Raw genomic sequence first — 57,671 nt, 5'->3', positions numbered from 1 at the left:
AAGCAAAATTTTTATCGCCAAAGCCGAGTATTTCTTTTTTGTTATCGCCGTCAGTCTCTGCAATCCTCCCTGACCAGAAATTATTATTGGAAGAATCACTCCATATCAATACGTCGGGCATTGATGTAGTAGAAGATTGAGTATAAAGAAATCCGTTTCTCTGCTGGGATGTAAGCAAATCAAACTTACCGTCTCCGTTTATATCGGCTATATCACGCGCTACTTTGTAATCGCCCCAGTTATTATTTGAAATTCTAGAGAAGCTACCGCCTGAGAACTGATATGCATTAAGCTTCAGATTATTCTTAATATCGTTTAGTAAAATATCCTTTTGCCCGTTTCCATTTATATCAACTATAGAATAACATGACTGTGCATTGAATAATGAATAAGGTTTTTTGCTGTACCCGTATTGGTTAATCTGATTACCCGCTATAAACGAAAAAAGTGAATCAGTAAATGTTACCGTCTTTCCGTTAAGCGATTGCGCTTCAATGTAATACTCGTATTCAGTGCCCGGTGATAAATTATCACTGCTGATAATTCCGTAATGTACTTCTGAAATAAATCCTATGTTAGGAGTGCCTACATCAGCCAGTATAAAATTAAACGGCTCGCTTACATTTTTTCTTTTATAATAAATTTTACCGAGCGTTCTTTTATTCGTGCTGAATGCAATCAGCTCAGATGTAGTATTTTTATCTATGATACTTCCAGATGTAATACCGGAAATCTGCGGGGGATTTTTATCTTTGAAAATTACCTGACGGTGCTCAATTGTTCTTCCTGAATTACTATTAATTGCCAGGCGCAATGTATATGCAGTATCCGGCAGAGAAGAAATATTCCACCTGTAAACTGTGTCATTCAGTACCTGTGATGCCTGATTTGTTAGAAGCGGAATCCAGTTCTCGCTCTGATATCCTACCGAATAATAAATTGAGTATGACTGCAGCAAGGGTGACGCTGCGGAAATACAAATAGGAACAGTATCTCTGAAAGTTGTATAATCCTGAAAAGGAAAATGAATTCTTGCAATGGAAGGATACGAAACATTCTGTAATGACTTAAACGCATCTACTCTTCCGGATGAATATAAATTATTCCATCCGTTTTGATTTGGGAACAAAGCAGTGTTAGCAACAAGTATTCCTCTTATTTCTTCATTGGTAAGATTCGGATTTACTGATTTCATCAATGCCGCTACACCGACAATTATTGGAGATGAAAAAGATGTTCCGTTTATATAGTCATAGTCCCCGCCGTATTGTGTGCTGCCTTTACCTCTGCGCATTGTTGTAAAAATATTAAAGCCGGGAGCGTATATATCAACCGTCGCCCCATAGGAAGAAGATGAAAATCTTGCATCATCGGGAGCAGAAGCTGCCACTGAAATTACTTCATCATATGCAGACGGATAATGCAGTCTGTCCGTTCCGTCGTTACCTGCCGAGCAAACTATTGTTACATTTTTTGAGTAAGCAAATTTTACAACATCTTTCAAAAGATTGCTGTACACATAATCACCGAAACTGAAATTAAAAATTTTTACTCCCTGTGAAATTCCATAAAGAACTGCGCTTGCAACATCATCTTCTTCACCATATCCTTCTGCATCAAATGCGCGCAGCACAAGTACTTTGCACTTAGGAGCTATTGAAGAAATTCCGAGTGCGTTATTGAATGAAGCATTTATAATTCCTGTTACCGCTGTGCCGTGAGAATTTTTATTGTCATCTGTAGGGTCATTATCTGGAGTAAGATAGTCCCCTCTTCTCGGATCACCTGTAAAAGGTTCATCGGTAAAATCCCAACCCCGCCAGTCATCAGTAAAACCATTTCCATCATCGTCAATTCCGTTGGAACGTTTGTCTCTGCTGAGTGCATCAAGTCCCATTTCACCGTAATTCAATTTAAAAGAATTCTGCAAATCCGGATGGAGAAAATCTAAACCTGTATCTACAACTCCCACTACAAGATTAGAATCTCCCTGCGTAATTCCCCATGCAGTATTCATTCCTATTATAGGAAGATAATATTGATTTGAATAGTAAGTGTCGTTCGGGTCATCGGAGATATTTTCAACTTTAAGAATTCTGTTTGTTTCTATGTATTCAACAAATTCATTTTTAGAGAGAACTGAAACAAGATTATCGGAAACATTTTTAGATACACTCAGAATGAAAATTCTATCGAGTCCAATAGCAGAATTCAACAATGTTGCAGCAGGAATTTTTTCAGTTAAAGATTTCGAATCGGTAACATTAAATTTAGCAAGAGTTTTTGTAAGAGTATATTTATCGGAACGAAGAGAATTATTTTTGAATGAATTCAATAATTCCTGCGGAGCGTTTTGCTTCAGCTTTATAATCACCTGTGAAGTCTGCGCAAATGAGGAGAATGAGAAAGCGGTGAAAATAAAAAACAAAACTATTACTGCTAACTTCTTATAGTGATACGAATGATAAAAAGACATTAAGTGTGGTTAAATGAGGTATAAAGAGCTATAATTTTTCTTTGAAGTTTAGTATAAATTTTATGTTTTGAGGGGATAAATTCAAGTGAGAAATATTTTAAATCTGTTTGAATATTATTAGTTTTCTGCCCTCTGATTCGAAAATTTGTTTTCGAAATTTTAGAATATAAAAACTAATAAATTTATTCTTACAGAAATTAATTTACAAAATAGAAATTTCATTAGTAGTAATGGGGAGAAAAAGTAAAAAAATACTTGACATGAGAATGGAGTAAAAAAGAGGCAGATTGTGTTCAATTATATATAAGAGAAAACATGAAGATAAAATCAACTTTACATAATGCAAGAATAAGTTTCTGAGTTAACATTTATTTATTTTCGATAAAAAAATTTTCGCGATACTTTTGGATTTATTTGAAAAGTAGGTTAGTTTGAAAGGAAATCGCCCGCTTTCGCGGGCGATCAAAATTATTTTTCTTTTTTGTTTTCTTCCTGCACTCCGTCAGAGTACATTCCAGTCAACGAAATAACATTGCCTGAAGCATCAGTATTAAACTTAACTCTGAAATTATCTCTTGCTTCAAGAGTGAAATAATCTGCTCTTATAGGAGTAAGTTTTGTTTTGCCCAGCACTCCGGGTCTTTCATATATCAGCTGATTATTTTCAAAATAAATTTTTCTCGGACCGTAATCTCCTGCATATTTTTGTAAAACTTCTGAGGATACAGTAACAGGATTTAATTTTGCTTCGAGAGGTTCAATGTTCCATTTGTACTGCTGCTTCTGTTCTTCCGAGTTTGATTTTGATATGAGATTCTTAAAAATTTCTATCTGTGCAATTGTAAGCGCATCTTCTTTTTTACATTCTATATCGGGAGCAATGCCTGTTCCTTCCCAGTTGGTTTTTGTAATAGGATTTATTGCTCTTCCTGTAGGAACAAAGCAGATAAAATTTTCAGAAATTCGGACAGGTCCGCCGGGATTTGCTCCCCCACCTGTATTTTCACCAATGATAGTTGCGCGTTTTAGATTTTTAAGATTATAGGTGAACTCTTCCGCTCCGGAGAATGTGAAATGAGAAGTAAGCACATACACATCCATGTTTGTCAGTTTTTTACCTGGAACTGTTTCAAGTGTCCAGAATTCCTCTGTCTCATTTTTCTTTCTGTAGTATAAATCATTCAGATGAACTTTGCTGTCGAATAAATAGCTGCAGAGAAATTTTACCATGTTAGGGTCACCGCCGCCGTTCTCTCGTAAATCAATTATTACAGCATTTGCATTAGAAAGAAAATTCATTGCAGCAGCACCGGTTTCGGTAGCAATCCTTGCATCGTTAAATCCGCGGAGGTCTAAGTAGCCAATATTACCGTTAAGGATTTCTACTTTCTTAAATCCGAAATTTCCCTGTCTCATTTCTTCTTCGTATTTCTTCTGAAGAATGGGATTGTTCTCGTCGTCATCGCCGCCTTTTAATAAGTCAGCTGCCATGCCGGGATTAAATCCGAAGCGTAAATGTTTATCATGTGTAATTGACTGAATATCTTTTGTTATCTGCTGTGCAAACTGCATGGGATCTTCGATATTGTCATAGACACCGTTTTTCAAATTCGCATTTAGTAGCGCTTCAACTTTTTTAGCTGAATCCAGGAATATATAATTTTCAATAAGTGTTTTTGAGAGATTTGTTACAGCTTCAGATTTCATTTTGGAATCAAGCTTTACCTGCGGCGGCATCTGCTGTGCCTGCGTTTTAAATGCCAGCATAATTAGTAAGGTTAAGATTATAGTTTTCATTTTTAAATTAGTTTAAGTATTAATCATTAGACAAGTGAACATTTCAGTAGTCGCACTAACTTTCCAGTGCAAGTACCATTTTGAAAGTATCTCTTTTGTATTTTTTATTTTTTTCGGAAATTTCCTCGGGTATAAATCCGAATTTGGTGTAAAGATTTACTGCTGCAGCAAGCTTAGGGCTTGTGCTTAAGAATATCGATTTCACTTTTTTATCCTTAGCAAAATTTATCGCAGCTTCGCAAAGCACGTGACCTGCCTGTTTGCTTCTTGCAGATTCTGTTACTGCCATTTTGCTTAGTTCAAAAGTATCATCCGTTTTTATCATGGCGCATGTTCCTACAATTTCATCGTCTATCGATGCAAAAAAAATCATTCCCCCTGTATCTATTACTTCACTTTCGGGATTGTTCAGAATTTTTCTGTCAACCGGTTCGACCTCAAAAAAATGATTCAACCACTCAAGATTCAGATTTTTAAAATAATTTTTGTATTCGGGACTGTATTTTATAATTTTTACGTTTTGTCTCAGTCTATTCTTCACACGTTCAGTAACTCTTTCAAAAATACTTTTTTCATCAATTGCGCTTTCTATTTTATCGAGTACATCAAGAATATTTATATTAGATCTTGTAAAAATTTCACCAACTCCTTCCTCAAAATCTTTCCATAACGGCAGAAGCTGCGGAAGCATTGCCTCGCCTTTTTTTGAGATCGTAATTATTTTTTTTCTTGTATCGACTTTATCTTTTATCATCTTCACAAGATTTTTTTTGATCATCGAATTCAGAATCTGCGTTACCGCAGGCTGTGAAATTCCTATATGATGCGCAATTTCAGTCACGGAAAGTGACGGATAATCTTTTAAAAGATAAAAGACTGCAAAAAATCTCGGTTCAAAATCTATATTCAAAGACTTGTAAATTTCCGAGCCGTCCTGAAGCATTTTCTCAGCAAGAAGCTTTATTCTGGTAGCTAGGGCAAGTTTTCCTGCTTTTCTTATTACATTAGTTTTCATTTATATTAATTTGACGTTTAAAACCATAAAAGGTTTCATAAGGGCTTATGTATATTTTTAAATCTATCAAAGATTAAATAAATTTCAAATGAAAATTATATTACATAAATTTGTTTACAAATTTTAAATCAAAAATGAAAAAACCTGCTTCAGGCGAAAGCGCCTCATATTACAAGTACTATATTGACTTAAATACGGATAACGATGTTATAAAATCCCTCGAGAATCAGATTCTGCTTATAAAAAAATCATTCGGTTCGGTTACAACACCTCATCAGACTTTCAGATACGCAAAAGCTAAGTGGAGCGTTAAAGAGCTGCTCGGACATATTATGGATGCAGAAAGAATTTTCGGATACAGAGCATTAAGAATTTCAAGAAAAGATAAAACTCCGCTTTCAGGATTTGAAGAAAATTTCTATGTAAAAAACGGAAACTTCGATAACAGAAGCATGGCCTCTTTACTTGATGAGTTTACGGCTTTGAGAAGAGCAAATATTGAATTGTTTAAAAGCCTTGATGAAAAAAGACTGGCTTTAAGAGGGACTGCAAACGGCTCGCCTGTTTCTGTCCGCGCATTGGCTTATATAATCAGCGGTCACACTAAACATCACATCAGCATCTTAAAAGAAAGATATATTGCTAATTTTAAAAAGTAACTTTAGTAAGTAACCTTTTTTACTTTTTTCAGAATATAATTATCAGGGTCGAGTGTTAATTTTTTCACTTTGCCCTGAATTTCTCCCGTGAAAACCTGTTCTCTCTCGTTATTAAAAAAAGTAAAATTCTTAACATCCGACTGAGTTTCAATTCTGAATGTCACCGGCATTTTATATACATCGTCTGACTGAATCTGTTTAAGATTTATTTCAAATCGCGAACCATTCTGCTTCAGATTACACTCGTATTCCGGTCTCCCCGTTCCTTTAATTATCCATTCGTTGAAGAACCAATCAAGTTCCTTACCGTAAATTTTTTCACATACAACTTTGAAATCTGTTGTCGATGCATTTTTATATTTGTAACGTGAGTAATAATCTCTCAGAATATCAAAAAATAATGAGTCTCCCGTTACTCCTCTCAGCATATGTAAACACCAGCCGCCTTTATTATAAACAGTGGGACCGAACAAATTTACTTCGGGATTATAAAGTGTTCCATAGAAATAACCGTTATCAAGTCTGTTCATATAATTTGATAATGAAACTTTGCCGTCGTTATATTCAACCCATAACGCTTCAGCGTAAGTTGCAAAACCTTCATTCAGCCAGATGTCCTTCCATGAAACAGGCGTGACTGCATCACCAAACCACTGGTGAGCAAGCTCATGCACAACAATTTTATCGAACACCTGATTTCCGGTTACAGTATTATATCCCATGCTGGAAATTGTCTGATGCTCCATTGCACCGTTTATCCATCCGAACATTGCCATTCCGTATCCTTCATTCACAAAAGGATACTCACCGAAAATTGATGAATAAAAATTTATCATTTCTGGAGTTCGCGCCCAGTCAATCCTTGCATCTTCTTCATAGGCAGGAAAAGCATAATAACTTACAGGCATTGAGCATAATGTATCCTGAGTTGTGTATATATCTGACCAGTGAGAAAATTTTCCGAGATTAAGTGAGACGAGATATGTTGAAATAGGATATTCAGATTTTCTTTTTTCTTTTATCAGTCCGTTCTCTTCTTTTCTTTCAATTAATTTTCCCTGTGCTGCAAGCTTTAAACTATCGGGATATTCCGCTTCAATACTCACAAAGAATTTATCATCTATTCTGTCCTTGCATGGCCACCATGTAGGAGCGTAGTTTGGTTCGCTCAACGAATACACGTTTGTTGCTTTACCAATCGTTGTGAAGTCAAAGGAAGAGAATCCTTCTGTTTCGGGAGTGCCTGAATAATTTATTTCAATTGCAGCAGTATCATTTTTACTGAACTTTCTTTCGATTATAAGATAGTTGTTATCTCTATTGTAAATTAAATTTTCATTTTTAGATTTAACAGAATTGATAATCATGTTATCATAAAAATTCAGATAGATTTTATTCAGTGAATCAGAAAGAACTCTGAACACAGTAGTTACATCTCCGAAAAGAATTTTTTTAGGAATATTAAATCTGAACTTCAGTTTATTTTCAAGCACATCAAATTTATTCTGCTCATTAATAATGGAAGCATCATCAATGCGTTCTTTTTGTATGAACTGATTTTTAACTTTATTGAAGAATGGTAAATAAGTGCATGAGGCAATCAAAAGAGGCAGCAGTGAGAGAGCAATTACAAACTTAATTTTTTTCATATGCGTTCGTTAATGAACTCTTGTTCCGTTCTTATAGGTCATATCTACTTTTATAGAACGGATATCATCTGCATTTGATTCAAAAATATTTTCGTTAAGTACAATTAAGTCACCGCGCATATCGGTACGAAGAGCTCCTGTAACGTGGTCTTCATTTGAACCGTAAGCATTGTTAACAGTATATGCATCAAGGCAATCGTAAAGATTCATGCTATACTCGGGAGTGAATCCGTTTTCAAATCCTTTTGCTTTGCGAGTCATTGCGTAATATATCGTTTCAAATGGCGAAGCGGATACAATAGGGAAATCTGTTCCGAAGCATAGCTTAACACTGTATTTAAGAAGCTCTGAATAATTATGTGTTGTTTCAAAATCATTTCTCAGCTCATGTGATGTTGATGCATCTGAAAATAAATGCGATGGCTGCACTGACGCTAATATTTTTAATACATCAAAAAGACGGAAATCATCGGGCTGAATGTGCTGCGCATGTTCAATTCTGAATTTTCTGTTTCTCGCTCCGTGTATTAAATCGAGTTCGGCATTGAGATCAAGAAGCTCGCTGACCGATAAATCCCCTATGGCATGGACTGCCATCTGGTAGCCGGCTTTATCAATTGCCAAAGCTGTTTTATGAAAATCACCTGAGTTAATATATTCAGTTCTAATTCCCCGCATATCGGAATTTTTGTAATTCTTGAAATAATATGCAGTACGGCTGGAAAGAGAACCGTCATAGAATGCTTTGAAGCATCTGAATTTGATTTGATTAAAACTTGCAAATCTTTCTTTATGCTTATCTATATTATAGAACTCTTCAAATGGAAGAATAGAATTTATATTCAGATTGAGCTCACCTTTGTTCAACAAATATTCATAAATATCCAGGTCTTCTGTTAAAGTAATATCGGATATTGCCGTTATTCCCATCGAATGAAACTCAAATATCTGTTGTTTTACATCAGAAGCTTTTTCCTCAAGAGTTTTTTGAGGAATCATTGATTGCAAAAAATACATCGGCCGCTCTTTTAATTCACCTGTTAAGTTACCGTCCGCATCTCTTATCAGTTCATCTTGATTGAAAGAATGACCTTCAAAATTATTTACAAACTCCAGAGCTTTTGAATTTACAAAGCATGAGTGTATATCAAATCTTGAAATGAAGATGGGAACATCATTGCAAACAGCATCAAGAAAATTTTTATCAATTGTAAATTTTTCAGTAAAGTTTGAATCAGAGAAGTACCCTCCCTGAATCCATTTGCCGGGTTTTAAGTTGGAGCGGTAATTTAATATTTCTTTTTTAAATTCTTCCGATGTTAATACATTTCTTAAGTTCAGTTCTGAGCTTACCAGAGCACCTTTAACTAAATGAACATGGTTATCATTGAATGCAGGCAGCATAACTTTTCCGTTCAAATCAATTACTTCATCATATTCAGATTTTAATACATCTTTTTCTCGTCCTACAAAGATAATTTTTCCGGTGTCTGAATCAACTCCCAATGACTCTGCAAAATAATTCTTTTTAAGCCATATTTTTGAATTTAAAAAAAGGGTTTTCATTTTAATTTTTGTAATCATAATTTAAAAAGTATCAATTAATATTGATATGCAATATTATGATTAAAATAAAAAATTTAGCAGTAGTTTACCTTCCCCTCTTATTTTTATTAATTTTAAATTCTTCAGTTATGAGTCAGACAATCAATACAGCTTTAATGGATAAACTCATTGGAAAATGGGAAATAAAATATGACGGTGCAATGATGTATGAAACCTGGGAAAAAGTAAGTGATACTTTGTACAAAGGAAAAAGCCAAATGATTCAGAAAGGCGAAGTTGTCTTCGAAGAAATTATGGAGCTGGCAAAACAAGATGACGGTAAATTTTATTTTATAGCTTTAATTAAAGACAGAAAAATAAAACTGGAAGTAGTGAAAACTGAAGGTGATGAGCTTTTGTACGAAAGTGAAACTGATAAAAATAAGGTTAGCTATAAATTTGAAGGAGATAAGCTTCATGCACGGATTATAAAGCGTGAAGATAACACCATTAAGGAGGAGTTTTTATTTACCAGAAGCGGATAAACTACTAATTGCATTTTTTTATACATGGATAGTTATTAAATTGAAAGCTTAAATAATTTTATGACAGATACAAAGAATATAAAATGCGTATATGATCCATTGCAGGAGTTAATGGAGTACTATGCAGATAAGAAAACAGAAAAAAGAGATACATCTAACGATGTAAATCTCCCGATAGAGGAAAAGCTAAAGAACAGAATTATTGATGGCGATAAAATCGGTATAGATAATGAATTAGCAGCCGCTCTCAAACAATATTCGGCTCTGGAAATCATAAATGATATTCTTCTCGATGGTATGAAAACCGTAGGGGTTTTATTCGGTTCCGGTCAAATGCAGCTTCCTTTTGTATTACAGTCTGCCGAGTGTATGAAAACTGCAGTTGCTTATCTTGAACCATTCATGGATAAAGTTGAAGGCGATAATTCAAAAGGAATTGTTATCCTTGCTACTGTTAAAGGAGACGTCCATGATATTGGTAAAAATCTCGTTGATATAATTTTAACTAATAACGGATATAAAGTTATAAACCTTGGAATAAAATGCTCTATAGAAACAATGCTTGCTGCTTACGAGGAGCATAAAGCTGATGCAATTGGAATGAGCGGCCTGCTTGTGAAATCAACTGCCATTATGAAAGAGAACCTTGAACTGATGAATCAAAGAGGTCTGGAAATTCCTGTAATCCTTGGCGGCGCTGCATTAACTAAAAGATTTGTTGAGGGAGATTTACGAGCGCTCTATAAAGGCGATGTTTATTATGCTAACGATGCATTCGACGGATTGAAATTCATGGCATCTATAGTTGAGCATAAACGAAAAGGCGTTCGTCCCGAACTTCCAATTTATATTGACCCGCGAGGAAGAACACAATTGCCTCCCGATATGCTTCTTGAAAAAGAAAAAACTGATATCGGCGCATCAATGGATACTTCCATAAATCTTATTAAGAAACAGGAAGAAGATGCAGATTTCAAAAAGGAAATTGCATACGATAAAGAGAAGAAAGCATTTATAAGAAAATCGAATGTAAGCACCGATGCACCTGTACCTGCGCCTCCATTCTTAGGGAGCAAGATGGTTACAGATATAAGATTAGATAAAATTTATAATTACATTAACGAAGTTGCTTTGTTCAGAGGAAGCTGGAATGTTTACAAAGGAAAATCGTCTGAAGAAGAATATAAAAAATTAATTGATGAACAGATTATTCCTGTATTTAATGAGCTTAAGCTTCAGTGCAAGAGAGAAAATTTATTAACTCCAAAAGTTATCTACGGATATTTTCCGTGTCAGTCTTATGATGATGAACTTATTGTATATAAGCCTAAAGGAATTAGCGAGGAAGAACTGCACAGCGAATGGAAAAATTATGACTTCACAAAATTGACTCCTGACGATGTTGAGGAATGGCAGCACTTTAATTTTCCGAGACAGAATAAGGACAGGCATCTTTGTATCAGTGATTTCTTTAAACCGAAAAGTTCGGGACAGCTTGACGTTGCTGCATTTCAGATTGTAACAGTCGGTGAAAAAGCTACAGAGCATGCACAGAAGTTGTACGGAGCAAACCGTTATCAGGATTATTTATACTTCCACGGGTTCGCTGTTGAAACTACTGAAGCTCTTGCAGAATACTGGCATAAAATTATAAGAATGGAATTGGGAATTGCTGAAAAGGACTCACCCGATATTAAGAAATTATTCTCACAGGGTTATCAGGGCTCAAGATATTCATTCGGTTATCCTGCATGCCCAAACCTTGAAGATAACAAACAGATGTTTGAACTGTTAAGACCTGAAAGATTAGGTGTAGAGCTTACTGAAGAATTCCAGATGGTACCTGAGCAGACAACTAATGCAATTGTAGTACATCACCCTGAAGCAAAATATTTCTTTGTACGTTAAGGATTTCTTCCTTTTGATGGTTCAGGTGTATCGGCATTACTTTCCCTGGGCTGTTCAGTTTCATCTTTTTTCTGAACTCTTTTGGCTTTAGGAACGATATCATTCTTTTTCCCATTGGATAAGTTCTGGTCATCTTCATCAGTTACTTTTATTTCATCGTCTTTTTTCTTTGTTTGTACCGGCATGTAACCGTAAGTTAAAGCTGCATAACAATCTACTCTTCCGTATCCATAATATTTATCCCAACCCGGTTTATCTTCACGGGGGTCTCCGACCTGATCTTTTGCGGTGGCTGTAATTATTTTTTTCAGCTCATCCATTGTGCGTGATGATTTTTGCGAGAGCAATAATGAAGCTATTCCGCTGACAATTGCTGTAGATTGCGATGTCCCGCTCCACATGGATTCGTAACTATTCACGTTTTCATAATCCAGACCATAAATTTTATTCCCGGGAGCAACAACTGAAATATGTTTTCCCCAGCAAGAGCCGCCGCCCCATGTAAATCTTAAGCATCTGTTATCATCAGTATCGGTAGCACCGATTGCAAACACACCTTTGAAGCTTGCAGGATAATAATCCTGGTCATCACCTTTATTCATCATAGCTGCGCAAAGAAGAACGTCTTTTTCGATTGCGTAATCAACCGCAGTCTTTAATGTCTTTGAAAAATCAGAACCGCCTTCACTCATGTTAATTATCTTTGCGCCGTTATCAACTGCATACTTGATTGATTGTGCCCACCAGATATATTCACCGTTATTATTTGAGCTAAGATTTTTGCAGTTCATAAGTTTGCATTTCAGATTTATTCCTGCAAATCCTATTACATTATTGGTAGAACATCCTATAACTGATGCTATGTTTGTACCATGCCCGAAACCGTCAGTAGGAGTGTTATCGTCATAGGCAAAATCCCAGCCTTTATAATCATCTACATATCCGTTCCCGTCATCATCAATTCCATTATCCGGAATTTCTTCCGTATTCACCCACATTCTTGCTCTTAAATCGGGATGGTCATCTTTAATTCCTGAATCTAAAATTGCTACAATAATTTTATCGCTTCCTTTTTCTATATCCCAGGCATTTATCATGTTAATATCAGCGCCTATCTTTGCATTTCCTCTGCCTGTAGGTGCTATCTGCCCTTCATTGTTTAAATACCACTGCTTTGAAAACATCTCATCATTTGGAATGAAAGATAAATTGAACTCTTTTTTCCCGGCAGCCTCACCAATGAATGCAGGTTCGGAATATTCAACTGAGTTATCCGATGAAAAATCTTTAACTGCGCTTTCAACTGTTTTGGAATTATATGTATCAAAATAGAAAATATAAACTCTGCCCATACCCAGTTTTTCAAATAATTCAGCATCGCCGTTATTTTGTTTGAATACAGGTTCTATTTTATTTATGGTATATGTTTCAATTTTTTTATCTAAGGAAGGGATTCCTGTTTGAGTGGAAATTTTTCCGGTGGCTTCTGAAATTTTTAACTCAGATTTAGTTTTAACGATAACTTTCTCTGTTTTATAATGGAGCCTGTCGTACTCTTCAGAATTAGTAGGTACAGTAATGAAAATCTGAGTGCAAATAAGAAATATAGCAGTGTAAATTAATTTCATCTCTTTATTTTAAAATCTGTAGCCTAAGCCAAAACTGATTTTTAAGCCATCCAGAAAAATTTTTGAATTCATTTCTTTATCCAAAGAATAAGTTGCTCCGTTAACATTTATTGAGCTTAAGGGAAACTTCGATTTTACATCATACTCACCGTCGCGGAATCTTAACTCCATAAAACTCATAAAATTATTTTCAAAATAATATTCAATTCCGCTGAGAACTACTAAGCTTAAACCAAAAGATTTTGAAATAGTTTCACTCTGAAAGTTCTGTATTTTCCTTATTCTGTCCCCCATATACATGCCAATTCCGCCTCCTAAATAGATATTCAGGTTCTGCTGAAAAGATGGAATATTAAAATATGCAGTTAATTCAACAGGATAAGCTGTTATTGTTTCAGATAGTTTTATTCTTGCAAAGCTTGTATCGCCCTCCAAAGTTAATACAGCATCATTATCCTGAATTTTTATAAACTCTGCTGAAATACCTAAGAATAAATCGTTTCTCAATATTTTTGTCCTCACCGAAAATCCGTAGCCATAACCGCCGGAAACATCTAAAGAAGAATTTCGCTCTATTAAATCGGAAGAATATGGTGCCTGCTGAATTGTCGCAGATGAAACATAATTCAGCGAACCGGATACAATAATATTACTGAAAAATGGAATATGAGGTGCAGAATTCTGACAAAATAATATAGAGGGAAATATAAGGGTAAGTGATAAAAATATGAACCTTAACATTGCTTATATTATCAAAATTATAATTCAATATCAATGAACGATGAATAGTAGTCTTACACTTAGAATGTTCATGTAAAATAAAAAAGGCAGGATACTTTTCAGTAACCTGCCTTTTAATAATATATGAATTAAAAAATATTAATTGAAAAACCTGTCACGGTTATCAATTATATCAGCATCGTTCTGCATTTTCTGCAGCCATTCCTGAACCACTGACTGTTTCTTTTGCATCAGAAGGCTGTTTCTTATATCGTTGTATGCCTTTAAATAATCTTCCTGATTGAATGGCGTCACAGTATTCAACTGAATTAAATAATATCCTCTTGTTCCTTTTATAGGCTGAGAAATTTCACCCTGCTTCATTGAGAAAATTGCATCTGTTACAGCATAATCCTGTCCGATTTTCGCAGCCGGTTTTGATACTGAAACGCTATCTGCTGTTTCAACTACTGAAGGAGGTGTTAATGTACTTAAACTTTTAATATCGTTATTCTGAATCTTTGCTCTTAAGTCTGTTGCCATTTGTTTAAGAACTGCAAACTTCTTCTTCTCAACAACTTTTGGCTTTACCATAGTTGTCTTTATTGAGTCGAAGTTTCTGTAACCTGCGGGAGTTTTATCAATTAGCTTATAAACTCCGTAACCACCTTGTACTTTTAACGGCTCAAATACTTTTCCTGCCTTACTGTCTAAAGCCAGCTTCATAAGTTTCTTATTCTGACCTGCGCCCGGAATAAATCCGTCTTTCAATACATCGGCAGTTGTTGTGCATGTAAGATTCATTTGCTTTGCAAGTGTATCAATGTTTCCGCCTTTATCAACATCAAGATAGAATCCTTCAGCTTTTTTCTTCGCAATATCTTTTGTTCTTGCTCCGGCAGTAACAGGTTTTTTAATTTCAGCAACTTTAAATTCTTTTTTAGACTTTCCTTTTACCTGAATGATATGGAAACCGAACTGAGTTTTAACCGGTCCTACAATTTCTCCGTCTTTAGCGGCAAATGAAGCGTCTTCAAATTCTTTTACCATTGCTCCTTTACCAAACCATCCTAAATCACCTTTTTGTGTCTTAGCTGACGGCTCATCTGATAACTGCTGGGCAAGCGTATTAATATCCTCGCCTGCTTTAACTCTTTTATAAATTTCTTCTGCTTTCTTTTTAGCCGCAGCTGTATCTGTTCCAAAGTTAACCAAGATGTGTGAAGCATTTACATATGTATCTTCACCTTCCTTAGTGTCTATTAGTCTCATAACTTTATATCCGTCATTTCCCATAATAATATTTGAAACATCACCCGGTTTTGCGGAAAATAAAAACTTCATTGCATCCGGACCTAAAGAATTTGGTTTTTGGAATGCATCACTATAAGGAGAAACTGAATTATCGTTTACAAGTCTTATTAAACTTGAATCTTCGATTGCAGCTGTCTTAAAATCTTTTAGCAATACTTCGAGTAATTTTTGAGTAGCTGCTGTATCTTCCGCAGTTGCAGCATCTGAAAATACAACATATTTAAATTTTACACTTTCATCAACTTTAAAATCATCTTTATGCTCATCATAATATTTCTTCATTTCTTCGATAGAAGGGTTATTAAGGTTCGTATCTGTAACCATACTCTGATCCAGTGCCGTATATGATATATTTGCAAAAATTTTATCATCCTTATATTTCTGTAATACATCAGCTTCAGTTACACGTACTCCTGCTGTAAGTATTGACTGTAATTTTTCAGATTGAAGAACTTCGCGAAGGTAATTTTCAACTTGTGACCAGAATTGAGTTGCTTCCTTTGTTTTCATGCCAAGTGCCTGCTGATAGAAGCCGACGTTGAATGTTCCCGTTGAATCCATAAAATTTTTCTTTATAGGGTCAGGAAGCTGGTCAGGTCTGTTATATATCCAGTCCAAAATTTCTTTATCACTAACGGTGATATTATATTTTTTCAATGCATCTCTGGTGATACTTTGGGTAATTAACCCGTTCCATACCTGGTCTCTTATCTGCTGCATCTGAGCATCGTCGATATCCTTACCGTTGTTTTGCTGGCGCATTTGGTTTGCCTGCTGCTCGACTGCCTGCTCAAACTGCTGATAAGTTATCTCCTCTCCGTTAACTTTAGCAAAAAGCTGTCTGTCCTCTCTTAAGCCAAGAAGGTTCATACCCCATTCAAAAACGATTGTCGCTAAGAATGCAACGATAACGATTATGATAATCACAGGCATCTTGTCCCGTAATTTATTCATAACTCCTGTATTGTAGTGCTTTTGCTCTTTTCTATGATCTGCCATTAGATATAATGAACTCCTTAATTATGTATAAATATTTGAAATTTTGCGGAATAAACCTTAAAGTTATAGGTTTTGGGAGGGAAAATCAATTCATTTAAAGGGTAAAAAACAGGTTATAATTTCGCGTTTCTCAGACGAATAATTGAAAAATTTAAACTTGAATCCTTCACATTATCGGCTATTTGCTGTAAATTATCTGAAAATCTTAATTCTGCGTTCCTTTTACTTATTTCAATTTGTAAATTTCTTAACTTAATAACTGATAACGGAATTACTTCTTTATATGAAATCCAATATCCTGCAGTCTTATCAAGCAGAATAAAATTTTCCGGAGGCATTTCATATTTATAAAGAACAGCTTTCTCTATTCTTTCCTTCCAATCCTGCTCAACATTAATTATGTAATCCGCTTCACTGTCTCCGAAAAAATTTGTTCCATCTCTTTCAGAAGTTTCAGGTCCTTTATAATAAGTAACCCTGGGACAATCGCGTGGAAGCAGATAATTGTGAAGCATTGCATCAGATATTGCAAAAACAACATCTCCATTTATAGAGTCATAATTCTGCGGAGATGGTCTCGGATAGAAAATTTTTATATCGGGCTCTTCACTGATATGAAATAATTTCATTTACTTCCAATTACTTCAATTTATTTCAAATTTACTTCATCAAAGAATCCACATATGAATACGGGTCCTGTTTCTTTTCGTAAAGCTCATCAAGATTATCGGCAAGTGTTTTTCTTTTTTCATCATTCCAGAAAGTGTAATCAAGTCTGTTATGGACTAACTCGTATATCTTTTTTGTAAGATTAGAAATTCTTTTCTTCTTAAGCCAGCCTGACTCTTCAAGATGAGTTTTATGTTTTAATATCTCTGCTAATAATTCTTCAAGACCTTTATTTAAGCTGCCGACTGTCTTCAGTACATTTATAATCCAGTTATCTTCCGTTGGAGGTTTTAAGTGAATTATATTTTTTAGAGTTGCAGCAACTCCGTCAGCGCCTTCTCTATCTGATTTGTTTAAAACAAATATATCGGCTATCTCCATAAGTCCCGCCTTCATTGCCTGAATAGCATCGCCTGATTCGGGTACAAGAACAACAATTGTGGTATCAGCCGTCTTTGCAATATCAAGCTCTGACTGACCAACGCCGACAGTTTCAATTAAAATAAAATCCTTACCTGATGCATCGAGAACATCGCATGCTTCAACAACGTTCATACTTAGTCCGCCCAGCGAACCGCGCGTAGCCATGGAACGGATATAAACTCCGTCCAGCATTCCGATATCTGTCATGCGGATTCTGTCGCCAAGCAATGCACCTCCTGTAAAGGGACTTGTCGGGTCAATTGCAATAACTCCCACTTTATACCCTTGAGATACTAATAGCTTTACAAGTGCATTTGTAAGAGTTGACTTCCCTGCTCCGGGAGGACCCGTGATTCCGATTTTATATGCACGTCCAGTTTTAGGATAAATTTTGCGTAGGATTTCCTCTCGCCCTTCTGATTCATCTTCAACAACTGATATTGCCCTGGCAATTGCCCTCTTATCGCTGCTGTAAACTCTTTCTAAAAAATTATCGTCTATTATCATTGTGCTTCTTCATTTATTAATTTCTCTTTTTTCTTTGAGAGCGAGCTCCCACTTCCATGCAGTTGAAAGAGCATTTGCTAAGTCCCTTTCAGTTCTCCAGCCAAGAATGTCTCCGGCCTTTTTAGTATCTGCATAAATTGAAACAACGTCGCCGGCTCTTCTTGCACCAATTTTATAATTTAATTTTTCACCTGAAACTCTTTCGAAAGTATTCACGACTTCAAGCACGGAGTTTCCTACTCCCGTACCTAAATTAAAAATTTCTAAATTATCTTCAGCCTTCTTTTCAATTAATCTTGCAACTGCTTTTACGTGCGCTTTGGCTAAATCAACTACGTGAATGTAATCACGGATATTTGTTCCGTCAGTTGTATCGTAGTCATTTCCGAATACTGTAAGCTGCTCTCTTAATCCGATTGCAGTTTGAGTAATGAATGGAACAAGATTGTTGGGAACTCCGATGGGAAGCTCGCCAATTATAGCAGTATCATGTGCACCTATAGGATTAAAATATCTTAACGAAATTACTCTGAGTCCGTCTGCTCTAGAAACATCAGATAACATTCTTTCCCCGATTTGTTTTGTAAATCCGTAAGAGGATTCAGCGCGTTTCATGGGAGAATTTTCTGTTACAGGCAATTCATCAGCATCGCCATAAACTGTGCATGACGAAGAAAACACAAAATTGTTAAGCTTATTTTTTATAATGCAGTCGAGAAGATTTACCATTCCAACAACGTTATTGTTGTAGTATTTCATGGGCAATCTTTCTGATTCACCAACTGCTTTAAATGCAGCAAAGTGAATTATTGCATCGACATCTTTTTCCTTTTCAAGACAGTAGTTCAGGTCTTCCTTGTCGCATAGATCTATATTGTAAAAAGCCGGAGCTTTACCAGTGATTTGCTCTATTCCTCCAAGCGCAGATGCATCGGAGTTTGAGAAGTTATCTATTATAACAACATCAAATCCGGCATTCATTAACTCAACGACTGTATGCGAGCCGATATATCCTGCGCCGCCTGTAACTAATATTTTTGCCATATCTATATACTTTATGAAAACGTTTACAAAACTATTTATAAAACTTTATTGCCTATATCTCTTCTGAAATATTTATTTTCAAAATCGATTTTTTCTATTGCTGAATATATATTTTCAAAAGCAGAATTAAAAGATTTTTCAGAGGAAGAAACTACAGAAAGCACTCTGCCTCCGTGAGTATAAACTTTACCTTCTCTTTCAACTGTCCCCGCATGGAAAACTAATATACTATCTGAAACTTCATTCAATCCTTCAATCAGCATTCCTGTTTTATATTCATCGGGATAACCGAGTGAAGCAAGTACTACGCACCCCGCAAAAGCATTTTTAACAACAAGACCATAATCTTTTAAATTTCCTTCTGCTGATGCTATTAGTAATTGCAGAAAATCAGATTCTATTAAAGTAAGCACTGCCTGCGTTTCAGGATCGCCGAAGCGGCAGTTGAATTCAATTACATAAGGTTCTTTGTCCTCACTTATCATCAATCCTGCATATAAACACCCTTTGTATTCTCTCCCTTCCTTTTTTAAAGCAGTAAGGGTAGGCTGAATAATTTTCTCTTCAACTTTATTCAGAACTGTTTCATCGCAATACTTATGAGCCGGAGAAAACGCTCCCATACCACCTGTGTTCTTTCCCTTATCTTCTTCAAATATTCTTTTGTAATCCTGCGCAGATGGAAGGATTGTATAGTTCTCTCCGTCAGTAATTACAAATAAGGAAACTTCATTGCCGGTCAGGAACTGCTCAATAACAAAACTTAATCCTGATTCACCGAAAATTTTATTTTCAGTCAGATCCTTCACACATGCATTCACTTCTTCAGAATTATTACAGATAATAACGCCTTTACCGGCAGCTAAGCCGTCTGCTTTCACTACAACCGGAAAATTTATTTTCTCAATGAAAGGATTTAACTCATTTAAATTTTCAGTGGTGAATACTTTGTATTGAGCGGTAGGAATGCCATGCTTCTGCATTAAATCCTTGGAGAAGACCTTGCTCGTTTCTATTTCCGCTGCAGATTTTCTCGGTCCGAAAATTGTCAAGCCTTCCTTCTCAAATTCATCCACTATACCAAGGGATAATGGAATTTCAGGTCCTACTACAGTAAAATCAATTTGCACTTTTATAGCAAATTCTTTTAATGATTTTATATCAGTGGAGTGAATATCAACTGCCGTCGCAAATTTATTTATTCCGGGATTTCCGGGTGCTGAGTATAAAACGGAATTTGTACTTTTAAATGAAGGTGAGGTTGAAATCTTCCAAGCTAAGGCATTCTCGCGTGCGCCGTTACCAATAAGTAAGATTTTCATAGAAGAAAAATCGAAAGTCAGTTAGTCAATATCTTTTAAAAGATTAAATTCTTTTGCAAGTTCATATGTGAGGTTCTTTCTGTCATATTCGGTAAGCATATCTTCGTTTGCTCTTGGCATATTATCATGCTGTTTTGCATCGTAGTATTCTTTTATTGCTTTTGCTATTTCAGCGGGATTTTCTTCGTTGATAAATTTTATTGCATTATATTTCTCAAGCATTTTCTTGGTAACACCTTCAGGAATGCATGCAATTATATTCTTTTTGCTGCCGATGTATTCACCGACTTTTCCGGGCATTGCTGCATCTTCATTTTCTCCTCTGGAAATCATTAGGAACAACACATCCGATGCCATCACATACTTTACACAGTCAACATGCTCAAGGTATCCTGTTATATTTAAATAAGGTTCTATTCCTAAGTTTTTTGCAATCTGTAAATTCTCTTTTGAGAAAGTACCTATAAAACAAAACTCAACTTTATCTTTAAGCTCAGGATATTTTTCAACAAAAGTTTTTATTGCCTCGAAATAGAATTTCGGATTTCTTGTATAAAAACTTCCCGAATAAGATACTCTGAATTTATTTGTTACCGGCAATTCCGAATGTGAAGCTTTCTCAAAATCATCGGGATCAAATCCATGCGATATAATTTTTATATCGTTATACTCTATATTACCGTAGCGTGAAATAATATATTCCTTCACTCTGCGGTTTGTTGTGATAACTTTGTTCGCATTATGAAGCACACCTTTTTCAAGTCGCATATTTTTCAGCTTATGGTATGGAGTAGGATATGAATTCAGCACCGGGCTATCAACCCACGCATCTCTGTAATCTATTACTAACGGAATCTTATACTTACGTTTTACTTCCTGTCCTATTAAAAAATCAGTATAAGGCGGAGCAGTAGCAAATACTAAATCGAAACCTCCGTATTTAGACCATATCTCGTCAATTTTTTTGAGAGCTTTTTTCTTCCATCCGATTTTTGAATCGGGAATAAAAAAGAACTGAGAAACAGTGCTTCTCAATTTTCTCATTTTTTCATTGGGAGCTTTGATAATTATCTTCGAAGGGTCAAAATCTTTTGGTCCTGTTCTCTCTATAATTATTCCGCTATCGAGAGCCTCATGAAGGAGCGAGTTATCCACTGCAAAATATTTTTTAGGGGAATCTGTAAGCACAACAGGCTGCCAGTTAAACTCCTTCAGATATTTTGCAAACTTCAACGTTCGCTGAACTCCTCCCATACCCATCGGCGGGAAGTAATAAGCTATTATAAGTACTTTATTCAAATAAATTCTAAAATTATAGAGTAATTAATTCTTTAGGGCTGATGTTTAAAATTTCGCAGCCGCCCTCTTTAACAATAACGTCGTCTTCTATTCTCACGCCGCCTAAGCCTTCGACATAAATTCCCGGCTCAATTGTTACAATATTATTAACTAAAAGTTTGTAGTCAGTTCTTGGATTTATAGAAGGACCTTCATGAATATCATATCCGAGCCCGTGTCCAAGTCCATGCCCGAAATTATTTCCGTATCCTTTTGATTTGATATATCCTCTTGAATATGAATCAAGTTTCTTTACAGTTATACCTGCGCGTACTGCATCAACTCCTCTTTTCTGTGCTTCCAAAACTATATCATAAATCTTTTTACACTCGGCAGGAATTTTTCCGAATGCAATAGTTCTTGTCATGTCCGATTTCATTCCTTCAACTACGCAGCCAAAGTCTAATGTAACTAATTCGTTATTACCGATTTTTTTGTTTGTCGGTCTTGCATGGGGAAAAGCGCTGCGCACACCTGATGCAACTATCGGGTCAAATGAATCTCCCGATGCGCCGTATTTTTTATGATAATAAGAAATTTCTGCTGAGATGTCGTTCTCAGTCATTCCCGGCTTTATAATAGAGAGGATTTTTGAAAACACTCTGTCCGTTATCTCAACTGCTTTTTTAGTAAGTTCAATTTCTCTTTCGTTCTTTTGTGAAGTGTATTTCTCAATTAAACTATTTACTCCGATGAATTTTACGGGAGCGAATTCTTTTTTTAGTCCTTCTGCATCATTTACAGTCAAAAAATTAGATTCGAAGCCGATTTTCTTTAATTGATGCTTTTTTATAAGGTCTGCAATGTATCCGTAGGAATTCTGCTTATATATTATAATATTAAAATTATCGTAGACTTCGGATTTGGACTGAGTTTTATATCTGAAATCCGATATAAAATAGTCTTTATCTTTAGTAAGAAGCAGAGCCCCTGCGCTTCCTGAAAAGCCCGATAAGTATCTGATATTTGAGAGATTTTTAACGAGGAGGGAGTCAATTCCCAGCGCTTTGAAATTACCCTTTACTGCCGATATTCTATCCATAATATTAAATAGGTAATAAGCAAGATACCCATTTTGAAGGGCTTTTTCAATTTGAAAATACTGACTTAACATACGATTTGTATCTGCAATAAAATTCTAATTTATATTGCTTAAATAAATCTTTTACATAGATTAAACCTGCTTTAAACCTACTCTATTTACATTGACATTTTTGAGGATTACAGGTAATTTTACCTTTTGTGTGTTTTTGAACCCATTAAAATTTAACCATTAATACCGGAGATATAACTTGAAGAAGAATCTTACGAGAATCGTTCTCACCGTTTTTCTTATTATTTTGTCGCTTTACTTCCTCTATCCTACTTATCAGGATTATAACCTGAGCAAGGAGTTAAAGGGTAAAACGGGACAGGACAGCATTGACTTCGTTGATAAAAACGGAGAAAAGCTGAAGAGTGCCAGAGACAAAAGAATAAAGCTTGGTCTTGACCTTAAGGGCGGGATGTATGTTGTACTTGATGTAGACATTGTAAAACTGCTGGAAGATCTTGCAAAAAAGAAAGACGCAACTTTGACAGCTGTTCTCAATGAGACTAAAGAAGCTACTAAAGGCAATGATGAAGCAATTTTTGAAACTTTCAAACAAAAGCTTCAGGCAAAAGGTCTTAGTTTAAAATCTTATTACGGAGAAATCCGTGATGAGGAAAAAGACGTCGATAAAAAATTAAAAGATGAAATCGACGGAGCTTTAGACAGAGCTGTTGAAATCGTAAGAAACAGAATTGACCAGTACGGTGTTGCCGAACCGCAGATTCAAAAAATCGGCGGAAGCAGAATCATCGTTGAGCTTCCGGGCGTAAGCAATCAGGAAGAAGTAAGAAAACTTTTACAGGGAACTGCAATGCTGGAGTTCAAGCTGGTAAAAGATGCTCAAAGCACTGTAAAGGTGATGGAAGCTATCAACAATGTTATGGTAGGAAACAAAGATACCACTAACACTGTAAAAGATTCTTTGAAGACAAATACTTTGGATTCTACAAAGAATAAGACTTCATTAACAAGTGCAGATACTACTAAATCAAAGAACGAAACAGCCGGAAAGAATAAAAAAGATTCTACTAAAGTAACTGATAAAAAAGTTGTCGATAAAAAAGATACCACTAAGACTAAAAAGGATACAACAAAGACAAAGAAAGACAGCGCAATAACAAAAGCAGATACAACAACTCCTGCAGATACTAACAAACAATTATCTGAAGAAGAGATAAAAGCAAAATATCCTTTCTTCACACTTGTTCAGTTAAATCAGCAGTCAGGTGTTGCAGACGGTTATGTAAGAGAAGCTGATAAAGATAAAGTTGACAGATTGCTTGCAAGAGAAGATGTTAAAGCAGTTATCCCGTCAGATATGACCTTTGCATGGGGCAACAGAACAGTTGAATCACCTGAAGGAAAGATCTACACATTATACGCAATCAAAAAAGATGCTGAGTTAACAGGTAAAGTTATTACCAATGCAAGAGCTAACATCGACCCGACTAACAATACACCAGTTGTAACAATGGAAATGAACACTGAAGGTTCTGCCGACTGGTCAAGAATCACAGGTTCAAACATCGGAAAAAGAATTGCAATCGTTTTAGATAATGCAGTATTCTCTGCTCCTGTAGTAAGAGGAAAAATTTCAGGCGGTAATTCACAAATCGAAGGAATGGCAAATATTCAGGAAGCAAAGCTTCTTGAAATTGTGCTTAAAGCCGGCGCATTACCTGCCCCTGTAAAGATTATTGAAGAGCGTTCTATCGGGCCATCGCTCGGAGAAGACTCTATTAAAGCAGGTATATTCTCATCACTTGCTGCTTTGATACTTGTAGCATTATTTATGATAGTTTATTACAGAGTCGGCGGAACAGTTGCTGACGTAGCGCTTGTAATCAACGTTCTTTTCATACTTGGAATCATGGCTTCGTTAAAGGCAACTTTAACAGTGCCGGGTATTGCAGGCTTGATTCTGACGCTCGGTATGGCTGTAGATACAAACGTTCTTATCTTTGAAAGAATAAGAGAAGAACTTGCAACAGGCAAGCCGTTAAAAACAGCGCTGGAAGTCGGATACAAAAAAGCTTTCTCAGCTATTTTTGACTCTCACGTAACAAGTATCATTACAGGTTTAATATTATATCAATTCGGAACAGGACCTATTCAGGGCTTTGCATTAACATTGTTATTCGGTTTAGTTGCAAACTTGTTCACAGCTATCGTAATTACGCACTTCATATTTGATATAATGATTGAAAAAGGCAAAGAGCCAAGTTTCGGATAATATACTATTAAATATAATTTTAAAATTTTTTAGACAATTTTTAATACAAGTAAATGAGATTATTTCAGCACACAAATATAGACTTCCTTGGAAAGAGAAGAAAATTCTATCTTCTTTCGATTGCTATTATAGTAATAGGATTGGGAATATTGTTCACAAAGGGAATTCCACTCGGAATTGACTTTCAGGGCGGAACAGAAATTCAGTTGAAATTTGCTAACGATGTAAACGTCGGCGACCTAAGAAGCACAATGGATGAATCAGGTTTTCCGGGTATGGAAATTAAAACCATGGGAAGCGATAAAGACATTCTGCTCAGAACTCCTATGCAGGAAGAAGGAACAACAGTATCTGATAAAATTCAGACTGCAGTAAAAAGCAAATTTGCAGGTAACAACTTCACAGTTCAGAGAATAGATAAAGTAGGTCCGAAAATCGGTGCCGAGTTAAGAAAGAATGCATTCTATGCAGTTATCTTATCTCTTATCGGTATCTTTGTTTATCTGGCTTTCAGATTTCAGTTTATATACGCTCTCGGTGCAATTGTAGCTCTTGCCCATGATGTTTTAATCACACTTGCAGTAGTTGCTATCATTGACTTCTTAGTGCCAAGCATACGACTTGAATTCAATCAGCAGATGTTAGCGGCGTTCCTTACACTCGTAGGTTTCTCTGTTAACGATACGGTTATTATCTTCGACAGAATAAGAGAAAACGTAAAGATTCACAAGAACGAAGATATTGAAGCAATAATGAACCACTCTGTGAATGCAACTTTAAGCAGAACAATTATCACAGGCGGTACAGTATTTTTAACAATCCTTGTTTTATTTATATTCGGTGGTGAAGTAAATAGAGCATTTTCTTTTGTATTTGGAGTAGGTATTATTACAGGTACATACTCTTCTGTTTTCGTAGCGAGTGCAATTGTTGTTGACTACAAACACAGAGTAATGGATAAGCTCAGCGCAAAAGCAAAATTAGCCAGATAATTTTAACATATATCTTTTTGGAAACATTCGAAAAAACATATAACAACGGTTCCCTTAGCATTCTGATTAAAGATGATTCAATTGGTTTAACAAACCTTAACGACCTGAATACTATCGTTAACTCAGAATTAAACACTGACTGTAAAGATATTGAAATAGATTTCAGCAATGTAAATTCTATTAACAGTTCAGGACTGGGCATCCTGATTGCATGCTATAAGAAAGTTAAATCCGTTAACAAAGATTTACGTTTAGTTAATCTCAACGATAAGATTTTAAATGTATTCAGAATTACAAAACTCGATTCAGTATTCGGTTTGTAAAAAATCTTCAAATAAAATTGATTTGAATTTTTTGTTCAAATTTTTATAACTATAAAAATCTTCAACTGCAAAGTTGAAGATTTTTTTTTGCTCAAAAATTAATATATATGGATAATCAAATTACAGTTCTTGTAGGTTTACAATGGGGCGATGAAGGCAAAGGACGTATGGTAGACTACTTCGCGCAGGATGTTGATTACGTCGTCCGCTTCCAGGGCGGCAACAACGCAGGGCATACAGTCGTTAACGAATTCGGCACATTCAAACTACACTTAATACCATCGGGAATATTCAATCCCAAAGTAACAAACATCTTAGGCACAGGCACAGTCATAGAAATAGAAGCTTTCTGCAACGAAGTTGAAGAGCTTGAAAAGTCAGGCATCGACTGCTCCAATCTCAGAATATCAGAGCGCGCAACGATAACATTTCCGTTTCACAGACTTGAAGACGAACTTGAAGAAGAACGTCTCGGCGCTGGAGCATACGGCTCAACTAAAAAAGGAATTGCATACGCCTACGGCGAACGATATCAGAAAAAAAGCATAATGCTCGGTGAACTCTTCTTCCCGGATGAATTAAGAAAACGGGTCGAAGAATTAGTCGAATGGAAAAATCTACTTATCAAAGGTCTGTACAAAAGCGATAAAGAAATTACAGTCGATGAAACCATGGCATGGCTCAACAAGTACGGTGAAAAAGTTAAGAAGTATATTTGCAATGTTACTGAGCTTCTTAGCAACGCCGCTAAGGACGGGAAGAAAATTATGTTCGAAGCACAGCTTGGTTCGCTCCGCGATATAAACTACGGCATCTATCCGTTTACAACTTCTTCGTGCACTCTTGCTGCATTCGCTCCCATAGGCGGAGGATTGCTAACAAAGAAGATTGATAAAGTCATAGGTGTAATGAAGTCATTTTCCACCTGCGTAGGCGCGGGACCGTTTGTAACTCGCATGAATGATGAAGACGCACACAACCTTCGTGAGATTGCATTCGAGTACGGAGCGGCTACAGGCAGACCAAGAACAATAGGACACTTCGATGCAGTAGCAAGTAAATACGGCGCTGATGTACAGGGAGCAGATGAAATTGCCATAACAAAACTTGACAGTCTATCAGGTTCAAAGACATTAAAAATTTGTACTGCTTATAATATAGACGGCAAGAGTACAAAAACATTTCCGTTAAATCCCCTGCTTGATAAGGCAGTGCCTGAGTACATTGAGCTTGAAGGATGGGATGAAGATATTACCAAATGCAGAAAATTTGATGAGCTTCCTGCAAATGCCCGGAAATATATAAATACAATTGAAGAGCTTATCGGATATTCAATCAAGTATATATCAGTTGGTCCTGAACGAGAGAGCTTAATAATAAAATAGGAAACAGTTCCAGTAATTTTTGTGAGAGTAAGCCGGCAGCTCTTTTATGTCCGGCTTCACTTACATGAATTCCGTTCTCAAAAAACAAATTATCACCTTTTGTATTTTTCACACCGCTTAGATTAAGAAACGGTGTGTTTCTCTTCTCTGATTTCTTTTCAAAATAAGAACCAAGCTCTTCTGTTAATTTGTTTTCAATATTCAAATGAGGTCTGGATGCGGGACCCGCAACAATCAATTTTATGTTTTCCAACTTACAGAAGTCTACAATTTTATTAAACAAGTCTTCATATTGTTTTAGTGCATAACTTTTGTTACCTATTATACTTCCTCCGAGATAATTCAGATGAATTTTCAGTTTATTCAAAAATTTCTGCCTCTCTTTATAATCACTTGGCTTAGGCATATTGGCTAAAAGTTTTTCATGTACTTCCGGAGGTATTCTATCGAATATCGGAAGATTCAATTCTCTTCTTAACTTTCCATGAGAATCACAATAGCTATAGAACAATTTTGAAATTCTTAAGTATTGTTCTGTACGGATGTGAAACAACAACGCATCAACAGGATTTTTACTGCAGTGGTCTGAAATTTTTTCAAAACACATCGCAAATCTCTCATATCTTATGATGTTAATTTTCAGATCAACATTATATTTTTCTTTTAACTCTTTTTTTACAATCTGATGATATAGCTTTTCCTTCGGAATATTATTCTGCACCGGGAAACATCCTCCTACTATCGTTATATTAATTTCCATCATGCTTCCCTTAAGTATTTTTTAGCTGAAATATATTCATGGGGAGAAATCAAAGTTTTGTTAGCTGATGTTACCGAAAATCCTTTGCTTTTATTATTTGATTCAAAATCATCAATTATCCTTTTCGCATATTCTGAAATTTCTACACCTGTTAATTTTTTATCAAAGCCGTTAAGATCTTTATAAGATGAATCATATTCTGAACATAACTCAGTTTGTTTATACGTCAATGAAATCTGCCCGAAGCTACCATTACAGAAATGATTTAATTTTGAGAGCATCGAGTTAAACGAATATGAATCATTGAGTTTAAGATATGGTGAATTTACAAATTCAATATTATGCGATTCCAATATACTCAGAAACTCTTTTACCCAGTTCCAGTACTCTCTGGAATTCTGATGATGAAAAGGAAATATATTTTTATCAATATTAAAATCACAATGACCGAACGCTATTTGTTTTACTTTCTCACTTTTATTTTCAAGCATTGATTGAAGATTTTCAAATCCTTTCTGTGTTTCAATGATCGGGATTACCTCATCAACTTCTATTTTCAAATCAGATAATATCGAAGTTAATTTTTCCACATCGCTGTTGCTTTCAGATTTAGGAATAAGAAGTGAATTAATATGAACAATCTTGTTTAATTCAGAAAGTAATTTTATATCTAAAATGAATTCTGAGGAATGGAAAGAATTTAATCTTATTCCGATTTTAGTATCGGGAAAATTACAACTGTTGAAAATCTCCAGCAGTTTTTTTCGGGCAATAATTTTTAATGCAGAATTTCTTTTGGGATGCAGCAAGTCCTGAACACTGTCTTCTAAATCAAAGCAGACAACAGGTCTAAGCTTTCCAAGCCTTTTGATATAATCCGATAAATCATTTCTATTGTAATTAATGAAATGATATATACTTATTGTATTTCTGTTTTTCAAAAGACCTCACCTCTTTTGTTTTACAGTTACTTACAATATATAATAATATATCAAAAAAGAAAATAAAAATTAAACTGATTAGTGGATATCAATTTTCTCGTCCTTTACTTCAATCGGCTCTATAATCTGAATTTTCTTTTCTTCAACAATCACTGGAGGCGGTGGCGGAGTAACAGGAATCGCTACAGTTTTTTTCTTCTTGTCAAGAAATGCATCGAAAGAAATTATCCCTGCACCGGAAAACATTGTACAAATTGTACAGGCAAGAAATACCCAGTTATAAGTGAACGGTATTTCCGCATCGTTTTTCAATGTAACCAAAAAACTAACGAGCAGCATTGAAAGAACGAAGGAAGTTACGGGTGTAAGAAATCCTATTATATATAAGGCGCCGAAGAGCATTTCCACAAACGGAAGCATAAATCCGAAAATGAATGCAACGTTCTCGGGCAGCACACCCATTTTCTGGACTGCCGTTATAAATTCCTGAAGATGTAAAACCTTTGAAGCTCCGGCAATCAGAAAAACGCTGCCGAGAGTTAAACGGATTAACAATAAACCAAACGAGGCGTCGCCTCTTGCTTTGAAAAATAGTCTCATAGTTTTATTATATAGTAAAACTTATAGAAAAGTTTCAATTCATTCAACTGAAAATTTACTAATAAAGTCGCATTAATGTCGCATTTCTGATCGGAGCTCAGTCCCGTCTTCAGCGGGATATGTTGCCCGATGTTGTAAAAACAATAACGGTTATTTTTATTTTTCTGAATTGATGGGTTTTTGACGGATTTTGTTTTCATCCCGACTTGGCGGGACTTCAAAATAAAAAAAGCTTTCTCGTTTCCATGCCCCGCATCGCAACATTACATTGTAACATTATTGTCACATTATATTTTAGATGGATTTCCACCGGAGTTTATCCCCCACATATTGCGGAACGGGAATGACATAGCAAGAACATTTCTCACAATGTAAAAATACATATAAGAAAATTTTTTACAAAATGAATTCTACCTATTAGTAGGGATGAAAATTATTTTTTGGAATGGTTTGTGTATTTAACGTTCCGACGCTTACGTCCCGCTAAAGCGGGATTTGATAATTGATAACATCGGAACGAGGATGATTATGGTTATAAACTTTACGCTATTGCACTTACACTTTCCGGCGACATTATCCTTCTCGGATTATCTCTCGGAACTATTCTTCTCATGAAATCAAAAAATAATTTCGTCGTTGTGCATGATGGGCAGATGCCGATATCGCCGTCCCATATCTCATCGCAGAATGCATCAGGAAGATTTTTATAAATTATCTCTGTTGCCTTTTCATGTACATCCCATACCCAGTCAATTTTCGGCGGCTCCTTGCCTTCGTATTCAGTTCCTACCATCGGGATGAAAGGACTCATAATAGGAAAAATTCCTTCCGTAGATAAATAATTTATTCCTGCTAAAACTGATTCCATCGGTTCAAGTCCCACAACGAATGAACTTAATGCTCTTGCAGGTTTTAATAAATCTCTGGCTTCTTTTAATGACTGAATCCATCTTTCTCTTCCTACCCTTCTTGTCTTTCCGGGACAAATCTCGCTAAAAATTTTCTCATCCCATATTTCAAGATTAAATGCGACTGAACTTATTCCTGTGGAACATAAATATTGTGTTTCCTCTATATTTCTTGTTGCAGTTATGGCAGTTACTATCGGGAAATATTTTTGCGCTAAGAGCGGTTTTAATTTTTCCAATATCTCAGGAAGATTCCCAAGACCGTCATCTTTCGCTGCGCCTGCCGTCATTGCAAGGTGCGAGCAGACAGGATTATCAATTATCGCTTCCTTCACCACATCATAAATATCTTCAGCTTCCTTTATTGTTACAACGTGGTCTTTATTTCTCTGTCTTGCAGGCACGATATTGCAGAATTTACACTGCTCTTTTTTACCGAAGTATGTGCAGGCATTATCAAAGCAAACACGTAGTCCGCAGTCGCCGCGCATTGAAGCAACTTTTTTCATCCACTCGCCGCTGCGGGTTTTCTTCCCGTAGTAATGAGGTCTGTTCGGCCAACGCACTTCACAGATCTCAACATTATTCTTCATAAGAACAACTGCATCACCGCTCTTATGAACCTTGAATGGTGACTTAGGGCTGTATCGCACATCGACATACAAATCATACGGCAAAAGCATATCGTTTGGAAGCGGACGTGAACCGTCACCTGTTCCTTTATGTGTTGCCTGAGTCATTTCGAATACCCAGAAAACTTTTTCCATTCCGCCCTGCCCGACTGTAGTCATTGCTTCATCGGTAAGTGTAAGTCCCTCTATAAGTAATTCTGTTTTTAATCTTATTGCTTCGTCTAATGTCATAAATTATTTTGACCTGATTTGTTTTAAATGCAGTCAGGTCTTATGATTAAAATATTAAAATTGTTTATTTGATTTACGTTTAAATTGTGAGAAACATTTATCAACGTTGAATTTTTTGTCGTCTGTTCCATTTTCATTAATCATCCAATCCTTTACCGTTTATAATATGCGGAATATATTTTTTCACTCTTGCTTCACGTGTTTTTGATTGCTTGGCAGATGAAAAATAAAGAAGGTATCCTCTTTGTCTTCCCGGTGTCAATGCTTCAAATGCCGATTTAAGTTCGGAGTTTTCTTTCAGTTCATTTTTAAATTCATCGGGGATCTTATATTCAGAAGTCTTTTTCATTTCCACTTTCAATCCTGCCTTTTCGATTGCAACTGCTTCCTTTATATATGATTTGATAGTGGATTTCAGTTTAACAATTTCTTTGAGATTTGTAAAGCGTATCTGTCTCGCTCCCTGAACATTTTCAGTCTGCTGAACAAGAATATCTTTTGCGTCTTTCATTAAAGCGCCTTTCATAAATAACAGCGCGCAGTATTCTTTGAATTCATGAATTAGAACAATGTTGCTTTTCCCGAGCGTATAACACGGATGTCCCCACTTCAATTCTTCAGTAAGTCCGCAGTCAAGAACAATAGTTCTTAGTTCTTTTAATTCTTCCTGCCACTTCCTGACTTTATTGAAATACCAGTCAACTTTTGGATTTGCTTTTTCCATCTTTGATTTTTATTGACTTCATTGACTCGCTTAAATTTGTTTTTGCAGTCGAGTCTATCATTTTTTTCAAAACCTTTATATCAATATCTTCAAGTTTGTTAATATACAAACATCCAGAGCCGGTTTTATATTTGCCGAGTTTTTTAAGAGACTCTTCATGCTGACCAAAGCCCATGAAATATAAAGTGAGATTTGCTTTACGGGGCGAAAATCCTATGCGGAACCAGTCAACTTCCCTTCCTGTAGCGGGACTCTTATATACTTCCTTACAAAAACCAATGATCGAACCTCCCCACATTTTCGGCTCTTCCTTCGTTGCTTTTTTCATCATATCAAGAATTACCAGACTGTCTTTTCGTTTTTGCTCGCCGTCAACGTTGTTTATAAAATCCTCTACGCTGGCAGAGTTTTCTTTTGTTTTTATTTCAGCTTTCTTAGATTTTTTCTCAGCCATATAAAAAATTATTGTTTGTTTGAATTCGATTCTTCAGGAAATACTTCATTAAATCTTTTTTCCATCTCAGACGCAATCACCTGTCCTGATTCATCCTGCTGCTTTAAACGTTCGATTATATTCTTATAACTTTCAGCATCTCTGTCCTGACTTAATTTGAAAACCGTATCAAGCTCTTTTATTTCAATTTCAAATGCGACGATTGCCTTCATTAATCTTGCTGTATATTCCGCCGGAAGATTATCATAAATTGTTGCTGAGTCTTTATTGTAATTTTCAAAATGAAGAGACACCATACGAAGCGCATCTATTAATGCTTCATCATCCAGAAATTTTATACTGCCTTTAGCATGCACACTCATAAAGTTCCATGTAGATGGGGTGTGAGGATTACTGTACCAGGTACCGCTTATATAGGTGCTATGCCCCGTAAAAACTACCAGCACATTTTCATTGTGAAGAAAGGCTTTGTGATGGTCAGTATTTTTCATGATATGGCCACGCAATATTTTTCTGCCGGCCTTTTCTTCAATGAAAACAGGTATCTGTGTCGCAACAGGTTTGTTTTCTGAGTCAACTCCGGTTAAAAAAGCAAAAGGATATTTTGCAATAAATTCTTTAACTACTTGTTCATTTTTTTCTTTATGATATGGTAAGTCGTACATAGTAAATTTTACAATTTAATTCAGATTCATTTTTAAACTCTTAAACATCCGCGGAATCCTCTTGCAGCATAATAAGATTCTGCGCCGTTGTGATATACAAACACTGTGGCATATCGGTAATCACAGAATAATGCACCGCCGAGCTTTCTTATATCATCCGGAGTCTTTATCCAGCTCGATGTTTTCATATCAAACTTTCCAAGCTTCTGCAGCTCACGGTACTGTTCTTCATCCAAAATTTCTATTCCCATTTCTGCTGCCATATCAAGAGCGGAATTTTTCGGCTTATGTTCCTTTCTTGAATTCAATGCTGCGCGGTCATAACATAAACTTCTTCTGCCTTTGGGACTTTCTTCCGAGCAGTCATAAAAAATATAATCACCTGTCTTTTTATCGTATGATACAACATCAGGCTCACCACCTGTAACTTCCATTTCATTAAGTGACCATATTTTTTCAGGTTTAGCTTCAAGTCTTGCCTGAACTTTTTCCCATTCAATTCCTTTATGGCGGTTCATGTTTTTCTCAAAACGTTCTTTCAATATTTTGAGAATATCTTCCTGTAGTTTTGGTGTTAACTGTTTTTTTGCCATATAAATATGATAAAAAATTAAGTGTTTTTATTTTAAGCACATAAAAAGCTCAGTCTCTAATTTTGATTCATCGCTGTTCCAGTGTCCGTAAATTTCAATGTAAGGCATACATGTTTCCAATCCTTTGCTATGAATTTCATCTCGCATGCTCTGCCCTGCATGCTTTATTAAATTATAAGGACCAATATGTTTATGATAAGCATACTTATTAAGCGTTATATTTTTTCTTTCAAGTCCAGTACTTTGAGCAGGAATTTCTTCAAGCTCTACACCGGCAAAAACTTCATTGTTTTCACCGTAAACTATAACATTCAGTCCCTTATTTTTTATGTTATTGGATTTAACCACCTTCCACATTTTATCCATAAGTTTAAAAGCAGTCCCGACGTAATCTTTATTTGCAGCCGTTCCGGAAAATCCGTAAATGTCTATTTGGAAATTTTCGTTAATTACTTCCATGCTTTTATTGATGAGATTACTTTATTAGTTCTTACGTCCGGAGCACCTGTTACTTCTATAATATTCAGGTTAAAATCTCGTATCAATTCTTTTATACTTTCATCTACTTCGGTTCTTAATTCAGGTAATTCTGATTCTGAGCATCCTATCAAATCATTTTTTTCTATAGGAAGAAACACAACAAGATCAATTTCATTCGTTGTATTATGAACTCTGTTATATATAGAATGTATCTCATCATTATTGCTTTTGCTTACAGATTGCAAATAAGCAAAGTAATCAATTGGGCACCTGTCAAATATTACATTATCCCCGCTAGAAGAAATCTGCTCAATTGAATATTCCAGCATCATTAAATAATCTTCATAACGCGGGACATCAGAAAAAGAAAATCCCTCTTCTTCTAATTCATAATAAGCTTCTTCCCTAAATTCGTAATCAGGAAGAGCTTCACGTAAATTTTCAATCAGTGTTGTCTTCCCTGTTCTGTGAGCTCCTGATACTGCGATTCTCAATGTTTATCGACTATAAAAATATTAAGCAGTTTTTTCTGCTGATTCCGGAACTAACTTTTCTTTGCTCAAAACATTGCATGAATGATAATCGGTAAGTCCTGCATTTTCTTTTACGATGTCATAGATAAATCCTCCTGTAAAGCACTCTGCGCAAATGGGCGCATCTTCTTTCCAGTATTCTTCAGTTCCAAGCAACGGAAGTTTTTTAAGCATAATATCTGCAGCCATTAAATGAGTATCCATCATCCATTTGTATGTGGGCGGACGGAAGCCTTCGAATGCGCTGCCGGTTTCGGGCGAGAAAGGAACAACTATAGGAACGATTCCCCTATTGGCGCACCACTCAACTCCTTCAAGTAAAGATTTTCTCGGCTCAAGCCCTGCAATCATTGCTGAAAAAACTCTGCCCGGTCCGTAGTAATCAACTGCTTTAATCAATGACTCTTCCCATAAGTCTCTTCCTATGAAAGAATCTTTACCGGGAACAATTGCCTTCCAGTAACCTTTATCAAATACTTCAAAGTTATATGATATACTGTGAAGACCTAAATCATAAATTGTTTTTACGTCGTTGATATCCTGAGTTGGAGATATCGTCATTAAAACTTTTGTTCTCTCTTTATCATTTTTATAGGGGAAGCGTGTAGCAAGCTCTTCTAATATCTGAATCGTGCCGCCAAGTCCCTGCTTCTCCGCAGGAGTGCCGCGTGTCAGAATAGATTTCGGATCAGGATGAAATTGTTTTGCCGCAGCAATTACATCGGCAACCTGCGCTGCATTCTTTCGTGCGTTGGAAATATTTTCTTCGGGATAAAAATCCTGCGCGGGAGTAAGATTGCAGAATTTGCATTCTTGCTTTGTGCGGAAGTAATCGCAATAGTAATTCCATGTAAAGTTCAGGTTACATGTTCCGTTATATACAACAATTTTTTCAAACGGAGTTAAATCGTTTGTGAAATTTTTTGAGAATGGAGGAAGCGATACAAAGTCAGCAGGAGTAATTTTATTATTTGCCTTGTCCTGAATGAAGAGCTTGTCTTCAAATATTCTTAATCTAAAATTAGCTTCAGAGTTCTCTCTTATTTGAACGAAAACTTCCGACGGCATTTTTAATTCTGCGGGAAGAAAACACTGAGCCCGTTCCTTATCCCATCCCTGGGTTTCAACTAAATCTTTTCTTAGCTCATTCAGGCGTAATCCGTTAATGAGCAGATCGCATTTAAGCTTTATTAATTCTTTTCTATCCAAAATATTTTGATTGAAGGTATGTTAAATAAAAAAGTCCTGAACCTGTATACAGATTCAAGACTCAGATAAAAATTGTATTTTCAGGAAATATTATTCCCAGGAGCCTGCAGGAGGAAAAATCGAATGTGATTTTTCGTTTGCATTATCCCATGAGCCTGCCGGTGGAAAAATCGAATGTGATTTTTCACTTGCAGCATCCCATGAACCTGCCGGTGGGAAAATTGAATGTGATTTCTCGCTTGAGTTATCCCATGAACCTGCCGGTGGGAAAATTGTGTGTGAAGATGTTTTTACTTCGTCCATTTGTACCAGAATTTTGAGGTTTTAAAAACTTTGGTAAAATTAAATATTAATAGTCAAATTTCAAATACAATTATTTATAATTAATCTTAATAAATTCGTTAAAATGGCAAAATATAGACTTGAATAAAAAATCCAAATAAAATATATTTATAAATTATGCGGGAATAGCTCAGTTGGTAGAGCACAACCTTGCCAAGGTTGGGGTCGCGGGTTCGAGTCCCGTTTCCCGCTCAGCAGACATAAATAAGTTCTTTCGGAAAGCTGTTCACCTGAACGGCTTTTTCGTTTATATAAATTCTGGTGTGGTACCCAAGTGGCTCAAGGGAAGAGTCTGCAAAACTCTCATTCGTCAGTTCGAATCTGACCCACACCTCAAGATAAGCCAGACCTGACAGGTTTTTAATCCTGTCAGGTCTTTTTTATTTATGCACGTTCTTCACAAGTAAATTTATTTATAATTGTTATAAGTTTATATTAAAGCTTTTTTATAACTCCATTTAGACCTGACAGGATTAAAAACCTGTCAGGTCAATTTATCTATGTTTTATGCAAAAAAATAAGCTCTCATTCCGCCACATAGAATTAAAAGAATTTCCAAACGAAGTCTTCACAGCTAAAGATTTACATTTGCTTTATTTTGACGGCAACGGACTGACTTCTATTCCTGAAAATATAGGCGACTTAACTTCGCTTCAGATTCTGGATATTACTAATAATCCGGTTTCAAAAATACCTGATTCGATAGGTAATCTTGTTAACTTAAAATTTTTATATCTGAGTCATTTGAATCTTACTTCAGTTCCCGATTCCATTGGCAATCTGAAAAAACTATTATATTTGAATACTTCATTCAGCAAGATTAATTCTTTTACTAAAAAAATCAGAGAGCTGGATAATTTATTGGAGCTTCGCATTTATAATAACTATCTGGAAGTTTTGCCTGATGAAATCTGTAAATTGAAAAATCTGCATGAGCTGCATGCGAATAAAAATAATCTGAAAGAACTGCCGAATGATATTGGAGAAATGACAAGTCTGCGCAAATTAATTCTTGAAGATAATAATATTCAGTTCCTGCCAAAATCGATTGGCAAGTTAAAGAAATTAAACGAACTGAATTTAAGAAATAATCATCTTATTTCGGTTCCTAAAAGTCTTTCTCAGTTAATAGGATTACAATATCTTGATTTAAGAAATAATAAACTGACTTACCTTCCTGAAAGCATAAAGACATTACGACTTGAAAAGCTCGATTTACGATGGAATGCAGAGCTTGAATTACCTGAGTGGATTGATGAACTGAAAGAAAAAGGATGTGTGGTATATTATTGATTGAGGGATTTAGACCTGACATGTTTATATCCTTTCAGGGTCGTTTTGGGACATGATTGGATTCCCGCCTTCGCGGGAATGACAAGAGTATAAAAAGAAAAGGTTACTCTGAAACTCAGAATAACCTTTTTTCGTTTTTGTTTTTATGTTCAGGAGATTATCCTGAAAGACAAATTTTAACAGCAAATATCTTATGCCATTCTATCCATCAAGTCAACAACTCTGCATGAGTAACCCCATTCATTATCATACCATCCGATTACTTTCACAAGATTTCCGATTGCCATTGTAGAAAGAGAATCAAAAATACAGCTATGGTCGTTTCCGATTATATCTGTAGAAACAATCGGGTCAACTGTGTATTCTATTATTCCTTTTAATGAAGACTCAGACGCAGCTTTCATTGCTTTGTTCACTTCATCTTTTGTAACATCTTTTTTCAATACAGCAACAAAGTCTGTGATTGAACCGTCAGGTGTAGGCACTCTTAATGAGAAGCCATCAAGCTTTCCTTTTAAATGAGGAAGAACCTGTCCTACTGCCTTTGCAGCGCCTGTTGATGTAGGAATAATATTGATTGCGCCTGCTCTTGCTCTTCTTAAGTCTTTATGCGGCTGGTCAAGCAAGCCCTGGTCATTTGTATATGAGTGAACTGTTGTCATAAATCCTTTTTCAATACCGAATGCGTCGTCAAGAACTTTTACCATCGGAGCTAAACAGTTTGTTGTACATGAAGCATTGGAAACGATTTTCATTTCCTTTGTAAGCTTATCATCGTTAACGCCAAGTACTAATATTCCGTCGAGTTCATCTTTTGGAGGAGCTGTAAGAATAACTTTTTTTGCTCCTGCAGTGATATGCATTCCGAGCTTTTCTTTGCTTGTGAAAACACCTGTAGATTCAATCACTACGTCAACGCCTAATTCTTTCCACGGCAGTTTTGTAGGATCTTTTTCTGCAAGTCCTTTTATTTCTTTTCCATTAACAATAATAGATGTATCTGTATGACTAATCTCAGCAGGAAATCTTCCCTGAGTGGAATCATATTTTAATAAATGTGCTAATGTTTTGTTATCTGTTAAATCGTTTATTGCAACTACATCATAACCGCCTTTTTCAAACATTCTTTTGAAGACAAGACGTCCTATTCTTCCAAATCCATTAATACCAATCTTTAAGGCCATTATATTTTTTCCTCCGGAAATAAATTTTAAGATTTTTGAAATGTTTATAAAATTAGCAAGAATTGCTTAAAAAATCAATGAAAAACAGGGGTTTTTTATCAAAAATAAGCCGTTTTTGAAAATCTTCAATTGATTTTAAGTGCGTAAATGCCTATTTTTGAAATCCAACCTATTTTATAATTGGCAGATATTTATATTTACAAAGTTTTAATAAATCAAATAAATACAATATATTAATGGCAAATACTTCTGACTTAAAAAACGGCATTGTGATTAATTTCAATAACGAATTATGCAGCGTTTTATCGGTAGAACACAGAACTCCAGGCAATTTAAGAGCATTTTATCAGGTAAAATTAAGAAATTTAAAGAACGGCAAAACATTTGAAAATCGCTTCCGTTCAGGCGAAGAAATTCAGATTGAACGTCTTGACCAGAAAAGTTTTCAGTTTTTATACAAACAAGGCGATGAGCTGATATTTATGGATAATGAAACATACGATCAGGTTCACATCCCTACTGCAATAATGGGTAAGCAAGCTGACTTTATGAAAGAAGGCGAAGCCGTGCAGATAATGTTCCATGGTATGAAGCCGATCTCTGCCGAGCTTGCTCCGCACGTTATATTAAAGGTTATATCTGCTCCTCCGGGAATAAAAGGTGATACTGCAACAGGCGCAACAAAGCAGGTTGAAGTTGAAACCGGCGCAACAGTTAACGCTCCGCTTTTTATCAATGAAGGTGATTACCTTAAGATTGATTCACGTACCGGAGATTACATCGAAAGAGCAAAAGTTTAATAAAAATTAACCACTCCAAAAATGAGTTTTGGAATATTACAAAGTTAGACATTTTTAAAAATTTTTTATAAATGGATTCCCGCCTTCGCGGGAATGACAAACCACAACCAATATGGAAATTGATTTAAACTACTTAAAGAAGTTAATAAAGCTGCTCGATTCAAGCAATCTTGCAGAGCTTGAAATAGAAGAACAGGGAAGCAAAATAAGATTATCCAAGCCAAGACCAAAAGTAACAGGAATGATGTCCGCTGCTCCTATGCAAATGATGCAAGCTCCTGCCTCTTCTGAAACTCAGGTTTCAATCGAGAAGAAATCAGATGCAAAACCAGCTGAAGCGCCTAAATCAGAAAATTCATATGAAGTCCGTTCACCAATGGTAGGAACATTCTACCGCGCGCCGTCACCTGATGCAGATGCATACGTACAGGTCGGAAGCTCAGTCGGTGAAGGAAGTGTTTTATGTATTATAGAAGCCATGAAATTAATGAATGAAATCGAATCTGAAGTATCAGGAAAAATAATAAAGATTCTCGTTGAAAATGGTCAGCCGGTTGAATACAATCAGCCGTTATTCTTAATTGAAAAAAATTAAGCAAAAAAGAATTAGATTAAGAGAATTAGATTAAGAGTTAAGTTTTAATTCTTTCAACCAAACAGAAAAGTTTATAATGATAAAAAAAATACTCATTGCCAATCGCGGCGAGATAGCGTTACGTATAATTAGAACTGCGAAAGAGATGGGAATTAAAACCGTTGCCGTTTACTCAGATGCAGATAAGGATTCGTTGCATGTAAAGTTTGCAGATGAAGCAGTTTGTATCGGCGGCGCAATGGGCAAGGACAGCTACTTAAATATTCCGAGAATAATTTCTGCAGCATCTATTACCAATGCAGACGCTATTCATCCGGGCTATGGCTTCTTAGCTGAAAACGCTGACTTTGCAGAGATATGTATAGACTCAAAATTAAATTTCATAGGACCGCTTCCTGATATGATAAATGCAATGGGAAACAAATCCTTTGCAAAAGATACTATGATTGCAGCAGGAGTACCTGTTGTTCCGGGAAGCACAGGAGTTGTAAACAGTGTTGAAGAAGCGCTTGAAGTCGCTCAGAAAACCGGCGTGCCTCTTATGATTAAAGCATCAGCAGGCGGCGGCGGAAAAGGTATGCGTATTGTTCGAGATCTTGCAGACGTTGAAAAAAATTATATGCAGGCAAGACTTGAAGCAGAGAATGCTTTCGGTAATGACGATGTTTATATTGAGAAGTTTGTTGAAAATCCAAGACACGTTGAGATACAGGTTTTAGGCGATAAACACGGGAATGTCATTCACCTCGGTGAAAGAGACTGCTCCGTTCAGAGAAGACATCAGAAATTAATTGAAGAGTCCCCTTCTCCTTTTATCAATGCTGAAATCCGTCAGAAGATGGGCGAGGCTGCAATTAAAGCAGCTAAAGCCGTGAATTACATCGGCGCAGGTACAATTGAATTCCTTGTAGATAAAAACAAAGATTTTTATTTCATGGAAATGAACACACGAATTCAGGTTGAGCACTGCGTAACGGAAGAGATTACAGGAATAGATTTAATTCGAGAACAAATAAGAGTTGCAAACGGTGAAGAGCTTAACCTCGGCGAAATAAAATTCGAAGGCCATGCAATGGAGTGCAGAATTAACGCAGAAGATTACGAACATAACTTCAGACCATCTCCGGGATTAATAACAGCATTAAATCAGCCCGGCGGTTTTGGCGTACGTGTTGATACACATTGTTATAACGGATACAGAATTCCGCCTTATTATGATTCGATGATCGGGAAATTAATAGTAAAAGGAAGAACAAGAGAAGAAGCGATAAAAAAAATGTCACGTGCGCTTGAGGAATTTATTGTTGAAGGAATTAAAACTACTATTCCTTTCCACATGATAATTATGAAGAACGAAGACTTCATAAATAATAATTACGATACAAGCTTTATTGAAAAACTTGGAATATAAATTTACGTACACAATAGAAATTTGCAAGAAACTTGAAAACCATGCTTAAAATATTTGCAGTAATTTTTTTATTATGTTTAACTCAGCTTTCAATCGGGAAACCAAATCTCCCGACTAAAGTTGATTCCACTAAAAAGCAGACAACTGCAGGACAGAAAACTGATACATCGAAAGTAAATCCGCTTTCAATTGATACGAATAAGACTGTTCCGCAACAACAAGCTCCACCTGTTACACCGATAGATACGGTAAAGAAAATCGATTCTGTTCTTACTGCTCCCGTATCGGAGAATACTCTTACTAATACGAAGCTTTTCATTTACATTTTACTTTCAGCAGGCGGACTCGGATTTTTCTTTTTCATATTTGTGCTTACGCTTTTCAAATCGTTTCACAAAAAACGTTCTACCAGACAGTCACTTCTGCTTAGCTGGAATTTATTCTTTGTCGTATCAATCATTTGGATTTTTATAATCTGGGGACTTGTAGCAGGGTTCTGGACGTCATCTGCCTTCATGGTCGTGATGATTTTTCTGTTTATAATAAGTCTCATTATGACTATAATAGCTATTAAATCAAAATAAATACCCTTCTAATGACTAAATATTATGCATTAATACTCGGCGCATCAAGCGGATTCGGAAAAGCAATTTCACTGGCACTTGCTAAGGACGGCGTGAATATAATCGGCGTTCATTTAGACAGAGCTTCAACTATGGATGATGTAAATCAGCAGATCGCTGATATAAAGGGCATGGGTGTTGAAGCAGATTTTTACAATGTTAATGCTGCTGATGACGGAAAGAGAAATGAAATTCTTGATAAGATTAAAGAAAAATTCGGCGATTCAGATTCTACAATAAGAGTAATGGTTCACTCGCTTGCATTCGGCTCGCTCAAAAAATTTATTGATGACGACCCGAACAACGAAGTAAACAGAAAGCAGCTTGAAATGACTTTAGATGTTATGGCAAGCAGCTTTGTGTACTGGACACAGGGAATGATGAGAAGAGGTTTAATGACTAAAGGAGGTAAAATATACAGCATGACTTCATCCGGCGGAACAAGACAAATTGCTTACTACGGAGTTGTCTCCGCAGCTAAGGCATGTCTTGAATCATATACACGACAGCTTGCTATGGAGCTTGGCGGAAAAGGAATAGCAGTGAATGCAATCTGCGCAGGCGTTACTTCTACTCCGGCATTAAATAAAATTCCGGGAGCGGATGCAATCATTGCAAATGCATTACAAAGAAATCCTTCGAAGAGATTAACTACTCCTGAAGATATCGCACAGTTCATAGTTGATAATTATAAATCGGATTCGGCCTGGCTTACAGGTAATACAATTCAGTTAGCAGGCGGCGAAAGTATCGTAGAGCTTTAATAAGGTTTTATTAGATTTTAATCAGATTTAAAAAACGGAACATTTAGTACAGATAAAACGTTAATATTTAAAATTAACAGGCCTCATTTAAATTTATGAAAATTTATGGCAGCTAACGAAAATAAAGACCCGTTTTCATTTGCAGATTTATCAGGTAAAAAGACAGTAACCAACAATCAGGAAGATAAGTCCCTTGAGTTAAAAACTCAGGAGCTTATGCCCACCATATTAATCGGCTTAGGCGGAACAGGTAAAGAAGTATTATTAAGATTACGCAGACAGTTTGTTGAGAAGTACGGCTCGCTGAATGACTTCCCTATCATTTCATATTTATATATCGATACGGATAACGCTCCTTCCGAAGAAAGCGGACTTGCGCGCGAAAGGGATTTTTTAATTAATGAAATTGATTTTCTCCCGTCGGAAAAAGTTTTCCAGTCAGTAAATCCTTCAGATTACATTTACAGAATACAGGACGTTCCTCATATAAAGGAATGGCTCAGCACTACAGGTGAAATTGCCAAGCTAGGTACGATGAATACAGGCGCAGGGCAGATTCGCCCGGCAGCGCGACTTGCTTTTTTTCATAACTATGATGAAATCGTTTCAAAGCTCTCCGCAGCGAAGTCAAGAATTACTGACTCACGTTCAATAAATATTGTAAAAGATAAGCATAAGATTCGGAACGTCAACACAGATAAGATCAACATATATGTTATCTCATCGGTCAGCGGCGGCACAGGTTCAGGAATGTTTCTCGATATGGGATTTCTTATCAGGAATATTTTTAAGAATCAGGCCGTCTCTTCGTGCTACTTAATGCTTCCGCATATATTTAAATCATACGGCAAGGAAAGAGTTTTTGCAAACGGCTATGCTGCATTAAAAGAGCTTGAGTATTACAATCTCAAAAACACTTTTAATGTATCGTGGAAGAAAAATGAGCAGCATACTTTTCAGCCCGGTGTTTATGACGATGTGTATTTAATAGACGGTGAGAATGCTAAGAATTTATCGCTATCGGATATCAGCAATAAAGATATTTATAAAATGCTGGCAGATACGATATTCCAAGATTTTTCAAATTCGGATTTTGCGAATTACAAAAGAGGTGTAAGAGTAAATTTAGTTCAGTATAAGCAAAGATTTTATCCCGAAGATAACTCAGTAGCAGATAATACATTTTCAAGAAAATATTCCACGTTAGGACAGGCGACGATTTCATATCCTGCTGATAGAATTATAGCAGCATGCGCATATAAATTATGCGAAGACATTGTGAATTATTATTTAACCTATGCAGAAGGTTCGCAGAGTGAAATAGATAATTATTTAATGCAGGAGTTTTTACCTGAGCTTGGATTACTTGAGACTACGAACAGATATCAGTTACTTGATAGCTTATATAAGAGCGGCGAGAAGACATCCATTCAAAATGAAATAAAAAGATTTTTAAATAATTTACAGAACGATTTAATAAGCGGTAAACGCGGCGACAGCTGGACAGGATTTATTTTAACAGAGAAGCAGAAGTTCGATACAAATTTCAAAGATGATTACGATGTAACGCGTCAGGGAATATATTACTCACAAATTTTTACTAACAGAAACAGAATAATCAGAGATGTAATCGGCGACAGAGAAAATAATTATATAGGAACACTCGAGAAGAAGATAAATTCGCTTGTAAATGATTCAACAAGAGGAGTGTTTTACTCGGTAAATCTGCTGCACAGGCTTCAATTTATTTTAACGAACGGCAACTTTGATTACATTCCGAAATACGATAAAGAAATAAAAGATTTACAGACTATAATTTCACGATATGACGGAGAGATAAAGAGAAAATTCCAGGAACTGAGGGAAGATGAGTCACGCTCGAAATTAAATCCGCTGAGAAAATCAGCAATGACGGGCAATCTTGAAAAACTGATAAAGTTATTAGAAGAATATTATAACACATTAATAAAATTACGGGCAAGAGTTTATGCGCGAGAGATTGCGAGCAAAATTCTTGAACTGATTGAAAAAACTGAAAAGACTGATAAAGGTAAAGTAATTGCATACGGACTTATTGCAGATCTAAAGAAATTAACAGGCAACTTAGGACTTTTAAAAGACAACTTTACCCGTAAGTACGAATTCTATAAGCAGAAGCAGGAGACAAGCTTTAACCTGATGGTTTATGAACCGGACGATGTGAAGAATGAGTATTATATACGCTACATCGGTACCGGCTCTAATGCAACTGATAAGCTGAAGGAATTATCTTATCAATTGCTCAAAGAAATGGGAGCATCTGATATAACTGACATCGTAAACATATTAAGAGAGAGTGATGCATCTGCCATTGAGCATAAGATGGTTGAGTTCTGCAAAAAGCAGTTTGAAAAAATAAGAGAAGATTACAATATAACGGAGATGTTGTTCGAGAAAGATGCGACTCGAAGCGAATCGAAGATAAAAGGAATGTTCTTACAGGCATTTCCATGGCTGAGAACAAGAGAGATACCGGGAAGCTTTAAGCTCGATGAATCTGCAAAGAAATTTTATGTGGGTATAAAAACAAATACGGACTCGTTCAAGAAATTCCAGAGCTTAATAACCGCTATCATCGGCTCGAATGTTGAGTTTAAAGATTCAGGGGATAATTCTTCGATTACATTCTACAGCGAGTGGGCAGGACTGCCGTTGTTTTATTCTTATACAATTGCAGAAGAGCTAAAGGGATATTACAAACATCTAAGCAATAATCACAACGTAGATATGCATATTTCAAAAAATGCATTTATCTATAATGATATTATTCCGCTGAATGAAGAAGAGAAGAAGAGACTTAATGAAGCATACAGAGCATATTTAATGGGAATGATCTTCGGAGTGTTTGATGTAATTCCTGAGAATGAAAATTCCAAAGCGATTTATAAATACACTAAGCAGGAAGGTATTACAGTAAAAAGAATTGAACAGCTCGGAATTGAATCACGCTTAGTGAATAGATTATTTGAAGAACAGGGTAAGGATTCACTCAGATATAAAATTCTTAAAGACGCCGAGAAAATTAAAGAAGAATTGATGAAGGCAGGCAAGCTTCCTGAAATGCTTTTGATATACGAATATTATTATGATGAAGTTTATAAGCCGATGGAAATAGAATCCGCCGGTGAAGAAAAAAGAAAACTGGAATCTTACCAATACAGAATTGCGCGTGAGCTTGCGAAAGAAATAGAGGATTCAATACAGGAATCAGAACGCCCTTCATTCATAGATGCTGTGCATAAACAGAAGAGAGAATTTGCAAATTTTACCGAACTAATCGGTGACGGAAAGAAAAGAAAACTTAAGACAAATCTTTTAGTAAAGGATTTTGTTAAAGACGAAAAGAAACCTGAAGTGAAAACAAACGGAGCTGAACACGAAATTACAGAGAAATTATCTTTAGATGATTTAAAGAAATACAAAACAGCTTTGGAAGAAGGACTTATTTCCGAAGAAGAATATAATAAAGTAAAAAATCAATTTCTAAAAATATAATATGCCAACATACGAATACAGATGCGAGAACTGCGGGAATGAAATTGAAGTAATGCAGTCAATGAAAGATGCACCGTTAACGAAGTGCCCTAAGTGCGGAAAAGATAAGCTGAAAAAAATGGTTAGCGGAGGAGCGGGATTAATATTTAAAGGAAGCGGATTTTATCTGACTGATTATAAGAAATCAAGTACATCGGAAGCGTCTACATCAAAAAAATCAGAAACAAAAACTGAAAGCAAAACAGAAGCAAAACCTGCTGCATCAAAAGACACAACTTCGAAGTAATTATTTTAATGCAGCTGCTGTAGCTGCATATCTGCTTACATCAAAACTTTCACCCAAATATAATTTTCTAACGAGTTCGTCATTGGCGAGCTCGTTTGCAGTTCCCTGCCTGAATATTTTTCCTTCAATCAATATATAAGCTCTATCCACAATTGAAAGTGTTTCGTGAACATTATGGTCAGTTATTAAAACTCCGATACCTTTACCCTTCAGCTTTGAAATAATTTTCATAATTTCTTCCGATGCAATCGGATCAATTCCTGCGAATGGTTCATCAAGCAAAATGAACTTCGGATCGGTTGCAAGGGCTCTGGCAATTTCTGTTCTGCGTCTTTCACCGCCTGAAAGCTGGTAGCCGTATGAATCCTGTATGTGAGTGATATTAAAATCTTTTAAAAGCTGGTCGCATTTTTTTTCCATATCAAACTTATCCATTTTCATAAACTGTAATACTGCAAGTATATTATTACGAACAGAAAGTTTTCTGAATATTGAAGGCTCCTGAGGCAAGTAACCTATTCCCAGTCTTGCGCGTTTGTACATAGGGAATTTTGTAATTGTTTCTTTTTCAAGTTCTACTTCCCCGCTGTCGGGTTTTACCATTCCGCAAATCATATAAAACGAAGTTGTCTTTCCTGCTCCGTTTGGACCGAGCAAGCCGACAATTTCTCCCTGCTTAATATTCAAAGAAACATTGTTTACAACAACTCTTTTTTTATATTCTTTAGTTAAATTCTTTCCTGATAATTCAATTGCTGTCATTTGATATAATATTATCTAAAGATAGATGTTATTACTTTAAAAAAATCCGAAATATTAATTCCGTAAATTCCAGATTTAGAACGAAGTACCGATATTCCATCCACACTTATCATTACTAATGCATGTATAATCCATGCGTAGATGAATGAGCGCGCGCGTATTGCCTGCACACCCAGTATAATGCCTGCTAATATAGAACCGAATAATTCCAGTTCCGGTTTCCCCTTATGCAGAATAAAAAACGGAATCATCTGAATAAAAATTGCATACCATCCGAACTTAGGGAATAAACCAAAGAGCATATATCCCCGCCAGAAAAATTCCCAGCCAAGCATATAGAAAGCTATGCTCAATTCATAAAGAAAGAAAATCATCAGGCTTTCTTTAACTTTTGGACCGCCTTGCGGATATGTACTTGCAAATGATTCAGAGCCGGAGACAATCCAAACGGTAATAATCATGAAAATAAAAAATATGACTGTTGTTATTAAGCCGTATTTCCAGTTGCCAAGCTGCAGCCCGTAATCAGAAAGTTTTTGCTTGAATACAAATTTGATAGAAAGAATAGGGAGAATAAACATCAATGCGCCATCCATACAAAACCAATATACACGGGAATCGAACCTGTCGCTTCCTATATTATTGTAATAAAAATTTGTCGATGCAAATGCAATTGAGATGAAAGTAATTATTGCAATGGAAAGGAAAATGTACGTTACTTTAAAATCCAACTGCTTAAAATTTTCGCGAATCTCTTTAAACTCTTTACCGATAATAGACATCTATTTCATTTTAATTATATACTGGAACTTGGGGGGATTTATATTTATTAAGTTCGCTTCAACAGGTAACTGCACTTCCGGTACGAAATATCCGAGAGTATCATCTTCAAGTTTTTTGAAATCAATAAATAATTTTATATCCGAGGGATTGATTTTTGAAAGCTGCTCTACACCGCCCTTTAAAGAAATTTCAGCCTTTGGTGGAATTAATAAAACTTCTTTATTATCCGGAACATTATTAATAGCTATATCAAGACCCTCAAAATTTTTATCTGCGGCAAGCTCAACGTTAAAGCTGTATCTGACTGACTTTGGTTCAATTCTTATTAAGTTACCCAAAGTATCCTTAATATTAATTAGTCCAGACATATTTGAATTTATATCATCAATAATTTTTACTTCTGTAGGGACAAATTTAATTTTATTTATGACAGAATTAGCTCCGATAATTTTAACTGAATCGGGACTTAACTTAATTGAGCCAACTAATTTATAATTTTCTTTAGTCTTAACTATTAAGTTACTTCGCAGTCTTACGTATTTTTCCGAATATTTATCTATATTAATGTCTATCTCTCCCGGTTCTATTTTTGTAAGAGTAATATTAGATGGAAGGTTTAATCTTTCCTGAATGGATTGATTCGTTACAATTTTTGATTCCTGCTTGTACTTAGATAAATCTAACTTATAGTGTAATTTTTTAAAAACAAGAATGTTTAATAAATCCCATCCCTTGCCGTTAACTGTCACATCTAAATTGGAAGGCAGCTGGTCCGCAACTGCCTCCGATTTAGAATAAGTTAACTCCAAAGGAACTTCAACTTCAATGCTGTAAGTATAGCTTAGATTTAAATAAATCCAAAGTATGATGGCAAAGAAGATTGATAAAAAAAGTATTTTAGGATTTTTAAACAAAATTAATGAAACTGTTTAAGTAATGCTCTCCAGTTGGAATCTTTAAATTCACCTCTTATGTTTGAATTTACAAGTCTATAAACTCCTGTTCCTTGTTCTTTCTCAATAAAATCTGCTTCTACACCGCCCTGCAGCACATCATACTTCCATTCTTCATAGGCTTTCGTATCGCTTTCAAAAGGATAATGATTAATCTGGTCCGGGGGTCCATACTGTACATATATTCTGCCTCTGTCAGTTTTCCAACCCGGATTATAATCTTCTTTAAATCTGTTATTAGCTTCGTTCATCCTTTTGAAATAATTTATCTTAAATTCGTTCTGAGGTGTCATAGGTGAATCGTCTCTCTTTTTCCAGAATGCATACATGAACTTTCTTTTTTCTTCCAAAGTATTCAGGTTCCTGTATGTTTTTGTTTCATTATCATCTCTGATGTAAATAGTTTTATCGAAAAGGTCATCTAAATCTTTCTCATTTAAAATTACATATTCCGATTTTAAATAATCGCCTTGTCCTTTATCGGAACTTTGCCTGTCATCTGTAACTGTAAAAAGGAAGAATTTTTTAGTTTTAACAATATTGAGATTTTTCTGAGTATCCACAAAGCTGAGCTCAAAAATATAGCCGCCTGTTTTCAGAGTATCAATTTTGAACATGCCGAACTCTACTCTTGATTCTACACCTTGTTTAATTTTTTTCTCTGAAGAAACTAACTCTTCATTATTCAATGATAATATTCTTCTTTTAATAGTTGCTTCTTCCGACATATTAGCAGAAGAAAGATTATAAAGTTCGCAATAATAATATAATTCAGAAACGTTTTTACCATATAAACCACCCGCATTAGGAGTCACTTCTAAAGTATTTTTGTAGAAAAGATTTTTAGTATCAGTGGACTTAGTTATAGATGTAGCAAGTTCAATATCACTTAACTTTACACCGCCGCTGAAATCTTCAACAAGTAAATCAAACTCAGAGCTGTCAACCATTAAAGGATTATTAAAATCAGAAGCAGTAACAACAACTTTATATTCACCGAATTTCATTTCATAATTTATCTGCCCGACTATTTTGTTTTTAATATTATTTCCGGTGGTATCACTTACTTCAGAGGGAATTTTATAAGTATTGACTGCCATCGGTTTATCAACATTTTTTTGATAAATTGTAACATCTAACTTGGCATCAGCAGAAAAACCGGAACCGCTTGGTGAATATTTCAAAAATTTTTGATAAACAGCATAGTAAAACTCTACAATATTTTTTCCATCAGAACCTCTGAACACTGATGCAGAGCAGTCAAAATAAAATTTTTCCGGAGGTGCGGAAAAAATATTTTGAATAAAAAAGAGGGAAAAAATTATTATTAATAATGGTTTCATAGAATATTTTTTTAAAAAAAAAGGTAATCCTGTCTGAACAGGATTACCTTAATATAACAAACAAAATGGATAATTAGAATCCTACATTCAAAGTAAAGTATTGATTTGTAGAATTGAATCCTGTTTCATTGATGACTCTGTATGCATAATCAAATCCCAAAGTCAGGCTTCCAAAAGGATATTTAAGTCCTGCACCGAATGAAGGACCGAATAAACTTTTATTTACATCATCTATTTCGGAGTTATCCGGATAGACAGTAAATGCACCTCTTAAGAATACCATTTGATTGTAGTTATATTCTAAACCAAATTTATATTCATCAGATGAAAAGCTTGAATTTTGGAAAGTTGATGAAAGAATAATATTATTATTTTTTGAGAATGTTGCTGCATATCCTAAACCGATTTCCAAGTTAGTTGGTAAATCAGATTCCTGCAGAGTTACTCTTCTCACTGTGGATATGCCATTTTCAATAAATGTTCTGTCTAATCCGGGCCCGTTGAATTTCATTGAGCTTCCGAGATTTTTAAGAGCAATACCGAATCTGAGTCCGCTTACGCCTGCAATATATTGAAGACCGAAGTCAAATGCAAAACCTGAGGCGCTAACGTCAGCAATTTGTTCGCTGATAAGCTTGAAAGATGTACCGAAATGGATTTTATCTGTCATAGCTCTTGCGAAGCTTAATGTACCAACTATATAAGTTGGTGAGAATGTTGCACCGGTACCATCAGGTGCATATTCTGTAGTAACTATTTCATCACCGAAAGATAAAGCTCTTATAGAGCCGCCAACGGTTCCTAATCCGCCGAGTTTAACTGCACCGGCAAAATAGTTCATATTGATATCTGCAAGATAATTCATTGAAGAGAACATTACTTCTCCGCTCTTTGAATTTATCTCGGAAAGCCCCGCAGGGTTCCAGTACATTGCATCTATACCGCTTACTGTTGCTAAATTTGATCCTCCAAGCGAGGTACCTGAGGAACCTATAGGGATTAGCAATTCAGGAGCAGCCAAAGTACCGTATTTCTTCTTTGGGCCCGAGTAGCCGTTTTGATAGGCTAAACTGACTGCTATTAGAATTATTATTATTTTTATATAAAATTTCATTTTTAATTAATCTCCTTTTAAGATTGACCTGCATCTCTCGAATTGAGAGATGCAGGAAGTTAAAATAACTTAGAAATCTACCCTTTCTTCAGGTGTAAATATAGCCAGCTTCATGGTTTTCTGTCCTATACCCGGAGCATCAATTAATGCTAAGTATAAACCAGATGCAATCGGAATAGCATCTAAGTTTGTCAGATCCCAGTTCATAGTTGAATTTTGATCGTTCTTAACAAGTTTCTTAACAAGATCTCCGTTCAATGTATAAATTCTGATTGTGCAATTTATTGGTAGTTTTCTAAACGTTACAAATCTATTTGTGGAAGATTTTTCATTGACATTGAATCCATAATACGGATTTGGAACAACTCTAATGTCATTTAAAGCACCTCTTTCAGACGCCACGGAAGTATTACCAATTTGTGGTTGCTGAGAATCAAATTCATAAACAACTCCAGGGCGTGTGACAGTATAAGGATAGATTACAAATGAATCCCCTGCATTCCATTTTGCACTGGCGTTAATTGCTCTTGGCGACCATACATACATAATATCTGCACTTGTCTGCTGTCTTACAAATAAATTATTACCGGCAGTAGTGTAAGTATTATATGGGGCGATATCAGCCTCCTGATAGGTTGAGCCGAAAATATATAATCTTTCACCTGAACCATATTCATCAGATGTTGGATTCCATTTTCCGTCTACACGACCACGCGGCATTGTATCATTGTTTTCGAGGAATGCGCAGTTTAACTGTCTTACATCAGCACCGGTAAGAGGATCCACTTCAAATACTTTGAATGGAACCTTTCTTCTATCCTGATAGATAAAACCAACAGCGCCGTTTGAAATATACGGTGCGTAAGAAGGATCAGCTAAATAACCTGCTGTCTGTCTGTTAGAGACAAATCTGTATGCTGATTGACCTGAATTTGTATCAGCAACAAATGCAATTCTCACACGTTTTAAAGAGTCAGCTTTATAAGCTGAACCTAACCCCGTGTATGTAAACACAGTAGGATAAGTGAGAGACATTGACGTGGACTGCCATCCTTTATCATCAGCAATTTTGAAATTAGAACCAGTCAGCCAGTTATTATTGGATGGGAAATATTCCCAGCCGCGTAATCTTGTCTGAATACTATCAGGTTTCATAGTTGAGGTAACATCTTTTAATACACCCAAATTATTAGGATTTCCTGACTGAGGATCATTTGATCTTATTCTTACGACGTTCATTAAAATACCGTCAACAACTCTGGCTGAATCTGTTCCGCCTGATCTGTTTCTTGTAAATTTAAGATTTAATACAGTCGCTGTTGAATCATAACCTGTTATAAACTTACTGTCTTTATCTCTTACTTTTTTCAAAGTATCAAAAGCAGTTGAACCGCTTAATTGACGTAAGATATTGTAGGTTGTATCAGCTTTGAATGAAATTCTGTACTTTGCATTTAATAGCTGAGTCTGATCGACAACAATTGGAATAACACCTAAATCTCTTCTGTTGGTAGTAATAGTATCTCCGTTTGAAAGATAATAATTTGTACCTGCTGTAGGAGCTTCTGGTCTAATAGTTATGAGCTGTGTTGATAATGAATTTCTTATCACCTTTCCACCGTTTAGAACTGCACTGTGGCCGGTTGAGTCAATTCTAGGATCACATACTCCATAAGCTACTATTGCAAATTTATATTCATTGCCAACTATGAATTTATCGTTTCCGTTATATTCAGAGGCATATTGAGTTTTATTTAAAGTAATGTTTCTTTGAATACCTTTATTTGGGAACCCTGCTGGTAACGGCATTTTATATGGCGGTACTATCGGGAATGGAGCAACCTGTTCAGTATCATGAATGGTTACGCCTGTTCTAAAGTTATCCAAAACAATTCCTATTGTATCTCTTAAATCAAAAGCATCGATAAGAACTACATCGTTATTGATTGTTTCAGGTCTGCTGAAATCAGGTAACTGAGTAGCAGATTTTTTAATTTCATATATCTCATATCCTTGGAATCTGTATGTACCCTGATTAAACAACTGGTCTTTATAATTATATTGCTCAGAAACATCTCCCCATGAAAAACTTACGTCTACAGTTCCGATAGTGCTGTTTGGTCTGTAAGCAACGTTTACAACCGGAGGAGGAGGAGGAGGAATAACTTTAAAGTTCAAATCAAAAACTTTTTGAGCAATAATGTCATTTCCTTTTAACTTTGTAACTGAGTTTTTATTGTTACTTCCTTTTGCAACAAACTGTGCAACAGTGATATTTTGTGTATCACCAGGTGCTACTGTAAAAGATTTTGCTCCTGAATTGAAAATAAATCTTCTGTCTCCGGGAGGACTTGCTTCTACCTGACCTGAAGTTACACCGCCGCAATTTTTAACATAACCAAAGAATTCCGTCCATCCGCCTGTTTCAGGATCGCCTGGATAACAGAATTTAGTTAATTGGCTTGTTTGTGCATTAATCCATGGAGTTCCATCTTTCTTTACACCTGTTAAATAATTGTAAGCTTGTGAAGGTGCGGAGCTTGGATCCTGCTCGCATAATGGTCCGCCCGCATCTGTATTTGAAAAATATACAAATGATGTAAGACCTAATTGTTTATAGCCTCTCTTAATTACTTTGTTCTCAGAGCCGGGAGGGAAATATGTTGTATCTGCATCTGCAAGATTTCCTGTAGGTCTTATAGGACTATGGAAAAAGTCCATTCCTGAAGCAGGAGGAGCAGTACCATATTGACCTGGAGCTCCTGTACCGTCTGTGTTAGTTGCATTATAAACATATCCCATGTTCTTTGATGTATCGCAGCCAATATAGTCATCTTTAGGGTAACCTAAATCAGGATCAACAACTACTCCAAAGTGTGTGGAATCCCAGTTTTTTCCGGATCTGTTAATAACTACCCAGTTTACAAACTGTAAATCTTCAAGACCCGGAGTTGTGTATGCCCATACTGTAAGGTGGGTTTCCGCAAAAATTGGAAGTGTACCACCTGAGAAACCTTCTGAAGTTGTGTGATTTGAAGGATCTGCATCTGTAAGACATACAAAGACTGTCTGTGAAGCATCTTTAATACCGGGACGGTCAATTGAAGGGTTATATTGACCATTTCCGTCGATATCTACATAAGGTGCACCGTAAGGAACCATTACACCCCAGTTAGCATAATCAGGGTTTGTATTGGCGTTATCTCCGGAAGTTACTTTGTATATTTTGAAATTTGAATTTGTCTTGTATTTCGGATCTGTCGGAACGGTTTGGTCAACATAACCAGGGGCATATTCCCCATTGTATGAAGCGTTACCCATTCTCAGATTTCCATTGATGTAAGTTCCAATAGAAAGACCCGTTGTAAATATGGCAAATTTGCCTGTTCCTTTCGGCCATTCAAAACCCGGAGTGTTGGTTGTCCTTAAATCCTGATTAAGAACACCGGTATTCCATACCCAGGTGCCAACATTATTGGGATTCAAGGCGACCTGTAATTTAATTACAGCATCTGTACTTGAAGGACGGAAATCGTAAGGATTTCCGGTAATAATCCTGACATTAGGCTTTGCTCCAATGCCAGAGATTATGAATCCCAGAAAAAATAGTATTAATAATAATTTATTTTTCATTTCTAAAATTTTCTGATTTATAAAAATTCAACGATTAATTTAAAATCTATTAGAAATTAACCTTTACACCAAATTGCACTTGTCTTGGAGCTCCCCAGTTAGAAATATTTCTAATTCTATCGTACCAGTTTGCTTTATAATTTTCATTTGTACCATTTCCGGTTGGAGTATTGAGCCATCCGTTGTCATCAGGTAATCCGGTTGCGCCGAAAACATTGTTAACGATTTCTGTATTGAGCAGATTTGTGCAATAAACGTAAAAATTCCAGTTAGTTTTCCAAATTGGCACAGTCTTATCAAGACGTGCATCCAATTTTAAATTCCAGCCTCTGTAAATTCCATTTTTTGTGGAAGTTGCAAGACCATCATCGGCAAAAGCTGTAGCAGGAAGTTGTCTTATTGTATATGGTCTTCCGCTGTTGAAGCTTAGTAAAACATTCATTCCCAGATTTTGAAGTATTTTACCTGCAAATCCTTTAGGTACATCTGATTCTCCGCCAAATCGGTAATCTAAATTAATAGAACCTGTATGACGTTGATCGTAATCTAATGGGAATACTACATTTGGTAATTCTCCACTAGGATTTGTAGCTAAAGAGAACTTACTATTTGGATCAGAACCAATTCCGGAAGCATACAATAATGTATAGGAAATATCAACCGCAAGTCTGTTTGTTCTTCTCATTGAAAGATAGAAGTCAAGACCTCTTGATGTGCTGAAATCTGAATTAAAGTATAATGCATATCCTGATGGAACTGTGGATGATCCTGAAATTCTTGCTGCACCTATTTGATCAACTGTTTCTTTATAGTATGCAGAAACACTTAAGTTTACATAATCGCCAATTTGCTGCTTAATACCTACTTCATATGAAGTCAATTTTTCCGGCTTCAATGAGGAGTTTTCAGCAACGTTTTGGACAGAGTTTGTAAAGAAATATTTAAATGCTAATTTATTGATATATAAATAATCAAGTGGTGGAATTTGAATAAATTTACCATACTGAGCGGTAAATATTGTATTATTTGTAACAGGGAATGAGAAACCTAATCTTGGGCTGAAAGTAATATCTGCTTCAGATTTTTTGTAGTCATCTGCTGTAAGCAATTCTCCGTCTGCTCCTAATAAATCTTTTGGATTTTTTAATACATCTGTAGCAACATCAAGATAATCCATTCTTACCCCTGCATTAACAGTAAAATCACCGAAGTCAATTTTATCTCTTAAGTATGCAGCAGCAACGATTGGATGTTTTGCTTCAATATCTTCAGCAGAAACGATTTGATTTCCATACTGGTCTCTAATATCATAACCGTATGAATTTAACAATACGTCTCTTCCGAACCACAAATTCTGCGGACTGAATGTCGGTAAACCTGTTGATGTATCAATAGGGTTAAAAGCTGTTGCAACAGGACCGAAGTTTACTTTGCGAAGTGTGTGATATCTGTACTCACCTCCAAATTTAAATTCATGGTCTCCTGATTTTTTTGTCTGAAGAGCATATGTTGCATCAAGTTTTGCACCGATATAACTGATTTCTTTTTTATCGTAATTATTATAAACTGTATTAGGTCTTCTGAAAACATTTTCAGTTAATGGATCCGGCTGTAATACTTGACCCTGACCCGGACCTGTTCCGCCTAAACCGGGAACGTAATTTGTATCACCATATTTAAACCAATCATCCTGGAAAATAGCATCTGATAATACATCTACAGTACTGTAGTAATTAGCCTGAAGCTCATAGAAGAACTTATTTGAAACATTGTGAGTTATTCTGCCATAAAACTGTTGGTCATCAATTTTTTCAAGAGGATTTCTCTCTGAATTTTCTTTCCAATAAGACATTGCAACTCTTTGCTGCTGTGTATTAGTGACAGAAGCTCCGAATCTGAAATTGATTGGAACCGATTTTTTAAGGTCAGTTAAATTG

The 57,671-nt window shown here is 35.8% G+C and carries 49 protein-coding genes and 2 tRNA genes (2 of these 51 running past the window's edge); 17 read left to right on the top strand and 34 right to left on the bottom strand.

Annotated elements, in window-relative coordinates:
- The 3 genes from JST55_12970 to JST55_12960 all read right to left on the bottom strand — a co-directional run.
- Positions 1-2,476, bottom strand: partial view of a S8 family serine peptidase gene (locus JST55_12970; protein ID MBS1494420.1) — the 5' portion only. The gene continues 1,859 nt to the left of window position 1, outside the view; only the first 2,476 of its 4,335 coding nucleotides appear in the window; it begins with the start codon at positions 2,474-2,476; the stop codon falls past the left edge of the window.
- 468 nt (positions 2,477-2,944) lie between these two features.
- The gene (locus JST55_12965; GenBank protein ID MBS1494419.1) at positions 2,945-4,243 is read right to left on the bottom strand and encodes a S41 family peptidase; all 1,299 of its coding nucleotides are present in this window, start codon (positions 4,241-4,243) and stop codon (positions 2,945-2,947) included.
- Positions 4,244-4,328: 85 nt separating this feature from the next.
- Entirely contained in the window at positions 4,329-5,288 is a 960-nt protein-coding gene (locus JST55_12960; protein ID MBS1494418.1) for a MarR family transcriptional regulator, read from the bottom strand.
- Between the two features lie 134 nt (positions 5,289-5,422).
- Between JST55_12960 and JST55_12955 the strand changes: the two genes are divergently transcribed.
- Positions 5,423-5,947: a DinB family protein gene (locus JST55_12955; protein MBS1494417.1), complete on the top strand. Its 525-nt coding sequence runs from the start codon at positions 5,423-5,425 to the stop codon at positions 5,945-5,947.
- Positions 5,948-5,949: 2 nt separating this feature from the next.
- On the opposite strand, the gene JST55_12950 is transcribed toward JST55_12955, so the two are convergent.
- Positions 5,950-7,596: a M1 family metallopeptidase gene (locus JST55_12950; protein ID MBS1494416.1), complete on the bottom strand. Its 1,647-nt coding sequence runs from the start codon at positions 7,594-7,596 to the stop codon at positions 5,950-5,952.
- A gap of 9 nt (positions 7,597-7,605) precedes the next feature.
- Positions 7,606-9,162 carry an amidohydrolase gene (locus JST55_12945; protein ID MBS1494415.1) on the bottom strand — a complete coding sequence of 519 codons (1,557 nt, stop codon included), beginning with the start codon at positions 9,160-9,162 and terminating at the stop codon, positions 7,606-7,608.
- Positions 9,163-9,218: 56 nt separating this feature from the next.
- Here JST55_12945 and JST55_12940 point away from each other — a divergent pair, with 56 nt between their 5' ends.
- Together JST55_12940 and JST55_12935 are read left to right on the top strand one after the other, a co-directional pair.
- Positions 9,219-9,686, top strand: a complete 468-nt coding sequence (locus JST55_12940; GenBank protein ID MBS1494414.1) for a hypothetical protein — start codon at positions 9,219-9,221, stop codon at positions 9,684-9,686.
- A 60-nt stretch (positions 9,687-9,746) separates the two neighbouring features.
- Positions 9,747-11,594, top strand: a complete 1,848-nt coding sequence (locus JST55_12935; protein MBS1494413.1) for a B12-binding domain-containing protein — start codon at positions 9,747-9,749, stop codon at positions 11,592-11,594.
- Here JST55_12935 and JST55_12930 read toward each other — a convergent pair.
- From JST55_12930 to JST55_12890, 9 genes are all read right to left on the bottom strand, one after another.
- The gene (locus tag JST55_12930) at positions 11,591-13,222 is read right to left on the bottom strand and encodes a S8 family serine peptidase (GenBank protein MBS1494412.1); all 1,632 of its coding nucleotides are present in this window, start codon (positions 13,220-13,222) and stop codon (positions 11,591-11,593) included. The two genes, JST55_12935 and JST55_12930, sit on opposite strands and share 4 nt — an antisense overlap.
- 9 nt (positions 13,223-13,231) lie before the next feature.
- The gene (locus tag JST55_12925) at positions 13,232-13,963 is read right to left on the bottom strand and encodes an outer membrane beta-barrel protein (GenBank protein ID MBS1494411.1); all 732 of its coding nucleotides are present in this window, start codon (positions 13,961-13,963) and stop codon (positions 13,232-13,234) included.
- Positions 13,964-14,101: 138 nt separating this feature from the next.
- Positions 14,102-16,255: a peptidylprolyl isomerase gene (locus tag JST55_12920; GenBank protein ID MBS1494410.1), complete on the bottom strand. Its 2,154-nt coding sequence runs from the start codon at positions 16,253-16,255 to the stop codon at positions 14,102-14,104.
- Between the two features lie 113 nt (positions 16,256-16,368).
- Positions 16,369-16,884, bottom strand: a complete 516-nt coding sequence (locus JST55_12915; protein ID MBS1494409.1) for a hypothetical protein — start codon at positions 16,882-16,884, stop codon at positions 16,369-16,371.
- A 31-nt stretch (positions 16,885-16,915) separates the two neighbouring features.
- Positions 16,916-17,854, bottom strand: coding sequence for a methylmalonyl Co-A mutase-associated GTPase MeaB (gene meaB, locus JST55_12910; protein ID MBS1494408.1), 939 nt, complete (start codon positions 17,852-17,854; stop codon positions 16,916-16,918).
- 9 nt (positions 17,855-17,863) lie between these two features.
- Positions 17,864-18,898, bottom strand: coding sequence for a UDP-glucose 4-epimerase GalE (gene galE / locus JST55_12905; protein MBS1494407.1), 1,035 nt, complete (start codon positions 18,896-18,898; stop codon positions 17,864-17,866).
- A gap of 35 nt (positions 18,899-18,933) precedes the next feature.
- Complete coding sequence (purD, locus tag JST55_12900) at positions 18,934-20,220, bottom strand: phosphoribosylamine--glycine ligase (protein ID MBS1494406.1); 1,287 nt, start codon at positions 20,218-20,220, stop codon at positions 18,934-18,936.
- Positions 20,221-20,241: 21 nt separating this feature from the next.
- Positions 20,242-21,519, bottom strand: coding sequence for a glycosyltransferase (locus JST55_12895; GenBank protein MBS1494405.1), 1,278 nt, complete (start codon positions 21,517-21,519; stop codon positions 20,242-20,244).
- A 13-nt stretch (positions 21,520-21,532) separates the two neighbouring features.
- The gene (locus JST55_12890) at positions 21,533-22,600 is read right to left on the bottom strand and encodes an aminopeptidase P family protein (GenBank protein ID MBS1494404.1); all 1,068 of its coding nucleotides are present in this window, start codon (positions 22,598-22,600) and stop codon (positions 21,533-21,535) included.
- A gap of 250 nt (positions 22,601-22,850) precedes the next feature.
- Here JST55_12890 and secD point away from each other — a divergent pair, with 250 nt between their 5' ends.
- The 4 genes from secD to JST55_12870 all read left to right on the top strand — a co-directional run bounded on the left by secD (position 22,851) and on the right by JST55_12870 (position 27,584).
- On the top strand, positions 22,851-24,884 hold the full coding sequence (gene secD / locus JST55_12885; protein ID MBS1494403.1) for a protein translocase subunit SecD: 2,034 nt from the start codon (positions 22,851-22,853) through the stop codon (positions 24,882-24,884).
- A gap of 53 nt (positions 24,885-24,937) precedes the next feature.
- Positions 24,938-25,876 (top strand): protein translocase subunit SecF, encoded by a 939-nt coding sequence (gene secF / locus JST55_12880; protein ID MBS1494402.1) that lies wholly within the window; start codon positions 24,938-24,940, stop codon positions 25,874-25,876.
- A 17-nt stretch (positions 25,877-25,893) separates the two neighbouring features.
- Complete coding sequence (locus tag JST55_12875; GenBank protein MBS1494401.1) at positions 25,894-26,199, top strand: STAS domain-containing protein; 306 nt, start codon at positions 25,894-25,896, stop codon at positions 26,197-26,199.
- A 107-nt stretch (positions 26,200-26,306) separates the two neighbouring features.
- Positions 26,307-27,584, top strand: a complete 1,278-nt coding sequence (locus JST55_12870) for an adenylosuccinate synthase (protein ID MBS1494400.1) — start codon at positions 26,307-26,309, stop codon at positions 27,582-27,584.
- Here the strand turns inward: JST55_12870 and JST55_12865 are convergent.
- The 12 genes from JST55_12865 to JST55_12810 form a co-directional block, all read right to left on the bottom strand.
- Positions 27,535-28,347: a hypothetical protein gene (locus JST55_12865; protein MBS1494399.1), complete on the bottom strand. Its 813-nt coding sequence runs from the start codon at positions 28,345-28,347 to the stop codon at positions 27,535-27,537. The two genes, JST55_12870 and JST55_12865, sit on opposite strands and share 50 nt — an antisense overlap.
- Positions 28,344-29,285, bottom strand: a complete 942-nt coding sequence (locus JST55_12860) for a hypothetical protein (GenBank protein MBS1494398.1) — start codon at positions 29,283-29,285, stop codon at positions 28,344-28,346. The genes JST55_12865 and JST55_12860 overlap by 4 nt, the downstream gene beginning before the upstream one ends.
- Positions 29,286-29,363: 78 nt before the next feature.
- Positions 29,364-29,885 carry a DoxX family protein gene (locus tag JST55_12855; GenBank protein MBS1494397.1) on the bottom strand — a complete coding sequence of 174 codons (522 nt, stop codon included), beginning with the start codon at positions 29,883-29,885 and terminating at the stop codon, positions 29,364-29,366.
- Positions 29,886-30,426: 541 nt separating this feature from the next.
- Positions 30,427-31,656, bottom strand: a complete 1,230-nt coding sequence (locus JST55_12850) for a hypothetical protein (GenBank protein ID MBS1494396.1) — start codon at positions 31,654-31,656, stop codon at positions 30,427-30,429.
- A gap of 136 nt (positions 31,657-31,792) precedes the next feature.
- Positions 31,793-32,380 carry a YdeI/OmpD-associated family protein gene (locus tag JST55_12845; protein MBS1494395.1) on the bottom strand — a complete coding sequence of 196 codons (588 nt, stop codon included), beginning with the start codon at positions 32,378-32,380 and terminating at the stop codon, positions 31,793-31,795.
- On the bottom strand, positions 32,355-32,834 hold the full coding sequence (locus JST55_12840; GenBank protein ID MBS1494394.1) for a DUF1801 domain-containing protein: 480 nt from the start codon (positions 32,832-32,834) through the stop codon (positions 32,355-32,357). Before JST55_12840 ends, JST55_12845 begins: the two co-directional genes overlap by 26 nt.
- 8 nt (positions 32,835-32,842) lie before the next feature.
- Positions 32,843-33,499, bottom strand: coding sequence for an FMN-binding negative transcriptional regulator (locus tag JST55_12835; protein MBS1494393.1), 657 nt, complete (start codon positions 33,497-33,499; stop codon positions 32,843-32,845).
- 32 nt (positions 33,500-33,531) lie between these two features.
- Positions 33,532-34,092 carry a DUF4256 domain-containing protein gene (locus JST55_12830; protein ID MBS1494392.1) on the bottom strand — a complete coding sequence of 187 codons (561 nt, stop codon included), beginning with the start codon at positions 34,090-34,092 and terminating at the stop codon, positions 33,532-33,534.
- A gap of 27 nt (positions 34,093-34,119) precedes the next feature.
- The gene (locus JST55_12825; protein ID MBS1494391.1) at positions 34,120-34,551 is read right to left on the bottom strand and encodes a hypothetical protein; all 432 of its coding nucleotides are present in this window, start codon (positions 34,549-34,551) and stop codon (positions 34,120-34,122) included.
- On the bottom strand, positions 34,542-35,066 hold the full coding sequence (locus tag JST55_12820) for an ATP-binding protein (protein MBS1494390.1): 525 nt from the start codon (positions 35,064-35,066) through the stop codon (positions 34,542-34,544). Before JST55_12820 ends, JST55_12825 begins: the two co-directional genes overlap by 10 nt.
- Positions 35,067-35,087: 21 nt before the next feature.
- Positions 35,088-36,314: a hypothetical protein gene (locus JST55_12815; protein ID MBS1494389.1), complete on the bottom strand. Its 1,227-nt coding sequence runs from the start codon at positions 36,312-36,314 to the stop codon at positions 35,088-35,090.
- Between the two features lie 90 nt (positions 36,315-36,404).
- Positions 36,405-36,617: a hypothetical protein gene (locus JST55_12810; GenBank protein MBS1494388.1), complete on the bottom strand. Its 213-nt coding sequence runs from the start codon at positions 36,615-36,617 to the stop codon at positions 36,405-36,407.
- A 158-nt stretch (positions 36,618-36,775) separates the two neighbouring features.
- On the opposite strand from JST55_12810, the gene JST55_12805 reads away from it, so the two are divergent.
- From JST55_12805 to JST55_12795, 3 genes are all read left to right on the top strand, one after another.
- Positions 36,776-36,848: transfer RNA gene (locus JST55_12805), tRNA-Gly, on the top strand.
- Positions 36,849-36,916: 68 nt separating this feature from the next.
- Positions 36,917-36,990, top strand: a tRNA-Cys gene (locus JST55_12800).
- A gap of 173 nt (positions 36,991-37,163) precedes the next feature.
- Positions 37,164-37,949, top strand: coding sequence for a hypothetical protein (locus JST55_12795; GenBank protein ID MBS1494387.1), 786 nt, complete (start codon positions 37,164-37,166; stop codon positions 37,947-37,949).
- A 191-nt stretch (positions 37,950-38,140) separates the two neighbouring features.
- Here the strand turns inward: JST55_12795 and gap are convergent, their stop codons facing one another.
- Positions 38,141-39,133, bottom strand: coding sequence for a type I glyceraldehyde-3-phosphate dehydrogenase (gene gap / locus JST55_12790; protein ID MBS1494386.1), 993 nt, complete (start codon positions 39,131-39,133; stop codon positions 38,141-38,143).
- Positions 39,134-39,369: 236 nt separating this feature from the next.
- On the opposite strand from gap, the gene efp reads away from it, so the two are divergent.
- The 7 genes from efp (at position 39,370) to JST55_12755 (ending at position 47,146) form a co-directional block, all read left to right on the top strand.
- On the top strand, positions 39,370-39,933 hold the full coding sequence (gene efp / locus JST55_12785; GenBank protein ID MBS1494385.1) for an elongation factor P: 564 nt from the start codon (positions 39,370-39,372) through the stop codon (positions 39,931-39,933).
- 118 nt (positions 39,934-40,051) lie between these two features.
- Positions 40,052-40,528: an acetyl-CoA carboxylase biotin carboxyl carrier protein gene (locus JST55_12780; GenBank protein MBS1494384.1), complete on the top strand. Its 477-nt coding sequence runs from the start codon at positions 40,052-40,054 to the stop codon at positions 40,526-40,528.
- A gap of 76 nt (positions 40,529-40,604) precedes the next feature.
- Complete coding sequence (gene accC, locus JST55_12775) at positions 40,605-41,939, top strand: acetyl-CoA carboxylase biotin carboxylase subunit (GenBank protein MBS1494383.1); 1,335 nt, start codon at positions 40,605-40,607, stop codon at positions 41,937-41,939.
- A 41-nt stretch (positions 41,940-41,980) separates the two neighbouring features.
- Positions 41,981-42,523, top strand: a complete 543-nt coding sequence (locus tag JST55_12770; GenBank protein MBS1494382.1) for a hypothetical protein — start codon at positions 41,981-41,983, stop codon at positions 42,521-42,523.
- 11 nt (positions 42,524-42,534) lie between these two features.
- Complete coding sequence (locus JST55_12765; GenBank protein MBS1494381.1) at positions 42,535-43,326, top strand: SDR family oxidoreductase; 792 nt, start codon at positions 42,535-42,537, stop codon at positions 43,324-43,326.
- Positions 43,327-43,431: 105 nt separating this feature from the next.
- A complete protein-coding gene (locus tag JST55_12760) occupies positions 43,432-46,860 on the top strand; it encodes a hypothetical protein (protein MBS1494380.1) in 3,429 nt (1,142 codons plus the stop codon).
- A gap of 1 nt (position 46,861) precedes the next feature.
- Positions 46,862-47,146, top strand: coding sequence for a zinc ribbon domain-containing protein (locus JST55_12755; protein ID MBS1494379.1), 285 nt, complete (start codon positions 46,862-46,864; stop codon positions 47,144-47,146).
- On the opposite strand, the gene lptB is transcribed toward JST55_12755, so the two are convergent.
- The 7 genes from lptB to JST55_12720 form a co-directional block, all read right to left on the bottom strand.
- On the bottom strand, positions 47,147-47,899 hold the full coding sequence (lptB, locus tag JST55_12750; GenBank protein ID MBS1494378.1) for an LPS export ABC transporter ATP-binding protein: 753 nt from the start codon (positions 47,897-47,899) through the stop codon (positions 47,147-47,149).
- 20 nt (positions 47,900-47,919) lie between these two features.
- Complete coding sequence (locus JST55_12745) at positions 47,920-48,690, bottom strand: CPBP family intramembrane metalloprotease (protein MBS1494377.1); 771 nt, start codon at positions 48,688-48,690, stop codon at positions 47,920-47,922.
- Positions 48,691-49,605, bottom strand: a complete 915-nt coding sequence (locus JST55_12740; protein ID MBS1494376.1) for a hypothetical protein — start codon at positions 49,603-49,605, stop codon at positions 48,691-48,693.
- A 2-nt stretch (positions 49,606-49,607) separates the two neighbouring features.
- Positions 49,608-50,987 carry a GWxTD domain-containing protein gene (locus JST55_12735; protein MBS1494375.1) on the bottom strand — a complete coding sequence of 460 codons (1,380 nt, stop codon included), beginning with the start codon at positions 50,985-50,987 and terminating at the stop codon, positions 49,608-49,610.
- Positions 50,988-51,060: 73 nt separating this feature from the next.
- Entirely contained in the window at positions 51,061-52,101 is a 1,041-nt protein-coding gene (locus JST55_12730; protein ID MBS1494374.1) for a PorV/PorQ family protein, read from the bottom strand.
- Between the two features lie 69 nt (positions 52,102-52,170).
- Positions 52,171-55,734 carry a hypothetical protein gene (locus JST55_12725; GenBank protein ID MBS1494373.1) on the bottom strand — a complete coding sequence of 1,188 codons (3,564 nt, stop codon included), beginning with the start codon at positions 55,732-55,734 and terminating at the stop codon, positions 52,171-52,173.
- A gap of 49 nt (positions 55,735-55,783) precedes the next feature.
- A protein-coding gene (locus tag JST55_12720; protein MBS1494372.1) for a TonB-dependent receptor crosses the window boundary here: on the bottom strand, positions 55,784-57,671 show its 3' portion. The gene runs 962 nt beyond the window's last position; 1,888 of the gene's 2,850 nt are visible here — the last part of the coding sequence; its start codon lies beyond the right edge, outside the window — the gene reads right to left on this strand; it ends in the stop codon at positions 55,784-55,786.

The sequence above is a fragment of the Bacteroidota bacterium genome (assembly GCA_018266835.1).
Lineage (GTDB): Bacteria > Bacteroidota > Ignavibacteria > Tepidaquicellales > Tepidaquicellaceae > JAFDZO01.
Note: the sequence above shows the minus strand (reverse complement) of the source record. Positions and strands in the feature narration are given on the sequence as shown.

Excerpts from the sequence above, each read along its gene's own strand:
- JST55_12920 (MBS1494410.1), bottom strand. The coding sequence starts at position 16,255 with ATGGCAGATCATAGAAAAGAGCAAAAGCACTACAATACAGGAGTTATG.
- JST55_12955 (MBS1494417.1), top strand. The coding sequence starts at position 5,423 with ATGAAAAAACCTGCTTCAGGCGAAAGCGCCTCATATTACAAGTACTAT.
- JST55_12795 (MBS1494387.1), top strand. The coding sequence starts at position 37,164 with ATGCAAAAAAATAAGCTCTCATTCCGCCACATAGAATTAAAAGAATTT.
- purD (MBS1494406.1), bottom strand. The coding sequence starts at position 20,220 with ATGAAAATCTTACTTATTGGTAACGGCGCACGCGAGAATGCCTTAGCT.
- JST55_12865 (MBS1494399.1), bottom strand. The coding sequence starts at position 28,347 with ATGATGGAAATTAATATAACGATAGTAGGAGGATGTTTCCCGGTGCAG.
- JST55_12810 (MBS1494388.1), bottom strand. The coding sequence starts at position 36,617 with ATGGACGAAGTAAAAACATCTTCACACACAATTTTCCCACCGGCAGGT.
- accC (MBS1494383.1), top strand. The coding sequence starts at position 40,605 with ATGATAAAAAAAATACTCATTGCCAATCGCGGCGAGATAGCGTTACGT.
- JST55_12840 (MBS1494394.1), bottom strand. The coding sequence starts at position 32,834 with ATGGCTGAGAAAAAATCTAAGAAAGCTGAAATAAAAACAAAAGAAAAC.
- JST55_12735 (MBS1494375.1), bottom strand. The coding sequence starts at position 50,987 with ATGAAACCATTATTAATAATAATTTTTTCCCTCTTTTTTATTCAAAAT.
- JST55_12950 (MBS1494416.1), bottom strand. The coding sequence starts at position 7,596 with ATGAAAAAAATTAAGTTTGTAATTGCTCTCTCACTGCTGCCTCTTTTG.
- JST55_12835 (MBS1494393.1), bottom strand. The coding sequence starts at position 33,499 with ATGTACGACTTACCATATCATAAAGAAAAAAATGAACAAGTAGTTAAA.
- JST55_12960 (MBS1494418.1), bottom strand. The coding sequence starts at position 5,288 with ATGAAAACTAATGTAATAAGAAAAGCAGGAAAACTTGCCCTAGCTACC.
- JST55_12965 (MBS1494419.1), bottom strand. The coding sequence starts at position 4,243 with ATGCTGGCATTTAAAACGCAGGCACAGCAGATGCCGCCGCAGGTAAAG.
- JST55_12855 (MBS1494397.1), bottom strand. The coding sequence starts at position 29,885 with ATGAGACTATTTTTCAAAGCAAGAGGCGACGCCTCGTTTGGTTTATTG.
- JST55_12925 (MBS1494411.1), bottom strand. The coding sequence starts at position 13,963 with ATGTTAAGGTTCATATTTTTATCACTTACCCTTATATTTCCCTCTATA.
- galE (MBS1494407.1), bottom strand. The coding sequence starts at position 18,898 with ATGGCAAAAATATTAGTTACAGGCGGCGCAGGATATATCGGCTCGCAT.
- JST55_12765 (MBS1494381.1), top strand. The coding sequence starts at position 42,535 with ATGACTAAATATTATGCATTAATACTCGGCGCATCAAGCGGATTCGGA.
- JST55_12945 (MBS1494415.1), bottom strand. The coding sequence starts at position 9,162 with ATGAAAACCCTTTTTTTAAATTCAAAAATATGGCTTAAAAAGAATTAT.
- gap (MBS1494386.1), bottom strand. The coding sequence starts at position 39,133 with ATGGCCTTAAAGATTGGTATTAATGGATTTGGAAGAATAGGACGTCTT.
- efp (MBS1494385.1), top strand. The coding sequence starts at position 39,370 with ATGGCAAATACTTCTGACTTAAAAAACGGCATTGTGATTAATTTCAAT.
- JST55_12760 (MBS1494380.1), top strand. The coding sequence starts at position 43,432 with ATGGCAGCTAACGAAAATAAAGACCCGTTTTCATTTGCAGATTTATCA.
- JST55_12940 (MBS1494414.1), top strand. The coding sequence starts at position 9,219 with ATGATTAAAATAAAAAATTTAGCAGTAGTTTACCTTCCCCTCTTATTT.
- JST55_12730 (MBS1494374.1), bottom strand. The coding sequence starts at position 52,101 with ATGAAATTTTATATAAAAATAATAATAATTCTAATAGCAGTCAGTTTA.
- JST55_12825 (MBS1494391.1), bottom strand. The coding sequence starts at position 34,551 with ATGGAAGTAATTAACGAAAATTTCCAAATAGACATTTACGGATTTTCC.
- JST55_12770 (MBS1494382.1), top strand. The coding sequence starts at position 41,981 with ATGCTTAAAATATTTGCAGTAATTTTTTTATTATGTTTAACTCAGCTT.
- JST55_12930 (MBS1494412.1), bottom strand. The coding sequence starts at position 13,222 with ATGAAATTAATTTACACTGCTATATTTCTTATTTGCACTCAGATTTTC.
- meaB (MBS1494408.1), bottom strand. The coding sequence starts at position 17,854 with ATGATAATAGACGATAATTTTTTAGAAAGAGTTTACAGCAGCGATAAG.
- JST55_12890 (MBS1494404.1), bottom strand. The coding sequence starts at position 22,600 with ATGGATAGAATATCGGCAGTAAAGGGTAATTTCAAAGCGCTGGGAATT.
- JST55_12725 (MBS1494373.1), bottom strand. The coding sequence starts at position 55,734 with ATGAAAAATAAATTATTATTAATACTATTTTTTCTGGGATTCATAATC.
- JST55_12935 (MBS1494413.1), top strand. The coding sequence starts at position 9,747 with ATGACAGATACAAAGAATATAAAATGCGTATATGATCCATTGCAGGAG.
- JST55_12830 (MBS1494392.1), bottom strand. The coding sequence starts at position 34,092 with ATGGCAAAAAAACAGTTAACACCAAAACTACAGGAAGATATTCTCAAA.
- JST55_12850 (MBS1494396.1), bottom strand. The coding sequence starts at position 31,656 with ATGACATTAGACGAAGCAATAAGATTAAAAACAGAATTACTTATAGAG.
- JST55_12870 (MBS1494400.1), top strand. The coding sequence starts at position 26,307 with ATGGATAATCAAATTACAGTTCTTGTAGGTTTACAATGGGGCGATGAA.
- secF (MBS1494402.1), top strand. The coding sequence starts at position 24,938 with ATGAGATTATTTCAGCACACAAATATAGACTTCCTTGGAAAGAGAAGA.
- JST55_12845 (MBS1494395.1), bottom strand. The coding sequence starts at position 32,380 with ATGGAAAAAGCAAATCCAAAAGTTGACTGGTATTTCAATAAAGTCAGG.
- JST55_12745 (MBS1494377.1), bottom strand. The coding sequence starts at position 48,690 with ATGTCTATTATCGGTAAAGAGTTTAAAGAGATTCGCGAAAATTTTAAG.
- JST55_12915 (MBS1494409.1), bottom strand. The coding sequence starts at position 16,884 with ATGAAATTATTTCATATCAGTGAAGAGCCCGATATAAAAATTTTCTAT.
- JST55_12755 (MBS1494379.1), top strand. The coding sequence starts at position 46,862 with ATGCCAACATACGAATACAGATGCGAGAACTGCGGGAATGAAATTGAA.